At 45.3% G+C, this 57671-nt stretch carries 44 protein-coding genes and 1 pseudogene (1 of these 45 only partly in view); 43 read left to right on the forward strand and 2 right to left on the reverse strand.

Translation table 11 applies throughout. The features are described from left to right. The 21 genes from T359_RS0106485 to T359_RS0106585 form a co-directional block, all read left to right on the forward strand. Positions 1-497, forward strand: the 3' portion of a protein-coding gene (locus T359_RS0106485; protein ID WP_035783891.1) for a carbohydrate ABC transporter permease. The gene continues 331 nt to the left of window position 1, outside the view; only the last 497 of its 828 coding nucleotides appear in the window; its start codon lies off the left edge, out of view; the stop codon is at positions 495-497. Between the two features lie 177 nt (positions 498-674). Continuing rightward, on the forward strand, positions 675-2426 hold the full coding sequence (locus T359_RS21415) for a sensor histidine kinase (RefSeq protein WP_051545044.1): 1752 nt from the start codon (positions 675-677) through the stop codon (positions 2424-2426). 17 nt (positions 2427-2443) lie between these two features. Next, positions 2444-3211, forward strand: a complete 768-nt coding sequence (locus T359_RS0106495) for a response regulator transcription factor (protein ID WP_026516763.1) — start codon at positions 2444-2446, stop codon at positions 3209-3211. Positions 3212-3215: 4 nt separating this feature from the next. After that, positions 3216-4097, forward strand: a complete 882-nt coding sequence (locus T359_RS0106500) for a nucleoside hydrolase (protein ID WP_026516764.1) — start codon at positions 3216-3218, stop codon at positions 4095-4097. A 94-nt stretch (positions 4098-4191) separates the two neighbouring features. After that, a complete protein-coding gene (locus tag T359_RS0106505; RefSeq protein WP_026516765.1) occupies positions 4192-6351 on the forward strand; it encodes an ATP-dependent helicase in 2160 nt (719 codons plus the stop codon). Between the two features lie 32 nt (positions 6352-6383). After that, positions 6384-7364 (forward strand): Gfo/Idh/MocA family protein, encoded by a 981-nt coding sequence (locus T359_RS0106510; protein ID WP_026516766.1) that lies wholly within the window; start codon positions 6384-6386, stop codon positions 7362-7364. A gap of 12 nt (positions 7365-7376) precedes the next feature. After that, positions 7377-8063 carry a DNA alkylation repair protein gene (locus T359_RS0106515; RefSeq protein WP_026516767.1) on the forward strand — a complete coding sequence of 229 codons (687 nt, stop codon included), beginning with the start codon at positions 7377-7379 and terminating at the stop codon, positions 8061-8063. Between the two features lie 68 nt (positions 8064-8131). Beyond that, a complete protein-coding gene (locus tag T359_RS19580; protein WP_051545046.1) occupies positions 8132-9565 on the forward strand; it encodes a family 43 glycosylhydrolase in 1434 nt (477 codons plus the stop codon). Positions 9566-10060: 495 nt separating this feature from the next. After that, entirely contained in the window at positions 10061-11056 is a 996-nt protein-coding gene (gene fmt / locus T359_RS0106525; RefSeq protein ID WP_026516768.1) for a methionyl-tRNA formyltransferase, read from the forward strand. A 37-nt stretch (positions 11057-11093) separates the two neighbouring features. Continuing rightward, complete coding sequence (locus T359_RS0106530) at positions 11094-11807, forward strand: zinc metallopeptidase (protein ID WP_051545047.1); 714 nt, start codon at positions 11094-11096, stop codon at positions 11805-11807. Between the two features lie 8 nt (positions 11808-11815). Next, on the forward strand, positions 11816-13129 hold the full coding sequence (rsmB, locus tag T359_RS0106535; protein WP_026516770.1) for a 16S rRNA (cytosine(967)-C(5))-methyltransferase RsmB: 1314 nt from the start codon (positions 11816-11818) through the stop codon (positions 13127-13129). Between the two features lie 27 nt (positions 13130-13156). Then, positions 13157-14242 carry a 23S rRNA (adenine(2503)-C(2))-methyltransferase RlmN gene (rlmN, locus tag T359_RS0106540; protein ID WP_242839059.1) on the forward strand — a complete coding sequence of 362 codons (1086 nt, stop codon included), beginning with the start codon at positions 13157-13159 and terminating at the stop codon, positions 14240-14242. A gap of 54 nt (positions 14243-14296) precedes the next feature. Next, positions 14297-15058 (forward strand): Stp1/IreP family PP2C-type Ser/Thr phosphatase, encoded by a 762-nt coding sequence (locus T359_RS0106545; RefSeq protein ID WP_026516772.1) that lies wholly within the window; start codon positions 14297-14299, stop codon positions 15056-15058. Beyond that, positions 15051-17069 (forward strand): Stk1 family PASTA domain-containing Ser/Thr kinase, encoded by a 2019-nt coding sequence (pknB, locus tag T359_RS0106550; RefSeq protein WP_026516773.1) that lies wholly within the window; start codon positions 15051-15053, stop codon positions 17067-17069. The genes T359_RS0106545 and pknB overlap by 8 nt, the downstream gene beginning before the upstream one ends. After that, a complete protein-coding gene (gene rsgA, locus T359_RS0106555; protein ID WP_026516774.1) occupies positions 17069-17998 on the forward strand; it encodes a ribosome small subunit-dependent GTPase A in 930 nt (309 codons plus the stop codon). Before pknB ends, rsgA begins: the two co-directional genes overlap by 1 nt. Before the next feature lie 22 nt (positions 17999-18020). Next, entirely contained in the window at positions 18021-18596 is a 576-nt protein-coding gene (locus T359_RS0106560; protein WP_026516775.1) for a histidine phosphatase family protein, read from the forward strand. A 24-nt stretch (positions 18597-18620) separates the two neighbouring features. Beyond that, a complete protein-coding gene (locus tag T359_RS0106565) occupies positions 18621-19088 on the forward strand; it encodes a methylglyoxal synthase (protein WP_026516776.1) in 468 nt (155 codons plus the stop codon). 96 nt (positions 19089-19184) lie between these two features. Then, positions 19185-19889 carry a response regulator transcription factor gene (locus T359_RS0106570; RefSeq protein WP_026516777.1) on the forward strand — a complete coding sequence of 235 codons (705 nt, stop codon included), beginning with the start codon at positions 19185-19187 and terminating at the stop codon, positions 19887-19889. Then, complete coding sequence (locus T359_RS21420; protein WP_051545049.1) at positions 19889-21520, forward strand: HAMP domain-containing sensor histidine kinase; 1632 nt, start codon at positions 19889-19891, stop codon at positions 21518-21520. The genes T359_RS0106570 and T359_RS21420 overlap by 1 nt, the downstream gene beginning before the upstream one ends. A 26-nt stretch (positions 21521-21546) precedes the next feature. Further along, a complete protein-coding gene (gene nagA, locus T359_RS0106580) occupies positions 21547-22674 on the forward strand; it encodes an N-acetylglucosamine-6-phosphate deacetylase (protein WP_026516778.1) in 1128 nt (375 codons plus the stop codon). Between the two features lie 95 nt (positions 22675-22769). Further along, complete coding sequence (locus tag T359_RS0106585; RefSeq protein ID WP_026516779.1) at positions 22770-23414, forward strand: hypothetical protein; 645 nt, start codon at positions 22770-22772, stop codon at positions 23412-23414. A gap of 8 nt (positions 23415-23422) precedes the next feature. Here T359_RS0106585 and T359_RS0106590 read toward each other — a convergent pair whose 3' ends face one another. Continuing rightward, on the reverse strand, positions 23423-25315 hold the full coding sequence (locus T359_RS0106590) for an EAL domain-containing protein (RefSeq protein WP_026516780.1): 1893 nt from the start codon (positions 25313-25315) through the stop codon (positions 23423-23425). Between the two features lie 210 nt (positions 25316-25525). Between T359_RS0106590 and T359_RS21425 the strand changes: the two genes are divergently transcribed. The 17 genes and pseudogenes from T359_RS21425 (at position 25526) to T359_RS0106680 (ending at position 50778) form a co-directional block, all read left to right on the forward strand. Further along, complete coding sequence (locus T359_RS21425; RefSeq protein ID WP_051545051.1) at positions 25526-28639, forward strand: EAL domain-containing protein; 3114 nt, start codon at positions 25526-25528, stop codon at positions 28637-28639. Beyond that, on the forward strand, positions 28636-29481 hold the full coding sequence (locus T359_RS0106600; protein WP_026516781.1) for a patatin-like phospholipase family protein: 846 nt from the start codon (positions 28636-28638) through the stop codon (positions 29479-29481). Before T359_RS21425 ends, T359_RS0106600 begins: the two co-directional genes overlap by 4 nt. A gap of 111 nt (positions 29482-29592) precedes the next feature. Continuing rightward, on the forward strand, positions 29593-30603 hold the full coding sequence (locus T359_RS0106605) for a glycoside hydrolase family 5 protein (protein WP_026516782.1): 1011 nt from the start codon (positions 29593-29595) through the stop codon (positions 30601-30603). A 40-nt stretch (positions 30604-30643) separates the two neighbouring features. Next, positions 30644-32707 (forward strand): oxidoreductase, encoded by a 2064-nt coding sequence (locus tag T359_RS0106610; RefSeq protein ID WP_026516783.1) that lies wholly within the window; start codon positions 30644-30646, stop codon positions 32705-32707. 445 nt (positions 32708-33152) lie between these two features. Further along, a complete protein-coding gene (locus T359_RS0106615; protein ID WP_026516784.1) occupies positions 33153-40262 on the forward strand; it encodes a clostripain-related cysteine peptidase in 7110 nt (2369 codons plus the stop codon). A 120-nt stretch (positions 40263-40382) separates the two neighbouring features. Beyond that, complete coding sequence (locus tag T359_RS0106620) at positions 40383-42203, forward strand: ABC-F family ATP-binding cassette domain-containing protein (RefSeq protein ID WP_026516785.1); 1821 nt, start codon at positions 40383-40385, stop codon at positions 42201-42203. 59 nt (positions 42204-42262) lie between these two features. Continuing rightward, a pseudogene (locus tag T359_RS19595) lies at positions 42263-42841 on the forward strand (DUF4143 domain-containing protein); the annotation flags it as partial. 163 nt (positions 42842-43004) lie between these two features. Beyond that, positions 43005-44096, forward strand: coding sequence for a macro domain-containing protein (locus T359_RS0106630; protein WP_026516786.1), 1092 nt, complete (start codon positions 43005-43007; stop codon positions 44094-44096). 131 nt (positions 44097-44227) lie between these two features. Continuing rightward, positions 44228-44911: a vWA domain-containing protein gene (locus tag T359_RS0106635; protein WP_026516787.1), complete on the forward strand. Its 684-nt coding sequence runs from the start codon at positions 44228-44230 to the stop codon at positions 44909-44911. A gap of 82 nt (positions 44912-44993) precedes the next feature. Further along, positions 44994-45569, forward strand: a complete 576-nt coding sequence (locus tag T359_RS0106640; RefSeq protein WP_035783894.1) for an NUDIX hydrolase — start codon at positions 44994-44996, stop codon at positions 45567-45569. A 251-nt stretch (positions 45570-45820) separates the two neighbouring features. After that, positions 45821-46090, forward strand: coding sequence for an acylphosphatase (locus T359_RS0106645; RefSeq protein WP_035783896.1), 270 nt, complete (start codon positions 45821-45823; stop codon positions 46088-46090). 320 nt (positions 46091-46410) lie between these two features. Further along, positions 46411-46680, forward strand: coding sequence for a hypothetical protein (locus T359_RS0106650; RefSeq protein WP_026516790.1), 270 nt, complete (start codon positions 46411-46413; stop codon positions 46678-46680). A gap of 64 nt (positions 46681-46744) precedes the next feature. After that, positions 46745-47557 (forward strand): N-acetylmuramoyl-L-alanine amidase family protein, encoded by an 813-nt coding sequence (locus T359_RS0106655; RefSeq protein WP_197027065.1) that lies wholly within the window; start codon positions 46745-46747, stop codon positions 47555-47557. Between the two features lie 291 nt (positions 47558-47848). After that, positions 47849-48121 (forward strand): Mor transcription activator family protein, encoded by a 273-nt coding sequence (locus T359_RS0106660; protein ID WP_242839061.1) that lies wholly within the window; start codon positions 47849-47851, stop codon positions 48119-48121. Between the two features lie 346 nt (positions 48122-48467). After that, positions 48468-48806, forward strand: a complete 339-nt coding sequence (locus T359_RS0106670; RefSeq protein WP_026516793.1) for a hypothetical protein — start codon at positions 48468-48470, stop codon at positions 48804-48806. A gap of 70 nt (positions 48807-48876) precedes the next feature. After that, a complete protein-coding gene (locus tag T359_RS21430) occupies positions 48877-49566 on the forward strand; it encodes a hypothetical protein (RefSeq protein ID WP_051545054.1) in 690 nt (229 codons plus the stop codon). A 39-nt stretch (positions 49567-49605) separates the two neighbouring features. Next, on the forward strand, positions 49606-50778 hold the full coding sequence (locus T359_RS0106680) for an SPFH domain-containing protein (protein ID WP_026516794.1): 1173 nt from the start codon (positions 49606-49608) through the stop codon (positions 50776-50778). Between the two features lie 297 nt (positions 50779-51075). On the opposite strand, the gene T359_RS0106685 is transcribed toward T359_RS0106680, so the two are convergent. Next, positions 51076-51531 carry a cysteine hydrolase family protein gene (locus T359_RS0106685; protein ID WP_081795442.1) on the reverse strand — a complete coding sequence of 152 codons (456 nt, stop codon included), beginning with the start codon at positions 51529-51531 and terminating at the stop codon, positions 51076-51078. Positions 51532-51795: 264 nt separating this feature from the next. Between T359_RS0106685 and T359_RS0106690 the strand changes: the two genes are divergently transcribed. From T359_RS0106690 to T359_RS0106715, 5 genes are all read left to right on the forward strand, one after another. Next, the gene (locus T359_RS0106690) at positions 51796-52776 is read left to right on the forward strand and encodes a hypothetical protein (RefSeq protein ID WP_155840022.1); all 981 of its coding nucleotides are present in this window, start codon (positions 51796-51798) and stop codon (positions 52774-52776) included. A 103-nt stretch (positions 52777-52879) separates the two neighbouring features. Beyond that, positions 52880-53287 (forward strand): (deoxy)nucleoside triphosphate pyrophosphohydrolase, encoded by a 408-nt coding sequence (locus tag T359_RS0106695; protein WP_026516797.1) that lies wholly within the window; start codon positions 52880-52882, stop codon positions 53285-53287. Positions 53288-53517: 230 nt separating this feature from the next. Further along, positions 53518-53694: a hypothetical protein gene (locus T359_RS22400; protein ID WP_155840024.1), complete on the forward strand. Its 177-nt coding sequence runs from the start codon at positions 53518-53520 to the stop codon at positions 53692-53694. Between the two features lie 409 nt (positions 53695-54103). Beyond that, positions 54104-57133 (forward strand): toll/interleukin-1 receptor domain-containing protein, encoded by a 3030-nt coding sequence (locus T359_RS0106710; RefSeq protein WP_026516799.1) that lies wholly within the window; start codon positions 54104-54106, stop codon positions 57131-57133. 188 nt (positions 57134-57321) lie between these two features. After that, positions 57322-57657, forward strand: a complete 336-nt coding sequence (locus T359_RS0106715) for a hypothetical protein (RefSeq protein WP_155840026.1) — start codon at positions 57322-57324, stop codon at positions 57655-57657. Positions 57658-57671: the final 14 nt, after the last annotated feature.

Consider the following 57671-nt stretch of genomic DNA (forward strand, 5'->3'; position numbering starts at 1 on the left):
TGGGACTTACAATTCCGATCCAGGCATCAATCGTACCGGTATATGTTGTGCTTTCCAAGCTTCACTGGTTAAATAAATATTCCACACTTATAGTTCCATACTCTGCATTTTCTCTTTCCATGGCGATTCTTATCTGCACAGGCTTCATGGTTGAGATACCCATAGCACTGGATGAAGCAGCAAAGATTGACGGATGCAGCTTGTACGGAACCTTTTTCAAGATTATTCTTCCACTCATGAAACCGGCTTATTCTACAGTAGGCGTGTACTCCTTCCTCCAGTGCTGGAATGAGTTCATGTTCGCCAATGTATTTATTTCGGATTCCAAGCATCGAACACTTCCGGTTGGTATCAAGGCTCTTTCCGGCCAGCATACCACTGAGTGGGGACCTATCGGAGCGGCTCTTGTAATTGCCACATTCCCGACACTGATCACCTATATTTTCCTTAGTCGTAAGATTCAGGCCAGCTTTATTGCAGGTGCAGTGAAAGGGTGAAAATTACTTAACATTTCCCTTATATTATCTAAGCTCCGCCCGGAGTATACAGGGCGGAGTTTTTGATTTTTTCAGGGAGAAAATGGCCTGTATAACGTGCAGACATGTATGTTACAGCGTGCTTGACGATTGCTTGAAAAATGTTATCTTATAGTAAGAACTATTGGGGAAATGCTTATGGGGAAGGTATTCGGTTTTCTAAAAATCTATAGGGAAAAAGAACGGGAGGATTCTCTTTCAGCCAGTCTGAAGAGGGTTATTCTCGGCATAGCTCTTATTGCAGCGGCGGCTTTTTTGCTGGCGCTTTATGTGGTTATACAGAAGGAGAGAATCGAGTATACCAAAAGAGAGTCTGAGAGCGTACTGAAAACCCTTTCCAATAACATTTTTTCAGAGATCAAGAACTACACAGAGATATCCAGGATCATTATGACCGAGGATCGTCTGGTGAACTTTCTTAGAGCCGACGGAGTGGCGGTTGACATAGGAATGATCAATGACGCCAGATACGGAATCATGGATATCCTGAATGTAAAAGAGGGTGTTGACTGTGTCATGGTCTTCAGGGAAGATATGATAATGGTTGCCACCAACAGATTTACCTATAAATATGACTACGAGCGCATGAACAACGAGGAGTGGAGAAAGGATATCTACGAAGGCAAGGGTAAGGCCGTGGTGTCCCTTCACAGCAACGGAATTGCCGAGAAGCTGGACAACAAGCCCATGGTCACCATTGGAAGAGCTGTTTATGACATAGATTCCCAGCAGAGAACAGGACTTATGCTGATGAACATTTCCACCATCGTCTTTGACAGGATTCTTGGAAAGCTCGGCTACGGCGATATCTGCATCATGGGAAAGGACGGCAGTTTCCTCTCCGGCAACAGAGATTACATGCAGTTTTTCGATGAGAAGTTTTTTTCGGAAAAGATATACAGCATAGACACGGTATTCGACAAGGAAAAGGTACTGGTGTCCGGCTGCGGTGTCAGCGATCTGCCTATTGTAATTATCAAGGTGTCTCCTTATGATAAGGAGGGAATTCCCTTCAGAATGGTATACGTTCTTTTGGGACTTTTGATAGTATTCTTCGTGCTGGCCTTCTATGTGGGCTGGTTCATCAGAAAGAACATTACAGATCCCGTATTTGAGCTGTCGGAATCCATGGAGAGCAACAGACAGCTCGGGGAACTGAAGAAAATAGATCTGAACATGCGATACAGTGAGCTTGATATGCTTAAGGGCGATTACAACAACATGATCGACCATGTAAATGAGCTTATCGCAACACTTATTGAGAAGGAAAAAGTCCTGCAGAAGTCCGAGATGAGAGTTTTGCAGGAGCAGATAAAGCCGCATTTCCTCTACAATTCACTGGAAACCATTGGTTTCCTTGCTATGGATGCGGGAGCTGACAAGGTTCATGATGCCCTGGAGACCCTGGGCAGATTTTACAGGAACTTCCTTAGTAAGGGCGGAAGAGAGATCCCTCTTTCCAGGGAGGTCATGATAGTTCAGGATTATCTGGCGCTTCAGAAGCTGAGATATGGGGATATCATCAGCGATGAATATGACATCGATCCTGCAACAGAGAATTGCATTGTTCCCAAGCTTATCCTGCAGCCTCTGGTGGAAAACAGTATCTACCACGGCATCAGACTTAAGGGCGAGGAGGGAACCATCCGTGTTTCCAGCAAAATGGTGGACGGCAAACTGAACATTACAGTCAGAGATACCGGCGTGGGAATGAGCCGGCAGCAGATAGATATGATACTTTCTGCGGAGACGGATTCAGAGGTATCACAGAGCGACAGCTTCGGACTGTGGGGAACAATACAGAGAGTAAGAATTTACACCGGCAAGCGGGATGTGGTAACAATCGACAGTGAGGTCGGTGAGTATACAGAAGTAACTTTTGTACTTTAACAAATGGGGTATAGGGTATGAACAGAAAATACAGGGTTATGATAATTGATGATGAAGAGTCTGCAAGAAGGCTTATGAGAGCTGCCATCAAGTGGGATCTTATGAATATGGAGGTTGTAGGTGAGGCCGCCAGCGGAATTGAGGCCATCAATATTATTGATGAGCTGAGGCCTGACATTGCCTTTGTGGATATTTCGATGCCCTTCATGGATGGCATTGAATTCACCGAGACCGCCACAGAGCGCTATCCCAATCTGGTGATCATCATTATGACCGCCATCGACAAGTTCGAATATGCCAGGAAGTGCGTGAGTCTTCCTGTCTTTGACTATATGCTCAAGCCCATGGTACGAGAAGAGATCGAACAGGTTCTTGAGAAGGTAAAAAAGAAACTGGATGCAGAGCCTGATTACTGGGAGACCGTTAAAAAGGAAGCTGACATAGTTCCTGAAAGCTTCTATGCCTCCACAGATACAGATCAGATCATTAAATATCTTGAGGAGAACTTTACAGATTCCAAGCTGAATCTTGCTTCCCTGGCCCAGCACTTTGGCTTCAGCGCCAGCTATTTATCCCGCAAGTTCAAAGCGGATACCGGCAAGAAGTTCATCGAGTATCTCACAGACCTGCGCATGAAGAAGGCTGTGAAGATCGCAGAGTCCGGGGTAAAGATGTACCGCGCCGCCGCAGAGGTGGGCATCCCCGATCCCAACTACTTCAGCAGATGCTTCAAGAAGTACACCGGTGTCAGCTATTCCGACTACGTTGCAGGGAAAGTGGGGTAAGACAATGCCGTTTGCATTTGAGGTTCCGGATTATAAAAAGATCAGAGTTATCGTTGACACCGATGCAGCCTGCGAGGCGGATGATCCCTTTGCCATAGTTCATGGGCTCCTTAGCCCCAAACTGATGGTTAAGGGGATTGTAGCTGAGCACTTTGGAGAGGCCGGATCGGTGGAGCGAAGCTATGCTGAGATCGAGACTATCCTTGATGCCATGGACATGAAGGTCCCTGTATATATGGGACAGAAGGCTGCCATGGACAGTGATGAAGAGATCTCAGAGGCTGTGAGGTTTATCATTGATGAAGCAAAAAGAGTGGATGATAAGCCTCTTTTTATTCTGTGCCAGGGTGCCATCACCAATGTGGCGGTGGCGCTTAAGACCTGTCCTGAGATTGCGGACAAATTCACTGTGATCTGGATAGGAACCCACGGCGAAGCCCCGAGAAAGGCTCCCTTCAGGGAATTCAATGCAGGAAATGACATCGCGGCAGCCAACTTTGTTCTTCAGAGCAATGTACCGTTGTGGCTTGTGCCATCCCTTGTTTATACCACCATCAACATCGGAATAGCCGAGATCCAGAGAAGAATAAGGCCCTGCGGCAAGATAGGACAGCACCTGTTCCAAAACCTGGTGGACTACAACATGTCCAAGTTCGCCGGCTGGACCCAGGGAGAGAGCTGGTCCCTGGGAGATTCCCCCGCCATCGCCATAGCCATCAACCCCGGCTGCGGCCACTATAAGGTGGCGAAGGCTCCCTTTGTAGCAGAGGATACCTCCTCAGAAGTCCTGGAGAATGCCCGGGATATCAGAATCTACACGGATGTTGACTCCAGATATATCCTCGAGGATCTGATAGCGAAACTTGAAATTTTCACAGAGGAATAATCGAACATATTTTCGGATTTTGTATTGCTAGAGTATCAGGCAGATGATATACTGATGATATAGTATATCATTTTAGTTTTGTGGTGGTAGAAAAATGGAGCATCTGCTTGAGGGGTTAAACAAGGCGCAGAAAGAGGCGGTTACAACTACAGAAGGATATGTACGTGTCATAGCCGGGGCAGGAAGCGGCAAGACCAGGGCTTTATCCAGGAGATTTGCATACCTGGTTCTTGGTCTTGGAATCATGCCCGGGCATATTTTATGTGTGACCTTCACTAATAAGTCTGCCAACGAGATGAGGCAGAGGATCCATTATCTCACCGGTGACAATGACACCGGCTATATCAATACTTTCCACGGCTTTTGCGTATCGGTCCTTCAGGAGGATTCCGGCGCCATCAGCTATCCCAAGAGCTTCCTTGTTCTTGATAATTCCGATATCGACGACATTCTGGATATCATCTACGAGGAGAGACATCTTACCATGCGGGACATGACCTACAGTAATGCCAGGGACATGTTCGAGATCAGGAAGACCAAGGAGAATCCCGAATACTATCTGGACATGCTCTCCATGTCCATTGATGAGCTTAAGGCCAAATATGACAACGCCACAGAGGTTCGTGACATCCTGTTTTACGGCTATCTCTATCAGGAAAAGAAGTGCTTTGGCCTTGATTACAACGATCTCATCAAGTTTACCCTGTATATTTTTCAGCAGAATCAGGAGATAAAGCTCAAGTGGCAGAAGCGCCTGGAGTACATCATGATCGATGAGTTCCAGGATATAGACGATCTGCAGTATGAGCTTATGGAGGTTCTGTCTGATTATCATAAGAATCTTTTTATAGTGGGAGATCCCGACCAGACAATCTACACCTGGCGCGGTGCCAATGTTAAGTATCTGCTGGATTTTGAGCACAATCATCCGGGGCTCAAGACCATCATGATGAATGACAACTACCGCTCAACACCCCAGATCCTGTCTGCGGTCAACTCCCTTATCGACAAGAATTCCCAGAGGATAAAAAAGGAACTGAATCCCATGCTGCCCTCCGGGGAAAGCGTCCTGTGTCATCTCGCCCCCAACACCGCGGATGAAGCGGACTGGCTCACGGGCCAGATGCTGGTTCTTAAGGGCATGGGCGTTCCATATAGGGATATGGCTGTTCTTTACAGGGCCCATTATGTCACCAGGACTATCGAGGAGGGCCTTATCAGGGAGAAGATTCCCTATACCATCTATTCCGGAGTACAGTTCTTCGGAAGGATGGAGATCAAGGATGCCCTGTGTTACCTTAGGATGATAGTTTACAAGGACGACCTGTCCTTTAGAAGAATCGTCAATGTTCCCAAGAGGAATATAGGAAAAAAGAGAATGGCTCTCCTGGAGGAGTACGCTGCGGAAAACAGCTGCTCTCTTTACACTGCCCTTAATGAGAACATGGAACATGAACTTATCAGAGGCACAGGGGCCAAAGAGTTTGTTAAGCTCATAGAGGACTTTGGGGCCTCCTATCAGGGAGAAGCGGTGTCCGAGGTTCTGACCAGGATTTTGCAAAAGAGCGGATATGAAGAGATGCTTCGTAAGGAAGGGGCCCAGGACAGGCTTGATAACCTGGCGGAGCTTAAGCAGTCCGTCTTTGAATATGAGACCACCTGCGGTGAGGAGACTGGACTGGAGGACTACCTGCGCCACATAGCTCTTTTTACCAATGCGGATTCAGAGGCAGGTTCAGAGGATAAGGTCAAGCTCATGACAGTCCACGCCGCCAAGGGCCTTGAGTTTCCCTATGTATTTCTCTGCGGCATGAATGAGGGCATTTTCCCCTCCAGGAAGATCCGTACCCTGGAAGGAATGGAAGAGGAGAGGCGTCTTGCCTTTGTTGCCATGACAAGGGCTCAGAAGAGGCTCTTTATCTCAGAAGCAGGAGGCAGGAACTTTGAAGGTATCCCAAGATACCCCTCAAGATTTATACTGGATATAGATTCGGACAAACTGGAATTTACAGAGAAGCCCGACGAGACCATGATGAGCTCGGTTCGGAAGTTTATAGAGAATGATTCCAGGCACCTAAAGGGGGCCATGAAGCTCTCTGTGATAGAGCCCGGAACCAGGGTGGAACATTCTATATTTGGCATTGGTACAGTACTTGAAGTAAACTATGAAGAGGAGAGTTATACAGTGAAATTTGACGAGATGGATACACCGAGGCAGATTTCATATAAGATAAAACTTAAGACACTTGACTGACAACAATGGTTAGGCCTCGAAAGGAGAGCGACATGAAGACGGTTAAATGGGGAGTTTTGGGAACAGCTAACATTGCAAAGAACTGTACGCTTCCGGGGATGAAGAAGGCTGAGAGCTGTGAGCTCTATGCCGTAGCCGGAAGAAGCAAGGAAAAGGCTGAGAAGTTTAAGGACGAGTTTGGCTTTGAGAAGGCCTATGGCAGCTACGAGGAGCTGATTCTGGATTCGGAGGTTCAGGCTGTTTATATACCTCTTCCAAATGACCTTCATATCAAGTGGGTAACGGAAGCTCTTTCCCATGGAAAGCACGTTCTTTGTGAAAAGCCTTTGGCTCTCAGCGCCGATGAGGCCAGGGAGATGTTTGAAACTGCTGCTGATAATGACGTGATCCTTATGGAGGCCTATGCATATCTTCACAGTCCCTATGTGGAGAGCCTTAAGAAGGATGTGGCAAGCGGCATTATCGGAGATATTGATTATATCGAGAGTGCATTTCTTACCCAGGGCTACAAGGAGGACTTCAGACTTCACCGTGAACACGGCGGCGGAGCCATGTATGACCTTGGCTGCTATTGCACCACCATGATTCTGACCCTGGTGGACGCAGAGCCTTCCTATGTGCAGGCCACAGCAGAGTTTACCGACCTTGGAGTTGACTATCTGACAGCGGCCATCCTGGGCTTTAAAAACGGTGCCAGAGCCTCCTTCAATGTGGGAATGAATCTCGGAATAGGCACCAACTCCAGATTTGACAGACTTTATATCCACGGCAGCAAGGGCAGCATCAGATCCGATGTGGAGTACAATCAGGAGGGGGATGTCAGCTATACCGTTTATAACAATGAGGGCGCTACAGTAAGAGAGATCTCAGTGCCTCAGAACTATGCACTGGAGGTGGAGAACCTGTCCAGGTGCATCCTTTACGGGGAGAAGCCCCATATCACACCGGAGTTTTCTATCAGGAACGCAGAGGTGATCGATCAGGTGCTGGATGAGATAGGTTTTTGGTTATAACAGGTGGCGAATATGATAACAGAAGAGATCAGAGACAGACTTTTTGAACTTCAGGATATCAAATACAGGGATTTTCAGAGCGGTCTTTTTCCGACTCTTGAAAAGGATGTGATGATCGGAGTCAGGACCCCTGAGCTTAGAACGCTTGCCAAGGAATATGGGGGGAGAGAGGATATTGGAGAGTTTCTGACGGATCTTCCCCATAAATATTTTGATGAGAATCAGCTCCATGCTTTTATTATCTCGGGAGAGAAGAATGTAGACACAGCCATGGCAGAGCTTAATGCCTTTTTACCCTACGTTGATAACTGGGCCACATGCGATCAGATGTCTCCAAAGGTGTTCAAGAAACATAGAGATAAGCTTCTGGTGGAGATTGATAAGTGGCTTAAGTCAGAACTGACTTATACTATCAGGTTTGGAATCGGTATGCTGATGGAGCATTTTCTGGATGAGGACTACGATGTGAAATATCCTGAGACAGTAGCACAGATCAGATCAGAAGAGTACTACGTCAACATGATGATCGCCTGGTACTTCGCTACAGCTCTGGCCAAGCAGTATGATACTATTCTTCCTTTTTTTGAAGGTAAGAAACTCGATACCTGGACCCACAACAAGGCTATTCAGAAAGCCGTGGAGAGTTACCGTATTACTCCCGAGCAGAAGGGATACTTGAAGACATTGAAGATAAAATAATAAGTCACGTTAACTTATCATTTTGGTTGAGGGGTCATAATGAAACAGGGTAATAGGAGAATATTGCAATGAAGAAATATATCAAAGGCGCTAACCCATACATGCCGCTTTGGGAACATGTTCCGGATGGAGAACCCAGAGTGTTTGAGCATAACGGCGAAAAGAGAGTTTATGTCTATGGTTCTCATGATATTGAAAGAGACAAGTACTGCGGAAGAAACTATGTGGTGTGGTCTGCGCCTGTAGAGGACCTTACCGATTGGAAGTGCCATGGCGTTGCTTATGAAACTCATTTTGATTCAATCCTGTATGCTCCGGACGTGGTCAAAAGAGGAGACACCTACTATATGTACGCTGCAGAGCGCTGTGGAAGTCTTGTAGTGGTTGCAAGCTCAAAAACTCCCTGGGGACCCTTTGAGAATCCGGTAAATACAAAACTTGGCTTTGATCCGGGAATTCTGGTGGATGATGACGACAGAGTGTATGCATATTGGGGCGGATGTGCTGCTCCATGCTATATAGCAGAGTTGGAAGAGGATATGGCTACGATTAAAATGGAAACCCTGGTGGAGAATCCGCTGGGGCATTCAACCTGTCCCTGGAATCCGGTGGATGACGGCCATATTTCGCTGATCGATGGCTTTTTTGAAGCCTCAAGTCCAAGAAAAGTAATGGGAAAATATGTTTATATTTATTCCAAGCGCTATGAGAAGCCGGTGCCGGAACTTGGCGTATTTACAGACAATAACGGATTTCTTTCATATCGCTTCAGTGATTCACCCTTCGGACCATTTCATGATGGTGGCGATATCAGCTTCAACGGAGGCGAGATCCTGCATGATGCAGAGGGGGTAGGTACAATGACCTACCAGTGGGGGAATAATCACGGCTCCATCATGGAAGTGAACGGAAAGTGGTATGTCTTTTACCATCGCCAGACCGGTGTTAACGAGTACTCAAGGCAGGCTATGCTTGAACCAATAGATGTAGCTCTGGGAGCAGACGGCAAACTCTTTATCGGAGATGTGAAGTATCTTGCAGGAGAGCCGGTTTCTTCTAAGCCTGTTGAAATGACTTCTCAGGGGCCTCAGATTAACGGACTTGATGCTTATTCCTGGATTTCCGCAGGTTATGCCTGTCATATCTACGGCAGTAAAACACGTGCATATGTAAGGCCATCTTATGAAGAAAGAGAGGACCTTTCAACTCCTGTAGTTGGAATTACAGAGGGAACAACTGTAGGCTTCAGATATCTTCAGTTTGGGCAAAATACGCCTAAAGCTGTGACTGTTGTTCTTGAAACGGTAAAAAAGCTCAAGGTCAGACTCCATATCGATTCCTATAATGGGCCGGTAGTGGCTGACCTTATATTCCATGGCAACAGCAATGAAGCAAAGGCGATGCTGCAAGCAGGTGTAATCGGCAAACATGCCGTTTATTTTGAATTTGTATCGGATGATAGTGAGGAGATCTATAGCTTCGACAGGTTCACGTTTGATTGATTTAATTATCTCGTAGACCGTTATCAAGCAGTTTGTTTTACTTGTGCTAAGATGTTAAACTTAGTTAGCGTCAATTACCCACGGTCTAAAGACCGATGGGCTTGCGACTACCCAGTAGTTCGCTAAAAGCTCCTACCTTTGATACGGTGTAACTTCCGTGGTGTCGCATTAACGGGGTGATTGACAACACCCTTTGTATAAGAGATATGCTCTTATACAACTGTATCAGGTACTAAACTTCCCATGCCGTACAGTCGGTAATGCCTGAGTATATTTTACGCTGTCGCAGGACATTTGACAGCAACCTCATATATACTTGCCAATGTTCAAAAAGAGTGCCTTTGGTCGATATGTAACCTCACAGATACATTTGCCTAACGGTTTTCTCTATGAGAATATCATACCACTAAAGGCGTGGGTTAACAATTTACAAGGCTCCTCCCATCTGCTAAAGCAAGTGGGTTTCCGCCTACGACAACCGAAAGGATTTTATTTATGAAGATAGTATTTATGGGAACACCGGATTTTGCCAGGTGTGCACTTGAAAAGATAATAGAGGCGGGACATGAGATCGTTCTTGTGGTGACTCAGCCCGACAAACCCAAGGGAAGAAGCGGGGAGCTGCAGGTTTCAGACGTTAAGGCCCTGGCCCTGGAGCACAACCTTCCGGTATTTCAGCCGGAAAAGATCAAGCAGGCAGAGCATGTCGCTTACCTTAAGACAATCGATGCGGATATTTATGTAGTAGCTGCCTTCGGACAGATCCTGTCCCAGGAGATCCTTGATATTCCGAAGTACGGCTGCGTCAACATTCACGCATCACTCCTTCCTGAATACAGAGGAGCAGCGCCGATACAGCAGTCTATTATAGATGGCAAAAAAGAGACCGGTGTAACCATTATGCAGATGGCAGCAGGTATGGACACCGGAGATATCCTTATTCAGAAAACTATTCCAATCTCCGAAGATGAGACCGGCGGAGGTCTTTTCGACAAACTCTCTGTTCTTGGCGGACAGCTGATAGTAGAGGCACTTCCTCTTATTGAAGAAGGTAAGCTCACCCCGGTTCCCCAGGATGAGGCTAAAGCCACCAAGTGCGGCAAGCTCTCCAAGGACATGGGAAGAATTGATTTTTCCAAGGATGCAGAGACCATCAGAAATCTTGTGAGAGGTCTCAATCCCTGGCCCAGCGCCTTCACCTCTCTTGAGGGCAAGATGCTGAAAATCTGGAGCGCCAAGGCCCTTGATGAGGAGAAATTTGATGCTGTTTACGGCGGTCAGGAATCTGAGGAGGACTTCAGCGCAAGGCAGCAGCTGGTAAAAGAGAATGCCTATGGAGCCATTGCGGCCATAGCCAAGGACTCTTTTGCAGTACTTACTGGCGGCGGCTATCTCCAGATTCTTGAGGTTCAGCTTGAGGGCAAAAAGAGAATGGATGTAAAAAGTTTCCTTCTTGGCAACAGGATTAAGCTTGGGTTAAGACTTGGGTGATATAATCACCAAAATGATATAGAAAAGAGGCGATATTATGTATTACGGATATGGAAGAGGTTTAGGTTACGGAATGGGCTTTGACCCTATGTATATTTTAGTTATCATCATGGCAATACTGTGCATGGTGGCTTCGGCAAGAGTATCTTCTGTTTATAGAAAGTATGCAAGAACCCGCAGTATGAGCGGACTTACAGGTGCTCAGACAGCCATGGAGATCCTTAGAAGAAACGGCATTACTGACGTTGGTATTGCCCATGTCAGCGGAGAGCTTACAGACCACTACGACCCCAAGAGCAGAATGGTATGTCTTTCTGACAGCACCTACGGCTCCAACAGTATAGCGGCGGTCAGCGTTGCGGCCCACGAGTGCGGCCACGTGCTTCAGCACTACACCGGCTATGTGCCCATCAGAATCAGATCCGCCATTGTTCCCGCTGCTAATATCGGTTCTAAAGCAGGAATTCCGATTATTATCCTTGGAATGTTCCTTAGCTTTTCACCCCTTATTACCATCGGTATCTGGGTATTCTCATTAGCTGTATTGTTCCAGCTTGTTACCCTTCCCGTTGAGTTCAATGCTTCTCACAGAGCACTTATCATGCTTGAAGAATACGGCATTCTTGGACATGAAGAGACCGATATTACCAAGAAGGTCCTCAGCGCAGCAGCCATGACCTACGTTGCCAGCGCAGCCTCCGCTGTACTTCAGCTCCTTAGACTGGTATTGCTGAACAATAGAAGAAGGTAAAAAAATACATGGCTAATGTTCGAGAAATAATACTGAAAATATTGATGGAATATGATAAGGCAGAGAATCGCCAGACCACTCTGCTTAAGGACTCCCTGGAAAAGTATGATTACCTGGAAACCAGGGATAAGTCATTTATGAAGAGAGTTGTGGATGGATGCCTTGAGCGTCAGATTCAGATTGATTACATTCTTGATCAGTTCTCCAAGACCAAGGTAAACAAGATGCAGCCTCTTATCCGAAGCCTTATGCGGATGAGTGTGTATCAGATCATGTTCATGGACTCTGTGCCGGACAGCGCTGCCTGCAATGAGGCGGTGAAGCTGGCTCAGAAGCATAAGTTTGTGAATCTCAAGGGTTTTGTGAATGGAGTCCTGAGGAATATTTCCAGAAACAAGGATAATATCCAATATCCGGATAAAGCAAAAAATGGCGGCGTGGATTACTTGTCTGTAGTCTACTCAATGCCTGAGTGGATCTGCAGTGTTTGGCTTGAGAGATTCGGTTATGAGAAGACAGAGGAGATCCTTAAGTTCTTCCTGGAGCCCAGACCCACAACCATAAGGCTTAATATGAATCATTTTCCTGATGGAGAGGCTGACATAACCGCCTTTATAAAAGAGCTGGAAGAGGCAGGCGTTGTGGTTACAAGAAGCAAGACCCTCCCCTATGCACTGGAGCTTGAGAAGACTGACAACATCAGATTCCTTCCCGGATTCATGGAAGGAAAGTTTACAGTCCAGGATGTGAGCTCCATGCTCCTTACCCAGACAGCGGATCCCAAGGTGGGCCAGACTGTTATTGATGTCTGCGCAGCGCCCGGAGGAAAGAGCCTTCACGCAGCAGAAAAGGTGGGACCCTCCGGCAGAGTTTATTCCAGAGATGTCTCCGAGAGAAAGTGCGACCTGATTAGAGATAACGCAGACCGCATGGGCCTTGAAAATATCACCGTAGAAGCCCATGATGCCAGAGAGCATGACGATAGCCTTGAGGGCAAGGCAGACATTCTTTACCTTGATGTTCCCTGCTCCGGGCTTGGAATCATTGGAAGAAAGAATGATATAAAGTATAATGTAACCTCCGACGGCATAAAGGAGCTTACAGACCTTCAGTGGGAGATCGTTAAAGCCTCCTACAGCTATGTAAAGAGCGGCGGAGCTCTCATGTATTCCACCTGTACCGTCAGCAAGGCTGAGAATGAAGATATGGTGGAAAAGATCTGCAGCGAGCTTCCTTTTGAATTGGAGAGCCAGCGCCAGATCCTTCCCGGCGAAGAGGGCTGCGATGGTTTCTTTATCGCCAGACTCAGAAGAAAAAATTGATTTTAGTTAGAAAAAGAGGATAGTAATTTGTCAGAAGTTAAGACTGATAACAAAGAATATATAAAGGGGCTGTCAGGTAAGATTGATATCAAATCCCTGACCCTGCCTGAACTTTCAGAGTGCATCAAGGCCATAGGAGAGCCCGCCTTCAGAGCAAAGCAGCTCTATGAGTGGCTCCACATCAAGCAGGTTGCTGACTATGATGATATGACCAATATCTCCAAGGCTCTCAAGGAAAAATGCCGTAAGAACTTTGATCTGGTATCTCTTAAGTGCGTTCAGGTTCAGGAGTCCCACATCGACGATACCAAGAAGTTCCTCTTTGGCCTTGCCGACGGCAACGTCATTGAGAGTGTCTTCATGAAATACAAATTCGGCGTAAGCGTATGTATCTCATCCCAGGTGGGCTGCCGCATGGGCTGTAAGTTCTGTGCTTCGACTCTGGACGGCGTTGAGAGATCTCTTTTGCCATCAGAGATGCTGGATCAGATCTACTCTATAGGCAGGATCACCGGGGAGAAGATCTCAAGAGTCGTAGTCATGGGAAGCGGAGAACCCCTGGATAACTACGATAATCTCGTCAGGTTCATAAGACTTTTGTCCGATGAAAACGGAATGAATATGGGTCAGAGAAACATCACAGTATCCACCTGCGGTATTGTGCCAAATATCTACAAGCTGGCAGAGGAGGACTTTTCCATAAACCTCGCCCTGTCCCTTCACTCCTCCAACAACGAGAAGAGAAAACAGCTTATGCCCATAGCCAACCAGTATGAGATCCACGAGGTTCTGGAGGCCTGCAAGGCATATTTTGATAAGACCGGAAGACAGCTCACTTTCGAGTATTCCCTGGTGAGCGGCGTCAACGATACCGATGAGGATGCGGCGGAATTATCTGAACTTTTGTCAGGCCTTAACGCTGTTGTTAATCTTATTCCCGTGAATCCAATAAAAGAGCGCGACTTTAAACCTACAGACCGCTCCGGGGCCCTTGCATTCAAAAATAAACTTGAAAAAAGTCGAATAAATGTTACTATTAGAAGAGAAATGGGCAGGGATATTGATGGCGCCTGCGGACAGCTTCGAAGACGTCATTTGGAAGAAAACCAGTAATAACCTGCTTATTTGTATTGTGATGAAAAATAGTAGACTTGGGGAGAAACTGTTTTGCTTAAGACCTTTTCCATAACGGATATTGGAAAAAAACGAAAACTGAATCAGGATTATGTCTTTTCTTCTGACAGAAGAATCGGAAACCTTTCCAATGTATTTATTGTGGCAGATGGCATGGGAGGCCATAATGCCGGTGATTACGCATCCCGTTTTACTGTAGATACAATGGTAGAGGAGATTGAAAAGTCTTTTGAACAGAGCCCCGTCAAGATTTTGGAGAAGGCTATCAAGATCGCCAATTCCAAGCTGCGAGAGAAAGCCTCCGACGATCCCAAGCTTTTCGGCATGGGAACAACAGTTGTGGCGGCCACAGTCCTGGGCAGATACCTTCAGGTTGCCAATGTGGGAGACTCCAGGCTCTACGTCATCAATGATACTATCACACAGATTACAAGAGATCATTCCCTGGTGGAAGAGATGGTCAGAATGGGCGGAATCGACAGAGAGACAGCCCGCAATCATCTCGACAAGAATATCATTACCAGGGCTATCGGTGCCACTGAAACGGTAGACATCGACTTTTTTAATGTGGAATTAAATCGTGGGGACATAGTTCTCATGTGTTCTGATGGGCTTACCAACATGCTTGAAGACGAAGAGATTCGTATGATAGTAAGTGGTCAGAGAGACATCATAGAAAAAGCTCAAAAGCTTGTTGTGGCGGCTAATAACAATGGGGGAAAGGACAACATTGCAGTTATCCTTATTGAGCCGTTTGCTGAAGAAGTAGCACATGACGGAGGACTAAATGATTAAGATAGGGATGATAATCGGCGACAGGTACGAGGTGCTGGAAAAGATCGGCACCGGCGGAATGTCCGATGTATATAAAGCAAAAGATCATAAACTAAACCGCCTTGTGGCTGTGAAGGTGCTGAAGCAGGAATTTTCCGAGAACGAGAATTTTGTATCCAAGTTCCGTGTAGAGGCTCAGTCAACTGCGGGACTTATGCATCCCAACATCGTTAATGTATATGATGTTGGCGATGAGGACGGCATCAACTATATCGTAATGGAGCTGGTTGATGGCATCACACTTAAGAAGTACATTGAAAAGAAATCAAGGCTCTCCGTGAAGGAGGCAGTCAGCATCGCGATCCAGGTGGCTATGGGCCTGGAGGCTGCTCACAATAACAATATCATTCACAGAGATATCAAGCCTCAGAATATTATGATCTCCAAGGAGGGTAAGGTTAAGGTAACAGACTTCGGTATTGCCAAGGCTGCCACCAGCAACACCATCACCTCCAATGTTATGGGATCCGTTCACTACACCTCCCCTGAGCAGGCAAGAGGCGGTTACAGTGATGCCAAGAGTGATATCTATTCCCTTGGTATTACATTATTCGAGATGCTTACAGGCCGTGTTCCCTTTAACGGAGACACAACCGTAGCCATTGCTATCAAGCATATTCAGGAGGACCTTCCAAGTCCTGCTGATTACAACGAGGAGATTCCTGTCAGTGTTGAGAAGATAGTTCTCAAGTGCTGCCAGAAGAGCCCTGACAGAAGATATCAGAACGCTGCAGAGCTTATTACAGACCTCAAGAAATCTCTTATCACACCGGATAAGGACTTCGTTGACCTGGTGGATCCCGATGAAGAGGGTCAGACCAGAGTTGCTTCCGAGCAGGAGATCGCTTCTGTCAAGAACGGCGGACACAAGCTTTCCGATACCGAGCAGATGAGACTTAAAGAGGACGTCATCCGCGAGGATTACGCCAAGGACAAGAAGAACTCCAGAAGAGATTACGAAGAGGATGAGGACGATGATTTTTACGGCTACAACAGGGACAGGAGAAGAAAGCCTGCACCACCCAGCCGTATAGAGAAGCTTACCATCATCATGGCTGTTATTTCAGCTGTTCTGGTGGGCTTCATAGTGATACTTCTTCTTGGAAGAAGCATGGGACTTTTTGGAGCCGAGGATTCATCAGGAGCAGAGGCCAGCAGCACTTCTCTTGCAACCACTGAGACTCCCGGAAGTCAGGGAACCAACGGAATACAGGTTCCTGATGTAACAGGCAAGTCCTACGCCGAGGCTGTTTCCATTCTTACAACCGATAAGGGCTTTAAGGTAGAAAAGGCCGAGGATTCAGCCAATACAGCACCCAAGGATACAGTAGTATCCACCAATCCTGCCGCAGGCAGCAAGGTTACCAGCGGTGCCACCATTACAGTGACCGTCAGTAACGGTTCCAATTACGTTAAGACAGAGACTGCTGCAGAGGCCGCAACCATCGCCAAGGCCGAGGGCCAGGTCACAGTGCCCAATGTTATCGGCAAGACCTCTGAGGAAGCGGTTATTATCCTGGTGGAGTCAGGACTTACAGCAGGAAGTATAGTTGAGACCAGCAACGAGGATTCCAATCTCACAGGTCTTATCTGTGCCCAGAGCATTGCTGTGGGAACCTCTGTTTCAGAGGGAACCATCATCAATATGGAGCTCTCAACAGGCCCTGCCAATGTTACTTACAGCTATGTGGCTGATATTACAGCTCCCACAGAGGGCGAGAATTATACTCCCGGATTATCCGTGAGAGTCAGCCTTGTAACCTCTGACGGAGTTACACTTCTTAGCACAACCACAACAGATTTCCCTGTGCAGGCTACCTACAAGGGAATCACATCACCTACGGGAACTTTGACCTTTGTTTATACCGCCACCGCACCTCAGGTTACCAATCCTGATACCGGAGAGATCACAGGCGGCGGAACCCAGGAGTACACAGTCACAAGAGCTGTTACTTTCACACAGGAGAATTAATGAAAGGCAAGATTGTCAAAGGAATTGCCGGCTTCTATTACATAGAAACTCCCACGGGAAAAGTATATGAATGTAAGGCCAAGGGCATATTCAGGAAATTCAACTTAAAACCGCTGGTGGGAGATGACGTGAGGATTGATGTCATCGACGAGGAAAAATGTCTTGGAAACGTCACAGAGATTATTCCAAGAAAGAATCAGCTTATTAGACCGCCTGTTGCCAATGTGGATCAGGCGGTTATTTTGTTTGCGATAGTTAAGCCCAATCCAAGTTACAACCTGCTGGACAGATTCCTCATTACCATGAGGCAGCAGAATCTTCCCGTTATCATCTGCTTCAACAAGCAGGACATTGCCACTGAGGAAGAGCAGCAGGAACTCTATGATGCCTACGAAAAGTGTGGCTACACCGTTCTTTTCATCAGTGTCAGAGAAGAGAGAGGACTGGATGAACTGAAAGAGCACCTTCGGGGCAAGACCACAACCCTGGCAGGACCCAGCGGTGTGGGTAAGTCATCCCTTCTTAACAAGCTCGTTCCCGATGCCCAGATGCAGACCGGAGAGCTCAGTAAGAAGATCGACAGGGGCAAGAATACCACAAGACATTCAGAGCTTTTCTTTGTAAAAGAGCTGTCGGATATGTCGGAGGACGGAGTGGAGACCTATATCATCGACACCCCCGGATTCACATCCCTGGATCTTAAGGATGTCACCTGCGACAATATCATGCAGTACTATCCGGAATTTGAGGAGTATGAACCCTCCTGCCGTTTCGGAGGCTGCGCCCATATGGCAGAGCCTGACTGCGGAGTTAAGACCGCTGTGGAGGAAGGCAAAATTGCCCGGGTACGCTATGATAATTACAAAATGATCTACCAGGAACTAAAGAATATGCGCCCCGATTATTCCAAGGGGAAGAAAGGGCGTTAATACATACTGCGAGGATATCGATTTGAAGATATGGGTAACCAGACATGGACAGACTGCACTTAACGCAGGAAAGAAAATGCAGGGAAGATCGGATATACCCCTGAATGATACAGGATTGGCCCAGGCCCGGGCTGCCAGAGAGAAAATTGGAGATATCACCTTTGATGCGGTCTATTCAAGTCCTCTTATCAGAGCTGTCAGGACTGCTGAGATCATAGGCAATGTTTCCGAGAAGGATATTATAAGAGACGAGAGGATAATAGAGGCCGACTTTGGCCCCTATGAGCAAAGGAGCTATTACGGCTGCGGTCTTGCCATGAGCCTTTACTGGGGCTTTCCGGAGCTTTTTCCCGCTCCCAAGGGAGTAGAGACCACAGACCAAATGATACAAAGAACCAGATCCTTTCTTAAGGAGCTGGAGACCAAGGACTATGAGAACGTGCTTGTTGCCTGCCACGGCGGCATAATCAGGTTTATCAGAGGCTATCTGGAGGGTGCCAAGGAAGGCTTCATCTGGCGTCCAAGGCCCAAGAACTGCGAGATCAGAGTCTACGAGAGCGTTGCGGGAGAATACATCCTGGTGGATGATATCATATAAGAACAGATAACAGGAGGACATTATATGTCAGATACACTTACACTCACTATTCCAAAACAGAAGAACATTGCGCTCATTGCCCATGACGGCAAGAAGCATGAGCTTATAGACTGGTGCAAGGCCAATTCAGAGGTTTTAAAAAGACACTTCTTATGCGGCACCGGAACCACAGCAAGGATGATAACAGATGCCACAGACCTTCCTGTTCGCGGCTACAATTCAGGACCTCTTGGAGGCGACCAGCAGATCGGTGCCAAGATCGTAGAAGGCAAGATTGATTTTGTTATATTCTTCTCCGATCCTCTCACAGCTGCCCCTCACGATCCCGATGTGAAGGCCCTTATGAGAATTGCCCAGGTGTACGATATTCCTTTTGCCAACAACAAGGCAACAGCTGATTTCCTTATCCACAGCTCATATATGGATGAAGAGTACGATCATGAGGTCATCAATTTCAAGCAGAATATCGCCCATAGAGCTGAAACTCTTTGATATTAATTTATTAAATAACAAAAATCTTTACTTACTTTAGCGTTCGTTAAGGTTGGGTAAAGATTTTTTTGTTAGAATAAAAGGTGGAGGTGTCCTATGAGTGAGAATAAAAACAGAATTCTTATAGCAGAAGATGACAGGGATATCATAGATCTTTTGAGGCTCTACCTGGAGAAGGAGGGCTATGAGATCATTTCCGCAGAGGACGGCCTTGTGGCAATGGACCTTTTGCTGGATGAAAAGCCGGATCTGGCTATTTGCGATATTATGATGCCGGGAATGAACGGCTTTGAACTGATAAAAAAAGTAAGGGAATCAGATAACAATATTCCCATTATAGTTTTGTCCGCCAAAAACCAGGATGAGGACAAGATAAGAGGACTGGACATAGGTGCTGACGACTACATGACCAAGCCCTTTAATCCCCTTGAGATAGTGGCTCACGTAAGAGCGGCCTTAAGGCGCTTTTATCAGCTTGGAGGCGAGGCTGCTCCTGCCAATGTTTTCCAGGTGGGAGAGCTGTGCATTGATGTGGAGAAGGTCCTTTTTACCAAGAACGGCAAGGCTATTGACCTTACCCCCTTTGAGTTCAAGGTAATGACCCTTCTTATGAAGAACCCCGGAAGAGTATTCACCAAGGTGCAGGTGTATGAGCACATCAACGGCGAATACTTTGAAAATGATGAGAATACTCTTATGGTTCATATGAGTAAGCTCAGAGACAAGATTGAGGATGACAGAAATAATCCTAAATATATCAAGACCGTGAGAGGCCTTGGATATAAGATTGAGAGAATCTGATGGCCAGACTGATTAGACCGTTTAACAGAGAAAAGGGTACTTTGGCTTCATTGGTCACCAGGATCTTTGTCATATTTGCGCTGCTGGTGGTCATTCTTACTTTGACTGTATATTTGGCAGCTGGCCTTGCTTTTAACAGGGCCCAGGACCAGAAGGGTCCCTACAGGCTTATCCAGCAGACAGGAACCCTGTCCAAGGAGCGCTATGGCCGCCTGCCTGTCAGGGCATTTCTTGGCAGCGGCAGTTATATCGAGGTCCTTGATGCCGGTGCCAATGTTATCTATTGCAGCAATCCCTTTAAACACAACACCTACGAAGTAGAGGAAATTGAATATATTCAGAGCGTTGACGGAAACAGCTACTACTATGTGGAGCCTGTGTACATCGGCGGAGAACTGGCGGGATACGTTATTCAGAAGCATGCCCTCAACACCACCTCCTACGACAGTGAGAATGGTCAGATTTCCGTGACCGAGGGCGGTGTCAGCGGCATCATGGTTCTGGACAGAAGGAAAAATGTCACCTATTCCACCCTGAACAACGGAGTATACCACATCTCCGATACGGAATTTGAGTACATGTACGGCGGGAACGAGCTTAATTCCACTATTCAGAAGCATGAGTTCTGGACTGAAAAGGGACAAAAGAGGACCCTTATTCTCCATGTCAATTATTCCAAGGACAATCTAAGGGCAGAGTATAAGCGGATCCTGATCGTTGCATCCACTGTTTTTTCACTGTGCCTTTTGGGACTTATCTTTGTCTTTGCCGTCAGGATTTCCCTGAGAATAAGAAGGCCTCTGAAGCTCTTTGCATCCGCCATGCGGGAGATCACCAAGGGAAGAACCGACACCACCGTGGCCTATGAGGGACCCAGGGAATTCGTTGAGATCGCCGATGCCTTCAACAACATGTCCACAGAGCTTCACGACAGTGAGAAAAAAAGAGCTGCGGCGGAGCAGGAGAAGCAGAAGATGCTGGCGGACATTTCCCATGACCTGAAGACCCCCATCACTGTTATTCAGGGTTATGCCAAGGCTGTGGCTGACGGCCTTATTCCCAAGGAAGATGAGAAAAAATATCTGGATACCATCAGCAAAAAAGCAGATGGCTTATCGGATCTTATAAATACCTTTTATGAATATTCCAAGCTGGAACATCCTGAGTTTCGCCTTGTTACGGAAACCGGGGATGTATGCGAGTATTTCAGAGAATATCTGGCTCTTAAGTATGAGGAGATAGAGCTTCTTGGATTTAACCTGGACCTTGATATTCCCGATGAAGAGATCATGTATGACTTTGACAAGATGCAGCTTAAGCGCGTGTTTGAGAACATTTTGTCCAATTCCATCAAGGCAAACAAGGCCGGCACCACCATCATCGCCTCCATGAAAAAGACTTCCGACAGGATAATCATAAGACTTGGAGATGACGGAGTGGGAATCCCCGCAGACATTAGGGACAATGTGTTTAAGCCCTTCGTTGTGGGGGATGAATCAAGAACCAGCGGCCAGGGCACGGGCCTTGGACTTTCCATTGCATACCTTATCGTCAAGGCCCACGGAGGAACCATCAGGCTCCTTGATGAGAATGAGGCAGAGGGAAAAACGATTTTTGAGATAGTATTGTAAGAAACAGACTTCCGGGGGGACACACCATGAGGATTACAGGCGCTAAGGTCTTTAGCGAACTGCATAAATTCGAAGAAAAAGAAGTATATGTAAAGGACGGGCTTTTTTCGGACAGCCATGACACCGAAGAAATCGTTGACGCCAAAGGGCTGATGCTTATTCCCGGCCTCGTGGATATCCACTTTCACGGAGCTGTGGGCCATGATTTTTGCGACGGCGATAAAAAGGGCCTTATGGAAATCGCTGAGTATGAAGCGAGCTGCGGCATAACAGCCATATGTCCTGCCACCATGACCTACAGTGAGGAGATCCTTACGGGCATCTGCCGAAATGCCGCCGATTTTCGAAAAGAAGGCATTTCAGAAAAGGCAGCGGACCTTGTGGGCATCAATATGGAAGGCCCCTTTATCAGCCCTGACAAGCTGGGAGCCCAGAATCCTGAATACCTCCATGAACCCGATGTTCCCATGTTCAAAAGGCTGCAGCAGGAGAGCGGCGGTCTTATCAAGCTGGTGGACATTGCACCGGAAGTTCAGGGCAGCATGGACTTTATCAGAGAGCTTAGAAACGAGGTATGCATATCCCTTGCTCACACCTGCGCAGATTATGAAACAGCCCTTAAGGCCTTTGACCTTGGAACAAGGCATATGACACACCTTTACAATGCCATGCCGGGCATAAGTCACAGAGAGCCCGGGCCTATTATCGCGGCTCTGGAAAAGAGGGCAGAGGTTGAGCTGATTGCAGATTCCGTCCATGTGGATCCTGCCATGGTGAGATTTACCTTTAATACCTTCGGCGAGGACAGAGTGATCCTTATATCCGACAGCATGGAAGCCACAGGACTTCCTGACGGAGAGTACAGCCTTGGAGGCCAGAGCGTCACCGTCCGAGGAAACAGAGCAGTCCTTACCTCTGATCAGAAGACCATCGCAGGCTCTGTCACCAACCTTTTTGACTGTATGAAATGCGCAGTGCTCCGGATGGGAATTCCTCTTGAAAAGGCTGTAATAGCAGCCACGGAGAACCCCGCTCTGGCCATAGGGATATTTGACCGCTACGGAAGCATAACCTCCGGAAAAGTGGCCAGCGCAGTCCTTATGGATGAGGATTTGAATATTAAAAAAGTTCTTCTCAGGGGGAGCTTTTTGTAAGATGAATTGACATTTTAGTGACGAATAGTGTACGAAAATGTGTTATTATATATTTAGCAGAAAACCCATACCTATTTTATAAGGGGGACACGTTCATGTTAAATGAGTACACAAAGATTCCTGCACAAATGAACTCAAATGTAGCGCTTAAGATCATTCCGGGACATTATGCCACCACCCATTCCCATGTAACCAATTATATGGAGATCGGTACGCTGAAGACCCGTTGCAATGAGGCCCATGGCGTTGCCAACATTCTGGCTATGCATTACACTCTTTCCACGCCGGTGGATACCATCATCTGCGCCGACGGAACTGAGGTTATCGGAACCTACCTTGCTGAGGAACTCACCAAGGCCGGAGTTCTTAACTGTAATGCCCACAAGACTATCTATGTACTTGCACCGGAGTATGCGCCCAACGGACAGATCATTTTCCGTGACAATCTGCAGCTGGCGCTACGCGGCAAGCATACACTTCTTCTTTTGGGATCCCTTACCACCGGACGTACTCTTGAGAGCCTTGCTGAAGGCGTGAGATACTACGGAGCCGTTATCACCGGCGCCTGTGCTATTTTCAGCACGGTAAAACAGGTTGAGGGTCTTCCTGTTATTTCTGTTTTCCATCCGGAAGAAATCCCCGGCTATGAATCCTATGATGTTGCTGATTGTCCGCTCTGCAAGCGGGGGGTGCCTATCGACGCCCTTGTTAACAGCTTCGGATACAGCACCCTCAGATAATTCGCGGATCAGATGCCAAATTTTTCAATGAACTGATTTACCGGAAGCGGTTTAGAATAATGATATCCCTGAAGATAATCGCAGCCTATATTTTTCATGGTCGCAGCCATATCTTCGCTTTCAATGCCTTCCGCAGTGATGCTGAAGCTCATGTGCTTGAAGGCCTGAATCATAGCGGGCAGGAACTCATCAGGGTCTTTACAGTAGTCCCAGACAATGCTCATATCCAGCTTGATGTTGGAAAAAGGGCATTGTTTGAGACGGGAAAGATTGGAATAACCTTTTCCGTAGTCATCCAGTGCAAAACTGAAGCCTTCATCTCCAAGGCTTTGAATCTGTTTTTGGAGAAAAGCGTCATCAACCATGGATTCTTCTGTGATCTCCAAGTGAATCTTCTCCGGGTCAATTCCGTAATCTCTGGCAAGAGAACTGTATCTCTCCGCCAGGTTGGACCTCATAAACTGCAAAGGGGAGAGGTTTACATTGATAAAAGACAATCCCAGCTTTGTTAAAAGGCCGTCCTTAATAAGCTGGCAGGTTTTTTCGAATACCTGCTCACCTATATTGTTTATTTTGCCGTTTTTCTCCGCAATAGGAATAAAGAGCGAAGGGGAGATGATCTGACCCTCCTGATCTCTTATTCTGGCCAGGACTTCAGCACCGGTAAGCTCACCGGTTTTTGAGCTGATAAGCGGCTGCAGAAAGACCTCAACCTGATCGTGATTGATAGCGTATGTAAGGGCTCTTTTAATGGCTGCTTCCCGCTCATTGCTTTTGAGTTCTATGTAGGAGACATGTACCTGAGAACCATTTTCCAGAGTATCTGCTTTTCCCAATGCTCCTATAAGAGAGCTCATGATTATATCTGCGGACTCCACGGTCTGACCCGGGTCAATGGTAGCAAAACCTGCTTCCAGATAGATTTCCGCATCTTCATTTCTCCAGGGCTCCTTGAAGCGCTCCTTTATTTCCCAGGACATCTGATAATAGTCCATATCCTGCTCACCGAGGATAATAAAACGACCACTTTTATAGTAGAAAACGTACTGATTTTTATAAGTTGTTGTTAGATATCTGCCTATTGAATAAATTGCCCGGTCCATCTGAAGGCTTCCGTAGAGATCCCGCATTTCATTGTAATTATGAATAATTATACCAAGTATTCTATAGTGGAGGCGCCCGTTGTGCTCGTCAATGAATTCCTTAAAAGCCTTGCTGTTGAATATTATGTTCCTGGTTTCCAGGTAGAACTCAGGATTCATAAAGGACAGGTAGATTATAAGGATGACTATAAGGCAGAAAATGTCCATGAACAGGTAATCCGGCAGAAGATAGCGAACCAAAAGTCCTGCCGCAAGGAACAGATTATAGATAAAGATCGCAAGTCTTTCACGCCTTCTTTTCAGCTTGTGCCTGAATTTGAACATACAGTAGAAGGAGAGCAGAAGATAATAGGTAAAGATTGCGTAGACAAGAAAATATAACGGCCCGTTATGATAGCCGTTTTCATCAAAATAATAAATAAATCTGAAGAATGGTGAGAGGACCGTAAGGATAATGGCTAATGCGTAGGGACCTCTTACTATCCAGGTATGCACAGGGTCATCCAGGGGTTTGATGTCATACAGGCAAATAGTGAAATAGAAGTAGGTTACTCCGCTTAGGAAAAAGAATATAAAATACCCGGCATTCAGCACATGAACAAACCACAAAGGAAAGAGCTGATAATTATTATCAACCCAGCTGGAGAGGATATTGAAAAGCATAACCAGACTTTCAACCAGTATAATGCATAAAAATCCAAAGTTCCTTCTGATTTTTAGCCTTGGAAGGGAAATATAGAAGGCAACTATTATACAAAGTACAAGAAGAGTCGGTATTGAGTAGTTTATTTTCCACATAATACTTCCTCGTGCATAAATGTGCTAAATTACAATAACATTGTATTTATATTCATTTTATTTCATGGCCAGACCAAAGACAATTAACTCGGCATAAACTAAATGAAAAGATGATATAAATTCCTGATTTTTTGCAAAATATCCTCAAAAACGCTAGAATAGTATTATGTCAATTCAATTGTTCGTCGGCGTTCAAGTTGGGGACTTCACATGGACAAATACCACTACAGCGAAACTGAACTAAATCTGATTGAGAACAGCTGCATTCCCATGGCGGTATATCAGTTTATCGACCGCAGGGTTGTAACTGTGGCCATTTCCAGAGGCTTCTGCGACTTATTCGATATCCAGGATATAAAGGAAGCTTATGACCTTATGGATAACAACATGTACCGGGATACCCATCCCGAGGACGTGGTCAGAATATCCGATGCAGCATACAAGTTTGCTACAGAGGGCGGCGAATACAAGGTTATCTACAGGTCCAGGAAGGGCGGTGAGTACAGAATCTACAGGGCCCATGGCAAGCACGTTTATAAGGGCGACACCAGGCTCGCCGTTGTAGTTTATTCAGAAGAAGGTGCGTTTCTGGACAGTGAGGACAGCTACGCTGATAACCTTCAGCAATCCCTTGACAAGGCACTTCGTGAGAGAACTCAGGCCTACAATACCAACTACGATTACCTGACGGGCCTGCCCAGCATGACTTACTTTTTCGAGCTGGCGGAGGCCGGCAGGGAGAAGCTTATAGCTAGCGGCCAGGAGCCCGTGGTCTTATTCTTTGACCTCAGTGGTATGAAGAATTTCAACCTTAAATACGGTTTTTCTGAGGGAGACAAGCTCATAAAAGAGGTTGCAGGAAGCCTCAGAAGGCATTTTTCAAATGAGAACTGCGGAAGGTTCGGTGGAGATCATTTCGCTGTTTTCACAGCCCGCAAGGGAATGGAAGATCAGCTTGTTGCCATCATGAAGGAATTAAAAGAGCTGAATAGCGGCGTAACCCTCCCCTTAAGAGTGGGCGTGTACGAGGTTCAGGATAAGCATGTGGAACCCAGTGTGGCCTGTGACAGAGCCAAGATGGCCTGTGACTCCACAAGAAGCAGCTACGTGTCAGGCATCAGCTTTTTTAACATGGATATGCTCCGCCGTGAGGAAAAAAGGCAGTATGTCCTTGAAAATATTGACAAAGCGATAGAAAACGGCTGGATCAGGATTTTTTACCAGCCCATAATCCGCAGCGCCAACGGAAAGGTATCCGATGAGGAGGCCCTTGCCAGATGGTTCGACCCTGAGAAGGGCATGATATATCCCGATGAGTTCATTCCGGTTCTGGAGGATGCAAGGCTTATCTACAAGCTGGATCTCTACGTAGTGAAACAGGTCCTTGCCAAGATGAAACTCCAGAAGGAAAATGGGTTCTACGTGGTGCCTCAGTCAGTGAACCTCTCCAGGGCAGACTTTTTCTCCTGTGATATCGTGGAAGAGATAAGAAAGCTTGTGGAGACGGCAGGGATAGATACCGGCAAGATAACAATAGAGATTACAGAGTCACTGGTTGCCAGTGATATTGATTTTATAAAAGAGCAGGTTGACAGATTCCATGAACTGGGCTTCAGAGTCTGGATGGACGATTTCGGCAGCGGCTATTCTTCACCGGGACTGCTTCAGAAGATCCATTTTGACACCATCAAATTTGACATGGAGTTCATGAGAGAGTTCGATAACGGAAAGGATGGTAGGATCATTCTCTCCGAGCTCCTGAAAATGGCCGGTGCCCTGGGCATAGAGACGGTGGTTGAGGGTGTTGAGACCGCAGAGCAGGCGGAGTTCCTGAGGGAAGCCGGCTGCACCAGACTTCAGGGCTATTACTACAGCAAGCCCATTCCCATGGAAGAAGTATTTGAGTGCTTCAAAAAGGGCATGAAGATCGAATTTGAGACCTCTGAGGAAGCAGAGCGCTATGGGGCCAAGGACAAGGACAAGGTAAACATGTACGACCTTACCTTTACGGAAATGGCTCAGTCTCTTTCTTCTGACTATATATATTATTACTTTGTGGACCTTGATTCCGAGGAATATGTTGAGTATGCCACCGATGGCCGGGGCAATATATTGTCTGCCGGAGCCAAAGGAGATGACTTTTTTGCAAAGTCCTACAAAAATGCTGCAGACGTTATTTTTGAAGAGGATCTGGAGGAGTTCCGGAAGAGCTTTACAAAGGAGAATGTGGTAAGGCGCATCGAAAGCTCCGGAAGCTATACCTATACCTATCGTCTGAAGCTGGACGGCAGGCCCACCTATGTTCATATGAAGGCCGGCAGATCTAAGGGTAGCAAAAACGGTATGGTCATCGGCGTCAGCAATATCGATGCCCAGAAGAAGCAGCAGGAAGCCTTTGAGCGCCTGAAGGAAGAGCAGATAACCTACAACAGAGTTGCTGCTCTTTCCGGTGATATTGTGGCTATTTACACAGTTAATCCTGAGACCGACAGCTATTACAAATATGTGGAAAACAAGCGCTTCAAGGGCCTTGGCATATCTTCCACCGGTGACAGATTCTTTGAGGTTTTCAGGGAGTCCGGCAGAAAGAACATCTTCATCGAGGATGTGGATCAGTTCATGGACTCTTTTACCAGAGAAAAAGTCCTGGCAGGGGTGGAGAAAAATAAGATATTCTCCATGAATTTCAGGGTCATGGTCTCCGGAGATCCCAAGTATGTCAGCCTCAAGGCTGCCATGGTCAAGGCAAAAGGGGGCAGGGAGCTGGTCATCGGTCTTTTGAATATCGACGATCAGATGAGAAGAGACATGGAGTATGCCAAGAATCTCTCCGCAGCCCGCAATGAGGCCAATCTGGATGCCCTTACGGGAGTAAAGAACAGGCATGCCTACATCGATATCGAGGAGCAGATGGACAAGCTCATCGATGAAAAGAAGATAACAGACTTTGCCGTGGTTGTCTGCGACATCAACGGACTTAAGGAAATAAATGATACCTACGGGCACAGCGCCGGAGATGAGTACATCAAAAACGGCTGCGATATGATCTGCGGAGTTTTCAGACACAGTCCCGTGTTCAGAGTGGGCGGAGATGAATTCGTAGTCATTGTTCAGGGCAGAGGCTTTGCGAATATCAACAAACTCATGCAGCTGGTGGAGGAAAAGAACGAGGAGAGCATGAGAAAAGGCGGCGTAGTGGTGGCTGCCGGTGTGAGCCTCTTTAAAAACGATACCAGCGTGGCTTCAGTTTTCGAGCGGGCCGACGCCGATATGTATGAGAACAAGGTAAGACTTAAGATAAAACAAAAGGATTTGGAGAAATGAAAAAAGGACTGGTAATGGAAGGCGGTGCCATGCGGGGGATGTTTACCTGCGGAATTCTGGACGTCTTCATGGAGAACGGAATAACTTTTGACGGAGCGGTGGGAGTGTCCGCCGGAGCCACCTTTGGCTGCAACATCAAGTCGGTGCAGCCGGGAAGGGCCTTCAGATACAACAAAAAATACTGCACAGATAAGCGCTATCACAGTGTTTCATCCCTGATAAAGACCGGGGACATCTACAACGTGGATTTTTGCTACAACGAACTTCCCTACAAGCTGGATAAGTGGGACATAGATACTTTTTCCAAAAATCCCATGGAATTCTACTGCGTTGCCACAGACATCGAGACCGGCAAGGCGGTATACCACAAGTGCCTTACCGGGGCGAAAAAGGATATCGTTTGGATACAGGCTTCCGCGTCAATGCCGGTGGTTTCTAAGCCCGTGGAGATAGAGGGCAAAAAGTATCTGGACGGCGGCATGTCGGATTCCATACCCCTTAAGTTCATGGAAGGAAGAGGCTTTGACAGGATTCTGGTAATAGAGACCCAGCCTGCGGATTATGTGAAGCAGCCCCAGAAGTATATGCCCCTTATTAAATGCATGTACCGTAAGACTCCGGGAATGATAAAGTGCATGGCAGACCGCCATCTCATGTACAATGATGAGAAGCGCTACATCCGAGAGAGAGAAAAGACCGGAGAGGTTTTTGTTTTAAGACCAAAGGAGCCCCTTAACATAGGCGCCATCGAGAAGGATCCGGCCCAGCTGGAGCGGGTTTACAAGCTTGGACGAGAAGCGGCAGAGGCTAACCTTTCGCAGATCAAGGCATTCCTTAATTGAGGGAATGCCCTTTTTTACTCCTTTAAAGCATTATTCACTTGAAGCACCGGCTTCAATCCTATAAAATAAAGGGTAATGAGGTTTTACGAGTGGAAATAATTGGAGGAAAAAATGAAAAGATTTGATGGATTTATGTTTGGTGCAAACCTTGGAGGATGGTTGTCGCAGTATGATGACGACAGCAAGGAGCACTTCGATACCTTCATTACCGAGGAGGATATCGAGAAGATCAAGAAGGCAGGTTTTGATCATGTCAGAGTGCCTGTTGATTATGTGATCATCGAGACGGAGGATGGCGCCCCTATCGATGAGGGTTACGAATATATTGCTAACTGCATCAAGTGGTGCAGAAATAACGGTCTTAACATGGTCCTTGATCTTCACAAGTGCTATGGATATTCCTTTGATCCCCTTGATACAGGGGCCAGCAAGGAGAAGTTCTTCTATGACAAGGATCTTCAGGAGCGTTTCTACAAGACCTGGGAGACCATCGCAGAGAGATTTTCCGGGGACGCAGATATGCTTGCCTTTGAGCTTCTCAATGAGGTAGTTTCACCTAAGGTTGTTGAGGAGTGGAACGAGATCTCCAGAAAGTGCTCACTGGCTATCAGAAAATATGCTCCCGTTTCTTATATCATCATCGGCGGCGTATGCTACAACAGCGTAACCAGCGTACCCCTTCTTGGAAAGCCCATAGACGACAAGATCGTTTATAACTTCCATTGCTATGAGCCCTTCATCTTTACACACCAGAGAGCTTTCTGGGTTGAGAACATGCCCAAGGATCTGGTGGTTGAGTATCCCGGAAGCCTTGATGAGTACAGAGATAAGTCAAGAGAGCTTTCACCGGATCTGGCTGATGCCATCAACAGAGGAGAGATCACCGAGATCGGACCTTCTTACTTTGAGAGAATCTTCGTTCCCGCTGTTGAGACAGCCGAGAGAGAGAATGTCAATCTTTACTGCGGAGAGTACGGCGTAATCGAGCTTGCCGACACAGAATCCGCCAAGAGATGGTTTAAGGATATACACAGCGTATTTGACAAATATCACATCGGTCACGCTGTATGGAATTATAAGGAAAAGGACTTCGGAGACACAGTTCAGAAGTGCTTCTTCTAAAAAATTAAAGCAATGACGCTTTAGGAGCCTGATTTTAATTATGGATAAAAATTTGGAACCTCTTTTTACACCTTGGAAAATCGGCAATGTGGAGATAAAGAACAGAATAGTTTTAACCTCCATGGGCGGAACGGATCTTTTCGGATGGATGGAGAAGAATCATTTTGACAAGGCGGGGGCGGATTTTATCCTGGAAGTGGCTTCTAACAATGCGGGACTTCTCCTGCCGGGATGCCAGCCCGTGTACAATCCCATGTACGGCCAGTGGCTGTACAAGAACAAGCAGATGTACAAGGATCTGGCGGATTGGATGCCCAAGTTTCATGCTACGGGGGCCAAGCTTTTTGTGCAGCTCACCGCAGGCTTTGGCAGATCCTTTACCGTAAGCCCCATGATGGAGAAGCTCTACAACAACAAATTCCTAAGGGTAGTCAGCAAACCCGTGATGGATCTTGATAAGATAACAGCTTCCGCAAGTCCCTCTCCCAACAGATGGTCGGACAAGCTTCCTTCCAGGGAGATGACAGTGGAGGAGATCCATGAGTTTGTCAGAGCCTTCGGCCAGACGGCTTTGCTCCTTAAGGAAGCAGGAGTAGACGGCGTGGAGGTTCACGCGGTTCATGAGGGGTATCTTCTGGATCAGTTTACTCTTGGATATGTCAACAAAAGAACAGACGAATACGGCGGAAGCTTTGAGAACAGATACCGCTTCGCCGCAGAGATAGTAAAAGAGATCAAGGCCAAGTGCGGTAAGGATTTCCCCGTATCCCTTCGTTACAGCGTGGTTTCCAAGACCAAGGGCTTCAGACAGGGAGCTCTTCCCGGCGAAGAGTATGAGGAAGTGGGAAGAGACTTTGAGGAGTCCAAGAAGGCAGCCAGGTACCTCCAGGAAGCAGGCTATGACATGCTCAACTGCGACAACGGCACCTATGACGCCTGGTACTGGGCTCATCCTCCCATCTATATGCCTGAGAACTGCAACTTAGCCGATGTATCAGAACTCAGGAAATATGTGGATATTCCCGTGGTCTGCGCAGGACGTATGGACCCGGCTGTGGCGGCAGAGGCCGTTTCAGAGGGTAAGATCGACGGTGCAGGCTTTGCAAGACAGTTTTTGGCTGACCCGGAGTGGGTTACCAAGCTTATGTCAGACAAAAAAGAGGACATAAGACCCTGTATCCTGTGCCACAACGGCTGTTTTAACATGTGCCATTACAAGGGCGTTCCCAATGACCAGAAGCTTTCTGACAGCCTTCATCTTGCCAGGTGCGCGGTTAATGCCGAAACCATGCAGAAGGATAAGCACCATATCAAAAAGACAAGGCACCCCAAGAAGGTCATTGTCATCGGCGGCGGAATCGGCGGAATGGAATGTGCCAGAGTCCTGAAGCTCAGGGGCCATGAGCCTGTTATATATGAGAAGACCGGAGAACTTGGAGGAACCTTTTTAGCTGCCAGCGCAGAATCCTATAAGGGAAAGCTCAGAGACCTTCTTGCCTGGTATATCAGACAGATGGAGGAACTGGGAATAGAGATACATCTCAATTCTCCCATTATAGATGTAAGGCAGTTTGGCAGAAGTGACATTATCATAGCCACAGGCTCCAAGCCCAGGTTCCTTGGAAATACTCCCGGACAGGAGAAGATGATCGAGGCCTGTGACTTCTTAAGGGGCAGGCAGGTTGGCCGGACAGTAGCGGTTATAGGCGGCGGTCTTACGGGCTGCGAGATAGCCTACGAGCTGGCGCTTATGGGCAAGACTCCCATCATCATAGAGATGAAGGACGATCTTATTTCCCAGAAGGGCGTATGCCTTGCCAACAGTTCCTATCTCAGAGAATGGTTTGAGCTTAACAAGGTGGAGGTTCATCTTGAGACAGCCCTCAGCGAGGTCTGGGACGGCTATATCATCTGCAGGGACAAAAACGGAGATGAGTTCAGGATAGACTGTGACAGTGTCATCAGTTCCATCGGATACGTCCCCAATCCTGTGGTAAAAGAGAATGAGAAAACCAGCAATATGGACTATGTAGGCGACTGTAAAGAGGTGGGCAACCTTCGCTCCGTTATCTGGAGAGCCTATGAAGTAGCCATGAGAATATAATTATTTTGAACATAAAAAGAGCAGGTGACTATATGAGCCACCTGCTTTTTGTATTTACATAAAAGCAATTATGCTGTCATGTTAAAGTCCCTATAGCTTTGCGCCACAACGAAACGCAATACTTTTTTAATGGAATTTTTAGATTTTCGCATAATGACGCATGGTGCATAAAATCCATATACATTATTTAGCCAATATTCACAATGATATGCCGTTAATTTAAAGATGACTATGCAACCATGAGTAGAATTGCATCCGAAATTCTTAATTTTTTCAAAAATCTCCGATTTTGGCAGGAAAAAAACAAAAATGTCAAGCCCAAAATCCCCCGGAAGCCCCATGGGACGGGGTGGCAATTGAGCAAAATAGCGTTTATGATATTAGTAACTAGGCGTTTATTTAGCCAAGGGTATAAGTGTGGAATTGTGGTTTAGGAGGTATTTGCATGAGACGAAGAATCAGTGAGATTTTGGCTTTAATTCTGGCGTTTTCAATGATCGTCACAGCTCCCGGAGTCAGCGCTCTGGCGGCTGAGACCTATGAAGACCCGGATGAAGTGATCTTTGAAGCGGAAGACCCTGAGGAGGACTCTTCTTTAGAGGAAATTGTCCTTGAGGCTCAGGATGAAGAAACAGAAGAGTTTGAGCTTACAGAGGAGACCGATGAAGAGCCCGGGGAAGAACCCGGGGAACAGCCTGAGGATTCGGGGACCACAGAAAAAGACAGACTGACACTGATGGTTTACCTGGTTGGCTCTGATCTTGAGCGCAAATATTTCGCAGGCACTCTTGATATGACAGAGATCCTTGCAGGAATAGATGCAGCCCTTCTTTCAGATAAAAACACCGAAGGAAACAAAGATATTCCTATTAATGTAATAGTAGAGACCGGTGGTGTTTCTTATAATCCGACAATGTCCGATGCACGTGATGCGGCTCAGAAAGCCGAACTCCGCGCCACTGCAGCTAAAGATATAAAAAATAATGAGAGCTTTTTCACTAAATATGATGCCGGTCTTAAGAAATTGATCGGTGAAAAAGATCTTGGTGCCAGAACTATTTTTGATACTCTGACTGCCAAGAGCTATGAAGGTGCGATTACAGGTCCCCAGGACCTTGGAGAGCCCATTGACTGGACAAAGAATCAGAGATGGAAGCTTGTTGCCAATCCCACTGATTTTTCAACAGCACCACTTACTCCGGCTAAGACTCCGGTAAAGACTGAAAATGAAAATATCAGTCTGGTGAAGTCCGATGAAGACGGCGTTATCACCGAGCTTTATGATTTTGTTGACACTACAATGAGGGATTACCCTGCTGAGCAGTATGCTCTGGTTCTCTGGAATCACGGCGGCGGACCGGTCAACGGTTACGGCGTTGATGAGCGTGATGAAGAAACTGATGAGAATGGCAATATGATTCTCAAGAGGGCAGGTTGCGTTACCGGAGACAATGTCCGTAAGACCTTTGGCAAGCTCAAAGAGAGCAGAGGAGATCAGTGGAAGGAATTTGCCTTTGTAGGATATGATGCCTGCCTTATGGGTGACATTGAGGAAGTTATGGCCTGGGACGACTACAGCAGATTCCTTATAGCTTCCGAAGACCTTGAGGGTCAGGATGGATGGTTCTATTTACCATGGATGTACACTGTTTCATGCGCTGCCCTTGATAAAGAGACAGATGTGTTCCTGGCCACCAATGATATGGACGACTTTACAGAGCAGGTGGGAAAAGAAGTAGTTGATAGCTTTACCCAGTGGTATGAAGGCAGCGACGGAACCCTTGCACTGTTTGATTTAAGAGGTACTAATGCAGAGTCTGTAGCAAATGCTGTAGATAACCTTTCAGATGTTTTCCTGGACTACCTGGCTGATGATCCCACAGCGGCTTTCAGAAGCTTCTATATTGGAAATAAGAATGCTATCAAGTTTGCAGGCGATGGTGCAGGAAACAGTGATATCAGAAGCCTTTGCACTAAGATAAAGGAGCTTTTGCCCTTAGAAGGACAAAGAAGCGAGATCGAGATCAATCTCTATGATGCTGCTGATCAGCTTGAGCAGCTTCTTTACGATGTTGAAAACAATAAGGGTACCTTGATCAATTATTATCAGAACACCGGAGCCTATGAGACAGAGAAGACCCTTGGCGGACTTACTGTATTTACTCCATATATTAATACCGGCGAAGCCTGGAAATATTGGAACATGGTATACGGCAAGCTTGAGGAAAGACAGGCTTACAGAGATCTCATGGGAACCTATGCCGGCATTCAGGACACCGGTAAGGTCCTTTACGATATATACACGAATAAGGATGACAAATATGCAACAGAGGAAGACGGAATAAATGAGCTGGAGAGAGTTCTTGATGAGAACCTGAAGAATTTCAACATTTCCGAGCGTGCTCTGTATCTTGTTGAAGATACAGCTCATGATCTCTATGAAGAGAGAATCACCAAGAATGATACCGGAGCGGTTCCAAAAGACGGTGTGTACTACAGTACCAATGACCATTGGACCACGGTGGATGACGTATATCAGCACGGAAGAATTGATTTTGAGAATGAAAATAAAGAAATACAGAGCATGTATTTAGGATATGTTTCCGACTTCAAAGCTACAGAAGACGGCATAATACTTGAGCGTTTCGGAAAGGATCTCAAGTGGTTCTATCTTTCCAATGAAGGTAAAACCTATGTTTATCCCGTTAATGTGGCTGACGAATACGGTGACGATCCCTTTACCGGAGAACTGTATATAGAGGTTCCCGCAGTTCATTTGGAACTTACTTCCCATAATGATGATTATGATGATGTTTTCACCCCTCTTGAACCCATCCTGTTGGATGTGAAATTCGAAGCGGGCAGCGAAACAGGAACTATTGAGGGATATAGCACCTTTACAAGCCTGGATAGTATGAACATCTCCAGATATGTAAGCAGTGAAGAATTCAGTGACAAGAGCTATATCGTACCTTTATATGATGCTGCTGAAACCATTGTGGGAGATTTTAACAATATTCGTTATTTCCTGGACAAGGATGGCAACTTCCTGCTTCAGAGGACAAAGCTTAAAGATGCAGTGTTGGGAAGAGGAACCATTTCCCAGGAATATATCGATAAGATGGCTGCAGAGCTTACTGACTGGGCCTATGACCGCCAGAAACCTGAGCTCAAGCTTGGAACAGCTTCAGCAAGTATCAAGGCTGACCATATCATCAGGGATATGTTCCAGAATGAATACTATATCTATGAAGAGGAGCCTGCTCCACAGGATAGCAAAAAGAAAGCAACCATTATGCTCTATGGTATGGGCTCAGACCTTGAGAGAAACAGTTATGCTCTGTCCAGTGATATGACAGAGATTTCAGCAGGCCTTACAGCTGCCAAGGAAAAGCTGGGAGTAGAGGAACTGCCCGTAAACGTAATTGTGGATCTCGGCGGTGTCAGCTATGACCCTAATGCAAGCGAAAAGGCAGAGGGCATTACCAGAGAAAATAAGATTGATAACAGAACTAATCTCAGAGCCACCATAACAGCGGGAGATTATGAGTTTGTCAGATACAATCAGAAGATGAAGGAGCTTGGAGCTACAAATCCTGATTCTTACAAGATTTTCAGCACCTTGACTCCTACTGTTGAGAATGGACAGGTGGTTTCCGGCGATGTCATTGACTGGGAGCTCAACCAGCGCTATGAGCTGCTTCCTCTGACACAAGCTGATGATAACTCATATTATTGCATTGCATCTGCTAAGAACTACTATGAAAACGATGATCCAAAGCAGAAGGTTTCCATGTCATACAGCGATGAAACCGGCGTCACACCTGAGCTTTATGACTTTGTAAAGACCACCATGGAACAGTATCCTTCAGAGCAGTATATCCTGGTGCTCTGGAACCACGGCGGCGGAGAAGTTGCCGGCTATGGAAAAGATGAGAGAGGTTCAACTCTTATCAATTCCTACAATGTAAAGAAGACCTTTGAAGCTCTGCAGAGAGATGTTGAGAACTGGCAGTCCCTGAGCTTCGTTGGTTATGACGCATGCCTTATGAGCACAATGCAGACCATGCAGTCATGGTACGGCGTTGCTGACTATATGGTAGCTTCCGAGGCCCTTGAGCCCGGAGACGGCTGGGACTATGTGGGATGGGTTAACCGTCTCAGCGTAGCAGCAGCTGAGGATAAAGATGATGCCTTCGGAAAGAGCAGCACCATGGCTGCAATTACCGAGGATATTGGAAAGACCATAGTAGATGACTATGTAGCATGGTATGTCAAGGATGGCGATGATTCCATGGGAACCATGGCTCTTATGAAGCTTGACTGGAATGAGCTCTCCAAGCTTAACAGAGCAGCTGATGATTTTGCCGATGCTCTTTCCGGTTATATACAGGCTAAGCCCGATGAAGCCTATGGCGAGATCTATGACATAAGAGGTGAAACAGTTGAGTTCGGTGAAACTGCTGACCTCAGACACTTTGCATTCATTACGGAGAGGAATCTCTATGGACCGGCCTATGCCGATGAGACTACCGATCCGGTTGTTACAGCTGTAGTTGATGCAGCACAGAAGCTGATGAAGGTCTTTGACAGCAAAGAACCTGTGGTATATCACAAGAATACAGGCTATTTCGAAGACTGGATTGCCAAGGATAATACTCAGCTTGGTGGCGTTTCAATTGAATTCCCTTACAGAGGTGACTCCACTGAATTGTGGGAAGACTATCTTGAGCTGTACAGAAAGATTGATCCAAATTCCAATTCCTGGCGTAACTTCATGGGCAGCTATACTGCCATCAGAAGTGCCGGACAGGTACTTATGGATATCCATACCGGAAAATATACCACTGAGGAGACCTCTGTTGCAGCTATAGAGCAAAAGCTGGGAGCTTCTCTGGAGGCCTTTGCGGTAAATACTGAAATGGCAGCCAATATTAAGAGCAAAGCCCCCAAGGCTCTGTATGATAACCGCATTACTGCAATGGATCTGAATGTAATAAATCTTGGCGATTATTACTATTCAAGACCTCTGTCAACCGGCAATAAGCTTTTGAAGGGCGTAAGCCAGCATGGATGGCTGACCGTGGGCAATAAGAGTTACGGCCTCGGACTTCTTCCCGGCGGAGAACTGGACGATGCAGCCTCTGAAAACGGTATTAAGCTGTACAACCACAATGAAAACAACAACTGGTTATGGGTAAGTAATGCAGGCGGAACCCTGATCTACCCTTCATCAATTTATGATACTTATTTATCCGATGCCCAGGGAAATACCATGGGAAGTACCCTTTCTGCCTCCTTGCCGGTAGCTCTTATGTCCGGTAAAAAGGATGAAAAGGGAGAGATCATTTATACCCAGGATAGGCTCGTATATCTTTACGCACTGTTTAAGGATGGTGATAAAAACGGTGAAATTGAGACCTATTCCGTTATTGATGCCGATTGTCCTTATGCATGCAGCCGTGTTGAGGATGTTAAGGATCTGAAAGGAAAGTATATCCTTCCTCTTTACAATGCTTACGAGAATCTCCTGGCAGGCGGTTCTGAGTTCGCTACAGTTTTGCCGGGAGTTGATCCTATTCTTATCGATGAACTTGTGGTTTCCCGCGGAACCGAAGCGGAAGGCCTTAAGGTCATCGCTGCAGCAAATCAGGGAATGCCAAGTGATGATATTTACATTACAAGCGGCTATTACTTCATGGATAAGTTTGAGCAGTCCTATGAGCTGCATGAGAAGGAATACAGATCCTTCGGACTTAGATGGGGTAATCTCTACGAATCAGGAAATTCCATGAGACTTCCTGAGGGAACCAAGTTAACAGCAGATTATCTGTTACCTGTACTCTACGTAAACGGCGAGTACAACGAAAAGGAAACTGAGAAGTATAAAGCAAATATCCTTGCCAACGCAAAGATTTCCGTCAACGGAGAGATAGTTCCTTTGACAGAGGAAGGCTATGTTCTGACAGCCGACAGCGTTGTATACGTAATGCTTGATGAGGCGGACCTTGTACCTGAAAAGATGGAGCCCGGCTTTGCTACCATGACTGAGGAGCAGAAGGCAGCAGCTCAGCTTATGTGGAGCGACGAATTCATGGCTGTATGGGATCAGGTAAAACCTCGCGTCATCGTGGTCAAGAATGAGATCAGTGAAGATGATCCACGCTCCGGACTGGATCCTGTGATTCCTCTTGTTCCTGAAGAGGATAATAAATATAGCATGATCATGGTGACAGGACAGACCTATAGCCTTGGAAAAGGCCAGTGGGTATCCTCCGGCACCGAATTCGTAACCGTAGGCAAGACAAACGGTAAGGTAAAAGCCAAGAAGGCAACTCCTGTGGCTACGGATGAAGAGGGTAAGGATGTAATAGTATCCGTTACAAATAAGGCTGCTAATCCTGAGGTTACATACAATATTACTGTTGTATCACCTGCCCTTTACGAGGTAGAAGATAATTCCGGAGAGAGCAAATATACAGCTGTTAAGGCCGTTATCCTTACAACAATAGCTCCCGACGGTGAAGCCGGAAGAGCAAGGCTCAGCCTCCTCAGTGCTGATGTGGTTAACGGAGTTCCCGGCACTATCACCTTCAACACTGCATGGGTTAGCTCAAATCCTGCGGTTGTAAGAGTTGTTCCCGATGATGAAGACGGAAGCACCTCCTGTACAGTTGAAGCCATCGGAAATGGAAGCGCCAAGGTTACAGCCTATGTTAACGGCAAGGCATACAACTGCAAGTTTACCGTAAGTGATGTATTCGGAAAGAAGACAGGCTATGGCGTTCCTTCCAAGTTGGGAACAAAGGCTGATTCTGACGGATGCCTCTATGAAGAAGCTGAGATCTGCGTAAATCCCGGAACATCCACAGCCCTGAGTTACGCTAAGAACAGCGGCTTTAAGCCGGCTAAGGCTACCTGGAAATATTATGATGGCAACGAAAAAGAGCTAAGTGAAGACACGGCTCCTGCCTACGTGAAATCCGGTAAGCTTGTGGCTGTTAAGACAGGTACAGTTAGAATTTACGGATCTTATGCCGCAGGCGGAAACACCGTAGAGGCTGAATTTACAGTAAATGTAGTTCCCGCACCTGCAAAGAGAATGGCTTACATCAATGTTGGCAAGGCAGCTACCCTTAAGTTCTATAAGGTAAAGAATGCCAAGGCTACCTGGGCATCTTCAGATGATAAGATCGCAACCGTTGATGCCAAGGGTAAGGTAACCGCTGTCAGCGGCGGATATGCAGAGATTACCTGCACTTATAACGGAGTGGAGTATAAGACCGGAGTTTATACAGAGACTCCTGAACTTGATACCACAGACAGCAGACTCAAAGCCGGTGCCAAGGCAAATAACTATACACTTACCCTGAAGAAGGGCTCAAGATTTATGATCGGTACTCCGGGTGTATATCATAAGCTCAATTGGAAATCCTCAAAGGCAGCAGCCTTCGTTGATGAAAATGGCATTATCGAGGCAAGAAGTGCCGGAAAAGCCACTGTATCCGCCAAGATAAACGGCGTAACAGTCAAGATTGCGGTAATAGTTGAATAATAATACCGGGAAAGAAACCATAGTCTGATTTGTACAAATAAGCCTTAGCATGGTAAGATTTATTCGGCCATGTTAAGGCTTTTTTAATATATTAGGAAATTATTAGATACAGGGATACAAATGAATATTTTAAATGTTGAAAATGTAAGCAAATCATATATGTCAAAGCCCGTGCTGGAGGGGATCTCCGTGGGCATCAACGATGACGACAAGATAGGCGTGGTGGGCACCAACGGAACCGGCAAATCCACACTGCTGGCCATCATCGCCGGGGCGGTTTCTCCCGACAGCGGACAGATCGTGGCGGCCAATGGCCTCAGGATCTCATACCTTCCCCAGAACCCTGTTTTCGATCCGGACAAGACCCTTCTTGAGAACATTACAGACAGGATCTACGCCGGTGGTGATAACTGGGACAAGATGGGAGAGATAAAGGCAAACCTCTCCAAGTTTGGAATCGACGATCCGGAGTGCAACCCCTCTATTTTATCCGGGGGACAGAAAAAGAGAGCGGCCCTGGTGGCGGCCATTATGACTCCCTCGGACCTTCTGATATTGGACGAGCCCACCAACCATCTGGACTCAGAGATGATCGAGTATCTGGAGGAGTTTTTGCAGCACTTCAGAGGGGCACTTCTTATGATAACCCACGACAGATATTTCCTGGATGAGGTTACCAATCAGATCCTGGAGATCGACAAGGGAAGCGCCTACAGATATGAGTCCAATTATTCTGGATTTCTGGAGCTCAAGCAGCAGCGCCTGGACTACGAGCAGGCAGCAGAGAGAAAGGCCGCCACTTTGTACAGGAAGGACCTGGCCTGGATGCTCAGGGGCGCAAGGGCCCGTTCCACCAAGCAAAAGGCCCATATCCAGAGGTTTGAAGCCCTTCGTGACAGGCAGCGCCTCGAGGAGGAGAGGCAGGTTGAGCTGTCATCCCTTCCCACAAGAATGGGCAATAAGACCATAATCCTGGAGGGAATCTCCAAGGCCTATGGGGAGAGAGTTCTTTTTAGCGATTTCTCCTATACCTTTAACAAGCTGGACAGAATAGGGATCATCGGACCAAACGGCTGCGGCAAGTCAACGCTGCTTAAGTGTATTGTGGGTTCCGTTGAGCCCGACAGCGGCTTCGTGGAGATAGGACAGACCATCAAGATCGGGTATTTCGGGCAGGAGAATGAGGCCCTTGATGAGAGCAAAAGAGTTATTGATTATATAAAGGATACAGCAGAGTTTATCAGATGTGCAGAAGGACTGGTGTCAGCCTCTGTGATGTGCGAGAGATTTCTTTTTACCCCGGAAATGCAGTATGCGCCTATAAGCAAGCTCTCCGGCGGGGAAAAGAGAAGGCTGTATCTGCTGAGGGTTTTGATGGAGCAGCCAAATGTTATCATCCTGGACGAGCCCACCAATGACCTGGATATCCAGACCCTTCGTATTCTGGAGGACTATCTGGACAGCTTTGCGGGAATCATCATCACCGTAAGCCATGACAGATACTTCCTGGACAGAGTGGTGACAAGGATCTTTGCCTTTGAGGAGGGCGGAAGCCTCTATCAGAGCGAGGGCGGATATTCTGATTACCTTGTGCATAAGAAGGCCCTGGAGGAGGCCAAAGCCGGGGCAGGAAGCCCGGCGGGAAAAGCAGCTAAGGCTCCCGTGGAGGATGCGGCGCCCAAGGGCAAATACCGTGCTCCCAGGGAGAAGACCAAGCTCTCCTATAAGGAGCAGCAGGAGTACGACAATATCGAATCCGAGATCGAGGCTCTCGAGGAAAAAAGTGCCGACCTGGAATCCCAGATAGCTGAGGCCGCCACAGACTATCCCAGGCTCATGGCCCTCAGCAAGGAAAAAGAAGAGGTCGACGCCCTCATCGAGCAGAAGATGGACCGCTACGTGGAGCTCCAGGAGATGGTGGATAGTTTTTCAAATTGCTGATTAAATGACCCATGTCATACTATTACCTAAAAATGCGTCAAGTCGCAAAAAATGGTAATACAACACCTACAAGGATCTCGAACACTTTTGCAACGGAAAGACATAGTAGCTATACACACAAAACAATAGCAACTCATATAGATTTTCTGGAAGAAGCATATCTCATATCAAAAGCAAACAGGTTTGATATCAAGGGCAGGAGATACATAGCTGCTAATCTTAAATACTATTTTACTGATGTTGGGCTTAGAAATGCCAGATTGAATTTTAGGCAGCAAGAGCCAACGCATCTTATGGAAAATGTTGTTTATAATGAACTCTTAGCAAGAGGATACTCCGTGGATGTTGGTATTGTAGAAGTGAATCAGAAGAATAGTGAAGGCCAAAACGTGAGAAAACAGTTAGAGGTGGACTTTGTGACCAATATGGGAAGTCAGCGTTACTATATACAGGTTGCATATGATCTTTCTACTGAAGAAAAACAGCAGCAGGAATATAATTCGTTTAGAAACATTCCAGACTCTTTCAAGAAAATTGTACTTGTAAATGGATCTTCAAAACCATGGAGAAATGATGAGGGATACGTAATCATGGGAATGAAGTATTTTCTTCTAAACATAAATAGCTTGGATTATTAAGGAAGCTCAAATAGCTTATAGAAACGATGATGTAGGAATACAACAGAAGTAAGTAAATTTATAAGTCTTATTTTAAGGCATAGAGTTCTTTTTATCTGAGAACGGAGTATGGCTTACAAAGGCTGTGCCTGTTCAGTATTTAGAAAAGATGGAGTGAGTAATTATGCCATTTCAGATCATTAGAAACGATATTACTAAAGTAAAAGCAGATGCCATAGTTAACACGGCAAACCCAAATGTGGCCATCGGGGCCAGCGTTGATTGTGCCATATACAAGGCAGCAGGAGAGGATGAGCTTCTTGCGGCCAGGGCTGAAATAGGGCGCCTTGAGCCCGGGGAAGTTGGGATAACTCCTGCTTTTAAGCTTGGGGCAAAATACATTATCCATGTCAGCGGACCCTGGTGGAGGGGCGGAGATCATGGTGAGGCGGATCTTTTAAGGGTCTGCTACGACAAGTCTTTGGAGCTTGCCTATGAGCACAGGTGCAAGTCCATAGCATTTCCGCTGCTTGCAACGGGGACCTATGGATTTCCCAAGAGGCTTGGTATCGAGATTGCGGTAGAAGCCTTTACCCGGTTCCTTGAAGGGCATGAGATGGAAATATTCCTGGTGGTGTTCGGAGAGAGATCTGTTAAGATCTCCGGAGAGTTGGGAGAAGAAGTCCGCAGCTATATTGATGACGACTATGTTGCAGAGACTCTTGAAGAGGAGTACAGGTCTGAGCGTCCTCGTGAGAGAAGACGCATAGAGGCCTCATATGAAGAATCATCTTATGAAGCGTCAGAACGAGAGGATGAAGTATATGGCGCTCCGCTGATGTCTTCCATAAGTGCTGCAGGAGCTGCGTCGCACAGGAAGCCCAACCTCTTTGCTTCCAAGAAAGCACAGTCTCTGGATGACGCTCTAAAGAGCATGTATACGGATTCTTTTGAGAAGCACCTTCAGCAGCTTATCAACAAGAAAGGCCTCAAGAACTCTGAGGTTTATGCAGCTGCCAATATTTCAAAGCAATATTTTTCAAAGCTACTAAAGGGTCAGGTCAAGCCCTCCAAAGAAAAGGTCCTTGCTCTTGCAGTGGGGCTTCGGCTCAACATGGATGAAGCCGTTGATTTCCTTCGGCTTGCGGGATATGCTTTTTCTCCTGTATCTCAGACGGATATTGTGGTGGAGTACTTCATAAGACACGAGGATTACAACGTAATGAAGATCGATATAGTGCTGTTTGATTATGGCCTGGATTCGCTTTCGGGCTGACACTTATCAAGGGTTTACATAGGTCGCCTTAGGGTTGACCTATTTCTTTTGCCAAAAAGGTATTATTGCATCAGAACAAAGGAAACAGCTCACTGCAGTGAGCTATAGATGTAATGATGGAGGCAAAAGAGATGAGTAAGGGATATACAGAGATTGTTTACATTCTTGACAGATCAGGTTCCATGGGCGGCCTTGAGGCAGACACCATCGGAGGTTTCAACTCCATGATGGAGAAGCAGAAAAAGACCGGGGAAAAGGCCCTGGTTTCCACAGTTCTTTTTGATGATGAGTGTGAGGTTATCCATGACAGGGTGCCGATTGAAAAGATTGAGAAGATGACCGACAAGCAGTATTACGTCAGAGGCTGCACAGCTCTTCTGGATGCAGTTGGCGGAGCTATACACCACATCGGCAACATTCACAAGTATGCCAGGGAAGAGGACAGGCCCGAGAAGACCATCTTTGTCATCACCACAGACGGCATGGAGAATGCCAGCAGAATATATTCTCGTGATAAGATCGAGAAGATGGTCAAGAAGCAGCAAAAAAAATATGGCTGGGAGTTTATCTTCATTGGAGCCAATATTGATGCTTATGCTGAGGCCAAAAAGTACGGAATCCGTAAGGATAGAACAGTTAATTACGTCAGTGATGGAATCGGAACCGGCATCGTATATGAAGGCGTATCAAAGGCAGTCTGCTCGGTTATGATGGCGGGTAGCGCCCGGGACGTTGATAAGGATCTTGGCGGTAGCGGTTGGGATATGGATATCGATGCTGATTTCCAAAGAAGAGGCAGGAAGGTAAGGAGATGATTATGCCACTTAGTAGGCGTATTAATGGTATCATCTTTATGAACATTATGGATGGCATTAGATGATAGTTACGGAGGCTTTGATGGCAGAATACCTTGATATTGTTGATGAAAATGGAAATCCTACCGGCGAGACGGTGGAAAGGGCATATGCCCACAGGAACGGTGTGAGGCACAGGACAGCGCATGTGTGGATCCTGAGAAAAAGAGATAATAAGATTCAGGTTCTTTTGCAGAAGAGGGCAGAAACGAAGTCTTTTCCCGGGTGTTATGACATTTCCAGTGCAGGGCATATACAAGCGGGGCAGGAGTTTCTTGAATCTGCTGTAAGAGAACTTCATGAGGAGCTTGGTATTACGGCTTCAGAGTCTGAGCTTGTATATTGCGGCGACAGAAGGATCGTCTGGGACGATGTGTTTTTTGGAGAGGAGTACCACGACAGGCAGTTTACGAAGGTTTTTCTTCTGTGGGCAGACGTGGAAGAAGGCGATCTTGTTCTTCAGGAGGAGGAAGTAAGCAGTGTGCTGTGGATGAATCTGGATGAATGTATAGCCGGAGTGAGGCAGAATGCATTTAAGCACTGTATCTATCCTGAGGAACTTGAGATGGTCAGGAAAAAAGCAATAGAGGGATTTCACAGCGCAGATAATCCAGCATGAGATAGATCATTTTGAGGGAATACTGATCTGATTTTTTTATGTAACTCCGAAACGCTACTTCATAGGTTGTTACGCCAAAATATGGAGATAATTGGTCTTGCGGCATGTGAAAAGGCGCTCTAAGACCAATTATCTCTAAATTATTGCATATAAGTGCTCTTTTGCGTTATAAAGAAATAGATAAGTAGCAAATAAAGTAGCAGATAAAGTAGCAAATAGAGTAGCAAATAGAGTGGCAATATAGTATAAATATGATCAAGAGATACAAACTTCGTTTCTATGGCGCAGTTCAGGGTGTCGGTTTCAGATATACCGCCACCCATGCTGCCAATATGTACAGACTAACCGGCTATGTCACCAATGAATATGACGGCTCCGTCACCTGCGAGATCCAGGGCGACGATCCCGCCATCGACCAGTTCGTGGCCACCATCATGTCCGGCCGCTTCATCGGCGTCGAACGCATAGACAGGACACCTCTGCCACCGGACGATGAAGAGCGTAGCTTCGAAGTGAAGTGAAGGAGTGAGTCACCTGATGATAAAAATATTAAAATTTGATGGATTATGGCTCCAAAAAATTATATGTATGTAAATGCGATAAAAGATGTATGAAATAAAAAGGACTAACATATTAAAGTTGGTCCTTTTTTCAATCCTGAGAAAACGTTTTTTGAAACGTTTAAGTAGCGGAAATACTGAAAAGAAATAAAATTTCACTATTTTTTACAGGGGTTGTAATATTTTTTTTCAAATGCTAAGCTTCATTTTGTTGGCGACGTCACCAAAAAACATGTAGGAACAAAAATGTAAAACTTTAAGTGAGAAATATGAGGTGGGATATGATGAATAAAAGATTTCTAACCAAGGTATTTGCATTTGCAGTCAGTGCATGCTTTGCGTTACAACCTGTTACAGCATTAGCAGCGGAAACATCCGGTAATGAGATTACCATGGAGACCCGCACCAGAGGCAGAACGGTTCTTGACGAAATATTGGCTACAACTAACATGTCAGAGTGTATTGCTTTAGATCAGCCGTACACAGATCCTAAATTTAATTCAAATTATGATCTGCTTTCATTTTGGGGTGGAGCGCTTTATAAAAAATGAAAGAGATGATTATTTTTCCAGAATAGATCCCGGCAGTATTGTAACTGAGGGAACATATATATACGTGATCAACATAGGTGCATATGGTTCCGGCAGATATGCCATTTCTCCGGAGACTAAATTTATAGTAGATGGACAGGAATGGGTTTTCATGAATGGCTTGGAAAATACCAGCGATGGCTATATGTACGCATACTATTGTTCACCCGAATTTGAGTTTTCAAGTGGTGCCCCGGTTGAGACCAAATCAATCGTTGAAGAGAATGGCATGTATTACTGCCTGGATGAAGAAGGCAACAGATTGTATGGCTTCCAGACAGTAGATGGAGAAAATTACTACTTTGGCACTGAGTATGACCCCACAATGAAGTTTGGTAACCAATACATTGATGGCAGAGAATATTACTTTGGTGAAGATGGAAAGACTCCAAAGAACCAGTTTGTTTCACCCTGGTATAACACATATTATTATGACGAGACCGGATGGCCTCATATCGGTTGGCTTGAGCTTGATGGCGAGAAATATTATGCCGACGAAAATGGCATTATCCTTAAGGGCGTTAATACCATTGACGGAAAGACTTATCTCTTTGACCGCAACGATGGCGGCAAGATGGTTAGAAATAAAATGGCTCACGACTATTACGGCGATCATTACTATGATGACGACGGCGTGATGCAGACTGGCTTCGTCACTTATGAAGGAAATACATGGTATTTCTATGAAAATGGTGAGATGGCCAGGAATTGGCAGACAATCGACGGTAATACATACTTCTTTGGCGACAATGATGGAATAATGGCCACAGGAACAACATTTATTTACTGGAGATACTACGAGTTCGATGAGAACGGAGTACTTCAGGGCGATATCTGATAAAGTTTTGGACACTAGTGCCGGCTGCTGTGTAATTTATACACGGTAGCAGGCACATTTTTGTTGCCCCATTGACTCACTTTTGTCTGCCACAGCCTCCCGTTGACTTACCTCCGTCTAGTTTTTGAAATTCGCGAAAAAATCATGCCCTAATGTGAAAGGAGGAATGCGCTGCAAATGTATTCGGAAAAACGGCAGTGCAGATTTCACATGAAAAATACAGGGTATAAGGCAAGTGATATTTTCAAAAATGATTCATTACAATTGAATAAAGACGAGGAGGTGACAGCTGTGAACAGTAATCCGGAACGCTATAGCGGTGTATACAAAGAGTTGGCAGAATTACTGGGAGATGCCGCAACAATGAAGATCTGGAAGCGCTTTTCCGGACTTAACATCACATTCCCTCAGAAGCTTTATTCAAAAGAATTTCGCGAGGAATTTATCAGGGAAAATATGGATTTAATGAAGCCTGCGGAGATGGCAAAAGCTCTTGGCCTTTCGGAGAGAAGAGTCAGGCAGATAATGGTGGGGATAAAGCAGGGCAAAAACACAGATATTTAGTATTGAAAAGCAGTCATTATATGGACGTAAAAATGATACAATAATTAAGTGAGCGTGTTTAAAAAACAAGTATAAGGATAGCAAGGAGGATTTGTAATGGCTAAGGTTAAAATAGTGAGCAAAAAGCCAATTTCTCAGAACCTAAGGGACGTTTTTATACTCAGCTGTACAAATATGACATTTTGCCAGGACAAATGAAGGATAGATCCATGAAAGTGTCCGGAGAATGTGAAAATCTTGTATACGCTAATAGTGGTATGTATTGGCTTGAAAAATCAATTGAGACATTTGCTTCAAATTACTTGCTTACAATAAGTGCCAGCAGTCTCAGAGATTCCTTCGTCGTGTGCTAGACCATACACGTATAACAATTGATAATGCCAAAGTTGCAAGAGAAGAGCTTAAGAGCAAAAGAGATGCTGCCCTTGAAACAAATACACTTGATCTTCTTACAGCAATTGAAAATCAGATGAATTCGCTTAGGGATGCCGATACATTTGACATGGCTATGGAAGCTGTAAATAATATTCGGTATTTACCTTTCGCGAAAGATCCTTTTGGAAATTTCTTTTGTTATTCGTTGAGCAAAAAAACTATATCTTTCTATTTTCATGTAGAAGAGAAATTCATTGATACGGAACTTACATTGCATGGGTTTATTGAGTCATTGTACATGAATTCCTGATTAAAAGAGTTTTAATATAAGTGATAAGGGGATATAATCATCTTCGTATTATATTAATCGGAGGAGACTAATGGCATTTTTAAATGAGGTTGGAAAAGCTATTGGAAAAGCATCACAGGGGATAAGTGATGCAGCGCAGACGATTAGTGAAGCTGCGCAAGAAACGAGAGAGACGATTGCCCGCGAACGACAGGAAAAAGCAACTGAAAAAGAGGCCAAAAGACTTGCTGAACAAGAGAAGGCTGCCAAAGAGGCAAAAAAATGTCCGCAGTGTGGTCAGCCCCTTAATGGTATTGTGGCTAAATGCCCTGCATGCGGATACGAGTTTCATAATTTGAGGGCAGCAGATTCAATCGTAAGCTTGACAAAAGAGATTGAAAAACTTGAGAGAAAACGAAATAACATAAAAGATGCTGTCGCTTCGAGAATATCGAAATCCACAGAAAATCCTACTGATGAAAAAATAGCGAGTTTGATTAGAAACTTTATTGTTCCAAATACTAAAGAGGATATCTTTGAGTTTATGATCCTTGCATCCAGTTATATGAATGCAAGATTTTTGGCAGGTAAGACCTTAATTACTGATGTAGCTCCTGTAGTTATAAAAGCATGGGAAACAAAGTTCTATCAAACATATGAAAAGGCAAAGCTTTCTTTTGGGAATGATCCTGATTTCAAGAAAATACAGGGGATTTTTGATAAAAAGATGGCAGAAATAGAAGCTGAAAAGCCGATAAAAAAGAAGTTTCCGTTTTTTTGATATCATTAAATTATGGAATAAAGAGAAAGGGGAGGAGCAATGGCACTCTTTAACAAGAATGACGGCGGATTTATGGATGTCATTAGATGTGACGAAGCAGATTACCTGATATGGAAATGGCATCCACAGGGATCAGATGCAGAAACAAGTCAAAGAGCTAATCAGATCAGGTGGGGGTCTTCTTTAAGAGTTAAAGAAGGATCTGTCGCAGTATTTCAATATCCAAACACACAAGATGCACTTGAATTCTTTGAAGGCCCATATGACAAGCTGATAGAGACAGAGAACTTTCCAATTTTAGCGAATGTTATAGGTATGGCGTATAATGGTGGAAGTCCATTCCAGGCAGAAGTTTATTTTATTAATCTTGCTGGTTTGGTAAAGATGGGATTTGGAGTTCCCAAAACTAAGGTAGTTGATTTCGACTACAACGACTTTAGTGTGGATGTTTTTTCTCGTGGAGAAATAAACTTTAATATTTCAGACTATCACAAGTTTATTGAGAAAAATACATTGAGGGCTTTTGATATAGATTTACTTAAAGAAAAAGTTCGGTCATCCATTCAACGTGAGGTTGCATCTGTCTTGCATCAGGCACCTATTGAGTATAGAGTTGGAGTGCTTCAGATTGATAGCAAGAGAGAGGAAATCAATAATGAAGTAGACAGCAGACTTAAGGAAGTTCTTTACGATGAATATGGAATTACGGTTACAAGAGTAGATATAACAGCTATTGAAGTTGACGAAAATTCTGAGGATTACAAAAAACTAAAGAAAAAACAGCAAGGTGGAATGAAGGTTTTTGCCAAGTCTGCTGGCGACTTGATTGGGGCGATTGGTGAAACTAAGGTTAAGGTTCAGGCAAAGAAAGATGCCTTGTCAGACAAGTATGGTGTTAATCTATCAGAAAAGAAGGATCATGTTGGAAAAGCAGTATCCAACCTATTCACTTCTGCCGTTAATGGTGTAAAACAAGTGACAAAAAATGCTCCACCGCCAATTCCGTCATATCATGTTGTGATTGAGGGAAAGCAAGATGGGCCGTTTGATGCTTATAAATTATCCACGATGATTAGTGAAGGCAAAATGGGTAAAGATACTTTGGTCTGGACAAACGGAATGAAAGAATGGGAAAAAGCAGGCGATAAGTTGCCGGAACTGTTTGATTCAGAAATATCCCAAGTACCACCTATTCCGCCTGTTGGTGAATAACAAATAAAAAATAACAACGCAAAGAGCATCCCTTGGCATTGGTGAAACTCACGTCACCCTAGCTGTGGATGCTCTTCATTATTTTTTTGTCTGATTCCTGATGAAGCGAAAGCCATCGAATCAGCCCTCATAAGAAAATGTAATGACTCCGGTGAAGCTTAAGCCGCCATTGCTTTGTATTTTCTTATCTGATTATTTATACGAATGAAAAATAAGTTGTGGCAAAATATTTTTTATGATATAGGTGTCAAAAGTCATAAATGTGTAAATGACATTAGTCATGGAGCAATTCGTATATCATTTCCATTGGCACAAAGTCGTCCCAAGTTCCGCCAGCTCTTCAAGGGTCTTTTCATAGATTTTGGCATTTCGTGCAGCTGTGCAGGAGCGATTGAGGGTGACTTTATAACCGGATTTTAATGCATCAATACAGGTATGCTTAACGCAGCTGTTTCCATCCACACCCACAACTTCAATGTCAGTAACATTCAGATTCTCCAGGGCTTTTACAAAAGAGGCATTTGTGAAGGCGCTGGGGAATTTTTTTTCATAGATATTATCTGAGACAATTAGCAGATCCTTTGCCAAAGAATATTCATCACTGTCCCCATTAATTCCAATGTTCCTGACATAGAAAACAGAAGTATTCTCCGATTTGGCCGCACTGATCCGGGCGTTGATCCTGGGCAGCAGGTCAGCGTCATAGTAGGGGAGATATTTTTCTTGAACGTCTATCACCAATAGAATTTTCATAAGATAATTATACTCGATAATGCATGTTCCATAGAAATCTGCTATTTTGACTTGCTAAATGGCAAAATCGCCGTAAAACCGTCAAATTCTTAAGAACACCTTAAGAAAGTGGTCACACAATGTTCATTTGATATACAGTTACTGTGATGCTATACTTCATCTTGCAGTCCGAATTCTGCGGACTAATATTCTATTTTTTTCTGGATTCACAGGCAATTCGCCACACTGATTCCAAAATAACTAAATCAAAGAGAGGAAAAAGTATTGAGTATTGAATTAACAGTAACACCTAATGATGTACCACGTATTACGTTTGAGGAGGCCAGAAAGAGAATTGCAGAGATGAATCTGATCAATGGCTTTTTGCTTGATTCCATCGCAGAAGATGATGAGAAGGGAAGAATAGTTGTAAAGTGCATAGTTGACAGCGTCTTGGATATGGATATTCCTATTTCCACAGTGAAGTCACAGAAGGTCATAAATGGACTTGATTCCATCTACCATGGGATCCGTCTTGATGTTTCCATTGAAAAAGAAAAGGCCTTTTTAGGTAACACTACAATCTACGACTTAGAGGTGGAGGATCGAGCTGCTGACAAAAAGGAACTTCCCAAAAGAGGCAGATATTATCAGGCCCTGACGGATAGCGTGAACCTTCCTACCAGCGCCAGCTATATGGACCTTCCGGATTATGTATCCATTACAATTCTGTCTTATGATCCTTTTGACAGTGGAGATATGTACTACGAGGTAAAATCTGTGGTTGAGTCTCATCCAGATATTAAGTATGAAGACGGGATCAGGAGAATATTCCTCTATGGAAAAGGGAAAAACAATCTCAAAGGTACTTCTGCGTATAGAGAAAGGGTCGAGGAAGTGGTAAACTATATTGTAACAGGTGAGAAAAAAGAAAATCCGGATCCTGTTGTAACTACAATGGACAAAATCGTTTCCGACACCAAGGGAAAAACGGAGGTTACGAAGAAGTTTATGCAGAATTGGGATAGAATCGAGCATATAAAGCGAGATATTACTAAGGAAGTAACTGAAAAGGTGACAAAAGAGGTAACTGAAGAAGTAACGAAAGAAGTAACGAAAGAAGTAACGAAAGAAGCCGTCTTAGGCTTCATTGAATATGGCAGAGCTCTCAATGACACAGATGAGAATATTCGTAGCCTTATAAAGGCAAAGTTTAAGCTGGATGACGAAACAATTGATGAATTTTTCAGCGAGGCTTCTGTATAAGAACATAGTATATGATTCCCCGGAACACTTGTAGACACTGGTTAAACAAGGGCGCCGGGGAATTTTGGTAGATGTATTAGTGAAAAACAAGGCGGAAGAATATATGAAAACAGTTAACGTGGTCGCAGCCATCATCTGCGACGATTACCATAAGAAAACAAAAATACTGGCAACCCAGCGTGGTTACGGCGAGTTTAAGGACGGCTGGGAATTTCCCGGGGGAAAGATCGAAGAATGCGAGACTCCGGAGGAAGCCCTTGTCCGAGAGATCAGGGAAGAGATGGGAGCTGAGATTCAGGTACATGATCTCATCGACGTCATCGATTACGACTACGAGAAGTTCCACCTCAACATGAACTGCTACTGGGCTACCGTGGCGGAGGGGAAGCTTCAGCTCCTTGAGCATGAGGCCGCCAAATGGCTGACCCGGAGCGAGCTGGACAGCGTCGACTGGCTTCCTGCGGACCTTGAGCTAATTCCTAAGATCGCAGCGGGGATGACAAATAATTAACTAATATTGACTTTGCACAATTAACTTTGATATATGCGTGAACTGACAGAGCGAATCCTATGCCAAGGCGATGGAAATGCTTAAAGCTCTGGGGATGAGGAATAGCTGAGTTTGTCAAAAAGTATATAGAAGTATATAATGAAATAAGAAGTATATAAGAGTATATACAAGTATATAGAAGTATATATCATTTTTGCAAGTATATAGAAGTATATAGGAGTATATAAGCTGTGGAAAGAAATCCATTTGTTTTAAATTTTGGCAAAGTCCCTAATCAGTATATCAGCAGAGAGCTTATTATTGATGAGATAACTCAGGAGATGTTTGATGAAGATGGTCAGAATAATTGTTTTATGCTTACCGGAACAAGAGGAAGCGGCAAAACTGTTACCATGCGGTTCTGGTAAAGTTCGATGAAGCGCTCAGCCACTACGTATATAAAAAGATGTGGTCTGAACTTTCAGAGAAGGATAAATGGTTCTTGTCTTTTATTGTGAAAAAAGAAGTGATGCCTGTATCTGAACTTCTGGAAATGACTAAACAGAAGAAAAATGAGTTTTCGCAGTATAGAGAAAGACTGAGAGATAAGGGACTAATTGATGTTTCTAACAGGGGAATTATCAAATTGCCGTTACCGCGTTTCGATGTTTTTGTAGAAAAAGAATATCCTTGATGGGAAAAATATTACCATGACAAAATATAATAATTGTATAGTCAAAAAGCTCCTGACCGGGAGCTTTTTTGTTGCCCCGAAGACATGATACAATATCTATACTTACAATATTTCACTACTAATTCATAATTGTTGGGGGAAAAATGAAATACGACGCATTTATTAGTTACAGACACCTTGAAAAAGACATGCTGGTAGCCAAGGGAATTCACAAAGCCCTGGAGACCGGCAGGATCCCTATGGCGATCCAGAAGGAAACCGGGAAAAAGAAGATCAACAGAGTCTTCAGAGATCAGGAGGAGCTGCCCATAGGCAGTGACCTTGGCAGCAACATCGAGATGGCTCTGTCTGAGTCAGAGTTTCTTATTGTCATCTGTACTCCCGCTACCAAGGAATCCTACTGGGTTATGAAGGAGATAGACACCTTCATCGCCACCCATTCCAGGGATAAAGTTCTGGCGGTTTTGGCGGATGGGGAGCCCGCAGATTCTTTCCCTCCTCAGATCTGCTGTGATGACTTCGGAAATCCCGTGGAACCCCTTGCTGCGGACGTAAGAGGCAGCAGCAATCGTGAGATCCAAAAGAAGATAAAATCCGAATCCCTTCGTCTTGTGGCAGCTATTCTGGGCTGCGACTATGACGATCTCAGACAGCGCCATAAAGAGCGTATCAGAAAGCGCAACATGACCATTATAGCCGCAGCTGCCGCGTTCTCTTTGGCCTTCGGTTTCTACAATGCTTACAATCTGCGCAGAATCAGTGAGAATTATCAAAAGATGCTGATAAAGGAATCAAAGGTCCTGGCTGAAAAGTCCATCGACGCTCTCGCAGCGGGAGACAGACAAACAGCCGGTCTTTTGGCTATGGAAGGTCTTCCCGTGAACGGAAAGGACAGACCCTTAGTCAGTGACTGCATATATGCCCTTGAGAAGGCCAATAATTCCTATGACCAGGGCATTATCCCTGTTTATGATAAAGTCCTTAAGCATGACCGGGAACTGCGAAGCTTCCAGCTAAGCAGTGACGGAACAAGGCTTGTTTCCATCGATGAGGGCTATGCCGTGTATTGGTGGGAATTAAGCAGTGGCAGATGCATTTTAAAAAGAGATATGAGTCGCATAGACGGCTCAGAGGATTATGTCCAGGCAGCCGCTGAAAGCAATGGCCGTCTGATAATTGTTACCAGAAGGTTTCTCACGGCTTTCGATGAAAACGGAAATGTGGCCTATGGCGTGGATTTTTCTGAAAACAGATGTGATGGCGCATATATTGACGAAGATAACAGGTATGCAGTGGTGGCAAAGGACTCATCCTACGGCACCGGGGACCTGGAAGTCTATGATCTTTCAGACGGAAAGCTTGTAAGAAAATTTGCCCGAAAAGGAGAAAAAGAGTTCTCCGTTCAGTCCGCACATTTTAGTGATGATTACAAACTCCTTCTTGTTCATCAGTGGGAGTATGACAGCGAAGATCCAACAATCCTCAACGTTTTAAATATGGACACCGGCGCCTCATCCGAGTATGCCCTGAAAGAAAACTCCCTTATGGAATGCACTTTTACCCCTGACAACAATATCGCTGCGGCCTCAGCAGACAGCGGATATGAGGGCGGCTCTGAACCTGTAAAACTATATGTTCAGAAGTTTGATCTTAATACCTGCAAGGAGCTCTTTTGCAAAGATTTCGAGTTCAAAGAAACCTATTACAACAAAGGTGGAGCATATTACTTTTTTGCGGAAATAAACCTGAAATCCAGAATCTATCAAGGGGATAACGGGCAGGAAAAAGATCTTGTGCTGACAGCCAACACCAATCTCTACAATCTTGATCTTGATACCGGGGAGACTAAATTAAAATATATAGCTCCTGCAGATATTGAAAATATTTATCTCGTTCAAAATTCCGATTCCATGATGGTGGGAACCTTTGATGGAAAAATAAATTATATAAGCGCCGAAGACGGCAACGTCTCCCAGGCAGTGTCATATTTTACATCCGAAGAGATGCAGTATTTCTATGCCGGAAGAGGGCATATTATATCAAGGGACCTCGCCACCCCCAACCTGGTGGTCATGTCTTTTCTCCCGGATCCCGGCAAGGTTGATTTTGATGAATGCGAGGACGATGTTTTCTATATGACCTCAAGCCCCTCAGGACGAACCTTTGTCGCTGCTGTTTATAAGGGCTTTGTGGACGGCATCTGGACTATTCACGTCTATGATACTGAGACCGGAGAGGAGCTTACGAACCTGTCCTATGACGATATTACTTTTGACCATGCATTCTACAAAGACGAAGATACCATCATCATATTGAGGGACAGCATGGGTATATATCAGTACACCATCAGTACCGGTGAGGTGGAAGATATCAGCTTCAGGGATGAAGAGGACCGGATGGAGCTGGTCATCAGTGAGGATAAAAGGCACTTATTGTATCATTCCTATGAGGATTACTATGTGGTCGACCTTATGTCCAATACAGTGGTATATCACTGCACCGATGAAGAACGGAAATATTCTTTTTCTGATTGCGAGTTAGTTGACGGTGGAACAAAGGCCATTGGAAAAAGTTATGATGACGAGATGCTTTTGCTTAACATCGGAAATGGCAAGTGGACAGAGTTTTCTTTGGGGGATTATGTTAAAAGATACGGAGTAAGCCCGGACGGTGCATATATCGCTGCCGGCTGCGCAGATGGAAAGATGCGGGTCATCAGTACCGACAAGGACAAAGTAATACATGAATTTGCCTTCTCCGATGATGACTTCAGCAGCCTGATCAGATTCTCAGAGGATAACAGACTGCTCTTTATGCAGGGCGTGGATATGCTCTTTAGGGTATATGACCTGGAAAAAGGGAAATTCCTCTATATATCCGATGTGCAGATGGAGGACATTTCCTATGTTAATTATGATAAAGAGTCCGATACTGTAGCTGTCAGTGATTCGGTGGGTATGTACATCGTGGATCTGGCTGACAGCGGCCTTTTGCACTATATTCCTTTGGGAAAAAACTTTGTTCCTTCCGCCAATGAGGCAATCTGCTATGATGATAAAAAGATATTCAAGTTTAAGATCCGTTCCATGGATGAGCTGGTAGATTCTTTCAATGAGCAGTTTGAAGGGGCGCAGCTTACCGAGGAGCAGAGGATTAAATACAAATTGGACTAGGGCAAGCTAGGAAGCTATTGGTGTGCATGCATCAATAGCTTTTTTGGTCTTTTAGATTTGACAAACAATCAATTGATGTGTACACTATCAATTGATAGAATAACATAAAGGGGGTGTTTAATATTTTTCTTAGTACACAGTCGAAAAAAAGAGAAGTAATTGCTTTCCTGGAAGAGCTAAATGAACTTTTGGGAAAAGAGGATTTTAATATAGATTCTGATCTTACACTGATAAAAAAGAAAAAAATAGATGATGAAGAACACTCTACACCATACACATTGTTAGATTTAGATTATGATACAAGTGATGTGGTCGAGAGACTCAAAGAATTATCAGTTTCAGAGTATTCTGAGACAAAGATTGATATCGATGACTTGAATCCACCACTGTTGTTTGTTTTTGGAAAAGATATTAACGGAAAACTTATATATGTAAAAAGTAAGATTAAGGGGGAGCAGAAGCGGCGCGTGATATGTGTGTCATTCCATTATGCAAGGGATTCCATGAAGTTTCCATATGCATAAGGGAAAGGAAAGGA

It is taken from the genome of Butyrivibrio sp. MC2021, assembly GCF_000621605.1.
Lineage (GTDB): Bacteria > Bacillota > Clostridia > Lachnospirales > Lachnospiraceae > Butyrivibrio.

Bases quoted from the DNA above. Each gene is read 5' to 3' on its own strand.
- T359_RS21415 (WP_051545044.1), top strand. From the start codon at position 675: ATGGGGAAGGTATTCGGTTTTCTAAAAATCTATAGGGAAAAAGAACGG.
- T359_RS0106495 (WP_026516763.1), top strand. From the start codon at position 2,444: ATGAACAGAAAATACAGGGTTATGATAATTGATGATGAAGAGTCTGCA.
- T359_RS0106500 (WP_026516764.1), top strand. From the start codon at position 3,216: ATGCCGTTTGCATTTGAGGTTCCGGATTATAAAAAGATCAGAGTTATC.
- T359_RS0106505 (WP_026516765.1), top strand. From the start codon at position 4,192: ATGGAGCATCTGCTTGAGGGGTTAAACAAGGCGCAGAAAGAGGCGGTT.
- T359_RS0106510 (WP_026516766.1), top strand. From the start codon at position 6,384: ATGAAGACGGTTAAATGGGGAGTTTTGGGAACAGCTAACATTGCAAAG.
- T359_RS0106515 (WP_026516767.1), top strand. From the start codon at position 7,377: ATGATAACAGAAGAGATCAGAGACAGACTTTTTGAACTTCAGGATATC.
- T359_RS19580 (WP_051545046.1), top strand. From the start codon at position 8,132: ATGAAGAAATATATCAAAGGCGCTAACCCATACATGCCGCTTTGGGAA.
- fmt (WP_026516768.1), top strand. From the start codon at position 10,061: ATGAAGATAGTATTTATGGGAACACCGGATTTTGCCAGGTGTGCACTT.
- T359_RS0106530 (WP_051545047.1), top strand. From the start codon at position 11,094: ATGTATTACGGATATGGAAGAGGTTTAGGTTACGGAATGGGCTTTGAC.
- rsmB (WP_026516770.1), top strand. From the start codon at position 11,816: ATGGCTAATGTTCGAGAAATAATACTGAAAATATTGATGGAATATGAT.
- pknB (WP_026516773.1), top strand. From the start codon at position 15,051: ATGATTAAGATAGGGATGATAATCGGCGACAGGTACGAGGTGCTGGAA.
- rsgA (WP_026516774.1), top strand. From the start codon at position 17,069: ATGAAAGGCAAGATTGTCAAAGGAATTGCCGGCTTCTATTACATAGAA.
- T359_RS0106565 (WP_026516776.1), top strand. From the start codon at position 18,621: ATGTCAGATACACTTACACTCACTATTCCAAAACAGAAGAACATTGCG.
- T359_RS0106570 (WP_026516777.1), top strand. From the start codon at position 19,185: ATGAGTGAGAATAAAAACAGAATTCTTATAGCAGAAGATGACAGGGAT.
- T359_RS21420 (WP_051545049.1), top strand. From the start codon at position 19,889: ATGGCCAGACTGATTAGACCGTTTAACAGAGAAAAGGGTACTTTGGCT.
- nagA (WP_026516778.1), top strand. From the start codon at position 21,547: ATGAGGATTACAGGCGCTAAGGTCTTTAGCGAACTGCATAAATTCGAA.
- T359_RS0106585 (WP_026516779.1), top strand. From the start codon at position 22,770: ATGTTAAATGAGTACACAAAGATTCCTGCACAAATGAACTCAAATGTA.
- T359_RS0106590 (WP_026516780.1), bottom strand. From the start codon at position 25,315: ATGTGGAAAATAAACTACTCAATACCGACTCTTCTTGTACTTTGTATA.
- T359_RS21425 (WP_051545051.1), top strand. From the start codon at position 25,526: ATGGACAAATACCACTACAGCGAAACTGAACTAAATCTGATTGAGAAC.
- T359_RS0106600 (WP_026516781.1), top strand. From the start codon at position 28,636: ATGAAAAAAGGACTGGTAATGGAAGGCGGTGCCATGCGGGGGATGTTT.
- T359_RS0106605 (WP_026516782.1), top strand. From the start codon at position 29,593: ATGAAAAGATTTGATGGATTTATGTTTGGTGCAAACCTTGGAGGATGG.
- T359_RS0106610 (WP_026516783.1), top strand. From the start codon at position 30,644: ATGGATAAAAATTTGGAACCTCTTTTTACACCTTGGAAAATCGGCAAT.
- T359_RS0106615 (WP_026516784.1), top strand. From the start codon at position 33,153: ATGAGACGAAGAATCAGTGAGATTTTGGCTTTAATTCTGGCGTTTTCA.
- T359_RS0106620 (WP_026516785.1), top strand. From the start codon at position 40,383: ATGAATATTTTAAATGTTGAAAATGTAAGCAAATCATATATGTCAAAG.
- T359_RS0106630 (WP_026516786.1), top strand. From the start codon at position 43,005: ATGCCATTTCAGATCATTAGAAACGATATTACTAAAGTAAAAGCAGAT.
- T359_RS0106635 (WP_026516787.1), top strand. From the start codon at position 44,228: ATGAGTAAGGGATATACAGAGATTGTTTACATTCTTGACAGATCAGGT.
- T359_RS0106640 (WP_035783894.1), top strand. From the start codon at position 44,994: ATGGCAGAATACCTTGATATTGTTGATGAAAATGGAAATCCTACCGGC.
- T359_RS0106645 (WP_035783896.1), top strand. From the start codon at position 45,821: ATGATCAAGAGATACAAACTTCGTTTCTATGGCGCAGTTCAGGGTGTC.
- T359_RS0106650 (WP_026516790.1), top strand. From the start codon at position 46,411: ATGATGAATAAAAGATTTCTAACCAAGGTATTTGCATTTGCAGTCAGT.
- T359_RS21430 (WP_051545054.1), top strand. From the start codon at position 48,877: ATGGCATTTTTAAATGAGGTTGGAAAAGCTATTGGAAAAGCATCACAG.
- T359_RS0106680 (WP_026516794.1), top strand. From the start codon at position 49,606: ATGGCACTCTTTAACAAGAATGACGGCGGATTTATGGATGTCATTAGA.
- T359_RS0106685 (WP_081795442.1), bottom strand. From the start codon at position 51,531: ATGAAAATTCTATTGGTGATAGACGTTCAAGAAAAATATCTCCCCTAC.
- T359_RS0106695 (WP_026516797.1), top strand. From the start codon at position 52,880: ATGAAAACAGTTAACGTGGTCGCAGCCATCATCTGCGACGATTACCAT.
- T359_RS0106710 (WP_026516799.1), top strand. From the start codon at position 54,104: ATGAAATACGACGCATTTATTAGTTACAGACACCTTGAAAAAGACATG.